The 57144-nt window shown below is 44.4% G+C and carries 63 protein-coding genes and 2 pseudogenes (1 of these 65 only partly in view); 6 read left to right on the top strand and 59 right to left on the bottom strand.

Annotation, left to right across the window (positions count from 1 at the left end):
• Positions 1 to 134: 134 nt before the first annotated feature.
• From BTO30_RS06360 to BTO30_RS06375, 3 genes and pseudogenes are all read right to left on the bottom strand, one after another.
• A pseudogene (locus BTO30_RS06360) lies at positions 135 to 1934 on the bottom strand (DEAD/DEAH box helicase family protein); the annotation flags it as partial.
• A 14-nt stretch (positions 1935 to 1948) separates the two neighbouring features.
• A complete protein-coding gene (locus BTO30_RS06365; RefSeq protein ID WP_075397888.1) occupies positions 1949 to 2362 on the bottom strand; it encodes a (deoxy)nucleoside triphosphate pyrophosphohydrolase in 414 nt (137 codons plus the stop codon).
• A 420-nt stretch (positions 2363 to 2782) separates the two neighbouring features.
• On the bottom strand, positions 2783 to 2986 hold the full coding sequence (locus BTO30_RS06375) for a hypothetical protein (protein WP_075397890.1): 204 nt from the start codon (positions 2984 to 2986) through the stop codon (positions 2783 to 2785).
• A gap of 168 nt (positions 2987 to 3154) precedes the next feature.
• Between BTO30_RS06375 and BTO30_RS06380 the strand changes: the two genes are divergently transcribed.
• Positions 3155 to 3775, top strand: coding sequence for a hypothetical protein (locus BTO30_RS06380; RefSeq protein ID WP_143331920.1), 621 nt, complete (start codon positions 3155 to 3157; stop codon positions 3773 to 3775).
• Here the strand turns inward: BTO30_RS06380 and BTO30_RS06385 are convergent.
• The 11 genes from BTO30_RS06385 to BTO30_RS06435 form a co-directional block, all read right to left on the bottom strand.
• Positions 3759 to 4178, bottom strand: coding sequence for a universal stress protein (locus BTO30_RS06385; protein WP_075397892.1), 420 nt, complete (start codon positions 4176 to 4178; stop codon positions 3759 to 3761). The genes BTO30_RS06380 and BTO30_RS06385 overlap by 17 nt on opposite strands.
• A gap of 337 nt (positions 4179 to 4515) precedes the next feature.
• The gene (locus BTO30_RS17975; RefSeq protein WP_083632323.1) at positions 4516 to 4734 is read right to left on the bottom strand and encodes an EamA family transporter; all 219 of its coding nucleotides are present in this window, start codon (positions 4732 to 4734) and stop codon (positions 4516 to 4518) included.
• Positions 4735 to 4817: 83 nt separating this feature from the next.
• Complete coding sequence (locus tag BTO30_RS06395) at positions 4818 to 5273, bottom strand: threonine/serine exporter family protein (RefSeq protein WP_075397893.1); 456 nt, start codon at positions 5271 to 5273, stop codon at positions 4818 to 4820.
• A gap of 13 nt (positions 5274 to 5286) precedes the next feature.
• Positions 5287 to 6048 (bottom strand): threonine/serine exporter family protein, encoded by a 762-nt coding sequence (locus BTO30_RS06400; protein ID WP_075397950.1) that lies wholly within the window; start codon positions 6046 to 6048, stop codon positions 5287 to 5289.
• A gap of 156 nt (positions 6049 to 6204) precedes the next feature.
• A complete protein-coding gene (locus BTO30_RS06405; RefSeq protein WP_075397894.1) occupies positions 6205 to 6816 on the bottom strand; it encodes an acetate uptake transporter in 612 nt (203 codons plus the stop codon).
• Positions 6817 to 7187: 371 nt separating this feature from the next.
• Positions 7188 to 8060, bottom strand: a complete 873-nt coding sequence (locus BTO30_RS06410; protein WP_075397895.1) for a polysaccharide deacetylase family protein — start codon at positions 8058 to 8060, stop codon at positions 7188 to 7190.
• A 33-nt stretch (positions 8061 to 8093) separates the two neighbouring features.
• Entirely contained in the window at positions 8094 to 8843 is a 750-nt protein-coding gene (locus tag BTO30_RS06415; protein ID WP_158023568.1) for an ABC transporter permease, read from the bottom strand.
• The gene (locus BTO30_RS06420; RefSeq protein ID WP_075397896.1) at positions 8824 to 9630 is read right to left on the bottom strand and encodes an ABC transporter ATP-binding protein; all 807 of its coding nucleotides are present in this window, start codon (positions 9628 to 9630) and stop codon (positions 8824 to 8826) included. Before BTO30_RS06420 ends, BTO30_RS06415 begins: the two co-directional genes overlap by 20 nt.
• Before the next feature lie 31 nt (positions 9631 to 9661).
• Complete coding sequence (locus BTO30_RS06425) at positions 9662 to 10666, bottom strand: ABC transporter substrate-binding protein (RefSeq protein WP_075397897.1); 1005 nt, start codon at positions 10664 to 10666, stop codon at positions 9662 to 9664.
• 19 nt (positions 10667 to 10685) lie between these two features.
• On the bottom strand, positions 10686 to 11312 hold the full coding sequence (locus BTO30_RS06430; protein ID WP_075397898.1) for an isochorismatase family protein: 627 nt from the start codon (positions 11310 to 11312) through the stop codon (positions 10686 to 10688).
• A 31-nt stretch (positions 11313 to 11343) separates the two neighbouring features.
• Complete coding sequence (locus tag BTO30_RS06435; protein WP_083632325.1) at positions 11344 to 12105, bottom strand: isochorismatase family protein; 762 nt, start codon at positions 12103 to 12105, stop codon at positions 11344 to 11346.
• Between the two features lie 353 nt (positions 12106 to 12458).
• Between BTO30_RS06435 and BTO30_RS06440 the strand changes: the two genes are divergently transcribed.
• A complete protein-coding gene (locus BTO30_RS06440; RefSeq protein WP_075397899.1) occupies positions 12459 to 13364 on the top strand; it encodes an AEC family transporter in 906 nt (301 codons plus the stop codon).
• Between the two features lie 20 nt (positions 13365 to 13384).
• On the opposite strand, the gene BTO30_RS06445 is transcribed toward BTO30_RS06440, so the two are convergent.
• Complete coding sequence (locus BTO30_RS06445) at positions 13385 to 13960, bottom strand: metallophosphoesterase family protein (protein WP_075397900.1); 576 nt, start codon at positions 13958 to 13960, stop codon at positions 13385 to 13387.
• 154 nt (positions 13961 to 14114) lie between these two features.
• On the opposite strand from BTO30_RS06445, the gene BTO30_RS17200 reads away from it, so the two are divergent.
• Positions 14115 to 14264 carry a hypothetical protein gene (locus BTO30_RS17200; protein ID WP_158023569.1) on the top strand — a complete coding sequence of 50 codons (150 nt, stop codon included), beginning with the start codon at positions 14115 to 14117 and terminating at the stop codon, positions 14262 to 14264.
• A gap of 73 nt (positions 14265 to 14337) precedes the next feature.
• Here BTO30_RS17200 and BTO30_RS06450 read toward each other — a convergent pair whose 3' ends face one another.
• A complete protein-coding gene (locus BTO30_RS06450; RefSeq protein WP_075397901.1) occupies positions 14338 to 15033 on the bottom strand; it encodes a DsbA family oxidoreductase in 696 nt (231 codons plus the stop codon).
• A gap of 234 nt (positions 15034 to 15267) precedes the next feature.
• Positions 15268 to 15396, bottom strand: a pseudogene (locus BTO30_RS17465) (dihydrofolate reductase family protein); the annotation flags it as partial.
• Between the two features lie 47 nt (positions 15397 to 15443).
• Here BTO30_RS17465 and BTO30_RS06460 point away from each other — a divergent pair.
• On the top strand, positions 15444 to 16004 hold the full coding sequence (locus BTO30_RS06460; RefSeq protein ID WP_075397903.1) for a hypothetical protein: 561 nt from the start codon (positions 15444 to 15446) through the stop codon (positions 16002 to 16004).
• A 189-nt stretch (positions 16005 to 16193) separates the two neighbouring features.
• Here BTO30_RS06460 and BTO30_RS06465 read toward each other — a convergent pair whose 3' ends face one another.
• The 32 genes from BTO30_RS06465 to BTO30_RS06620 form a co-directional block, all read right to left on the bottom strand.
• The gene (locus BTO30_RS06465; protein WP_075397904.1) at positions 16194 to 16619 is read right to left on the bottom strand and encodes an ASCH domain-containing protein; all 426 of its coding nucleotides are present in this window, start codon (positions 16617 to 16619) and stop codon (positions 16194 to 16196) included.
• Between the two features lie 198 nt (positions 16620 to 16817).
• Positions 16818 to 17618 carry a YihY/virulence factor BrkB family protein gene (locus tag BTO30_RS06470; protein WP_075397905.1) on the bottom strand — a complete coding sequence of 267 codons (801 nt, stop codon included), beginning with the start codon at positions 17616 to 17618 and terminating at the stop codon, positions 16818 to 16820.
• A 119-nt stretch (positions 17619 to 17737) separates the two neighbouring features.
• The gene (gene pduL, locus BTO30_RS06475; protein WP_075397906.1) at positions 17738 to 18322 is read right to left on the bottom strand and encodes a phosphate propanoyltransferase; all 585 of its coding nucleotides are present in this window, start codon (positions 18320 to 18322) and stop codon (positions 17738 to 17740) included.
• An 86-nt stretch (positions 18323 to 18408) separates the two neighbouring features.
• A complete protein-coding gene (locus tag BTO30_RS06480) occupies positions 18409 to 18873 on the bottom strand; it encodes a GNAT family N-acetyltransferase (protein WP_075397907.1) in 465 nt (154 codons plus the stop codon).
• A 164-nt stretch (positions 18874 to 19037) separates the two neighbouring features.
• Positions 19038 to 20186 carry a mannitol-1-phosphate 5-dehydrogenase gene (locus BTO30_RS06485; RefSeq protein WP_075397908.1) on the bottom strand — a complete coding sequence of 383 codons (1149 nt, stop codon included), beginning with the start codon at positions 20184 to 20186 and terminating at the stop codon, positions 19038 to 19040.
• A gap of 1 nt (position 20187) precedes the next feature.
• The gene (locus tag BTO30_RS06490; protein ID WP_075397909.1) at positions 20188 to 20622 is read right to left on the bottom strand and encodes a PTS mannitol transporter subunit IIA; all 435 of its coding nucleotides are present in this window, start codon (positions 20620 to 20622) and stop codon (positions 20188 to 20190) included.
• On the bottom strand, positions 20619 to 22718 hold the full coding sequence (locus tag BTO30_RS06495; RefSeq protein WP_075397910.1) for a BglG family transcription antiterminator: 2100 nt from the start codon (positions 22716 to 22718) through the stop codon (positions 20619 to 20621). Before BTO30_RS06495 ends, BTO30_RS06490 begins: the two co-directional genes overlap by 4 nt.
• A 289-nt stretch (positions 22719 to 23007) precedes the next feature.
• Positions 23008 to 24441, bottom strand: coding sequence for a PTS mannitol transporter subunit IIBC (locus tag BTO30_RS06500; protein ID WP_075397911.1), 1434 nt, complete (start codon positions 24439 to 24441; stop codon positions 23008 to 23010).
• Positions 24442 to 24612: 171 nt separating this feature from the next.
• The gene (locus tag BTO30_RS06505) at positions 24613 to 25236 is read right to left on the bottom strand and encodes a HoxN/HupN/NixA family nickel/cobalt transporter (RefSeq protein ID WP_211272826.1); all 624 of its coding nucleotides are present in this window, start codon (positions 25234 to 25236) and stop codon (positions 24613 to 24615) included.
• A 15-nt stretch (positions 25237 to 25251) separates the two neighbouring features.
• The gene (locus tag BTO30_RS06510) at positions 25252 to 26064 is read right to left on the bottom strand and encodes an urease accessory protein UreD (RefSeq protein ID WP_075397912.1); all 813 of its coding nucleotides are present in this window, start codon (positions 26062 to 26064) and stop codon (positions 25252 to 25254) included.
• Positions 26061 to 26675 carry an urease accessory protein UreG gene (gene ureG, locus BTO30_RS06515; protein ID WP_075397913.1) on the bottom strand — a complete coding sequence of 205 codons (615 nt, stop codon included), beginning with the start codon at positions 26673 to 26675 and terminating at the stop codon, positions 26061 to 26063. The genes BTO30_RS06510 and ureG overlap by 4 nt, the downstream gene beginning before the upstream one ends.
• A 19-nt stretch (positions 26676 to 26694) precedes the next feature.
• The gene (locus tag BTO30_RS06520; protein WP_075397914.1) at positions 26695 to 27381 is read right to left on the bottom strand and encodes an urease accessory protein UreF; all 687 of its coding nucleotides are present in this window, start codon (positions 27379 to 27381) and stop codon (positions 26695 to 26697) included.
• The gene (gene ureE, locus BTO30_RS06525; protein ID WP_075397915.1) at positions 27374 to 27820 is read right to left on the bottom strand and encodes an urease accessory protein UreE; all 447 of its coding nucleotides are present in this window, start codon (positions 27818 to 27820) and stop codon (positions 27374 to 27376) included. Before ureE ends, BTO30_RS06520 begins: the two co-directional genes overlap by 8 nt.
• Before the next feature lie 11 nt (positions 27821 to 27831).
• Positions 27832 to 29541 carry an urease subunit alpha gene (ureC, locus tag BTO30_RS06530; protein WP_075397916.1) on the bottom strand — a complete coding sequence of 570 codons (1710 nt, stop codon included), beginning with the start codon at positions 29539 to 29541 and terminating at the stop codon, positions 27832 to 27834.
• The gene (locus BTO30_RS06535; RefSeq protein ID WP_075397917.1) at positions 29538 to 29861 is read right to left on the bottom strand and encodes an urease subunit beta; all 324 of its coding nucleotides are present in this window, start codon (positions 29859 to 29861) and stop codon (positions 29538 to 29540) included. The genes ureC and BTO30_RS06535 overlap by 4 nt, the downstream gene beginning before the upstream one ends.
• Positions 29862 to 29872: 11 nt before the next feature.
• The gene (locus BTO30_RS06540; protein WP_075397918.1) at positions 29873 to 30175 is read right to left on the bottom strand and encodes an urease subunit gamma; all 303 of its coding nucleotides are present in this window, start codon (positions 30173 to 30175) and stop codon (positions 29873 to 29875) included.
• 17 nt (positions 30176 to 30192) lie between these two features.
• Complete coding sequence (gene urtE / locus BTO30_RS06545) at positions 30193 to 30891, bottom strand: urea ABC transporter ATP-binding subunit UrtE (RefSeq protein ID WP_075397919.1); 699 nt, start codon at positions 30889 to 30891, stop codon at positions 30193 to 30195.
• Positions 30885 to 31637 carry an urea ABC transporter ATP-binding protein UrtD gene (gene urtD, locus BTO30_RS06550; protein WP_075397920.1) on the bottom strand — a complete coding sequence of 251 codons (753 nt, stop codon included), beginning with the start codon at positions 31635 to 31637 and terminating at the stop codon, positions 30885 to 30887. The genes urtE and urtD overlap by 7 nt, the downstream gene beginning before the upstream one ends.
• Positions 31612 to 32676: an urea ABC transporter permease subunit UrtC gene (urtC, locus tag BTO30_RS06555; protein ID WP_075397921.1), complete on the bottom strand. Its 1065-nt coding sequence runs from the start codon at positions 32674 to 32676 to the stop codon at positions 31612 to 31614. Before urtC ends, urtD begins: the two co-directional genes overlap by 26 nt.
• Positions 32677 to 32689: 13 nt before the next feature.
• Positions 32690 to 33592, bottom strand: coding sequence for an urea ABC transporter permease subunit UrtB (gene urtB / locus BTO30_RS06560; protein WP_075397922.1), 903 nt, complete (start codon positions 33590 to 33592; stop codon positions 32690 to 32692).
• A 60-nt stretch (positions 33593 to 33652) separates the two neighbouring features.
• Entirely contained in the window at positions 33653 to 34897 is a 1245-nt protein-coding gene (gene urtA / locus BTO30_RS06565) for an urea ABC transporter substrate-binding protein (RefSeq protein ID WP_075397923.1), read from the bottom strand.
• A 386-nt stretch (positions 34898 to 35283) separates the two neighbouring features.
• Positions 35284 to 35454, bottom strand: coding sequence for a hypothetical protein (locus tag BTO30_RS17205; protein ID WP_158023570.1), 171 nt, complete (start codon positions 35452 to 35454; stop codon positions 35284 to 35286).
• 89 nt (positions 35455 to 35543) lie between these two features.
• Entirely contained in the window at positions 35544 to 35810 is a 267-nt protein-coding gene (locus BTO30_RS06575) for a phosphocarrier protein HPr (protein ID WP_075397925.1), read from the bottom strand.
• 336 nt (positions 35811 to 36146) lie between these two features.
• Entirely contained in the window at positions 36147 to 36659 is a 513-nt protein-coding gene (locus tag BTO30_RS06580; protein ID WP_075397926.1) for a DUF3231 family protein, read from the bottom strand.
• Positions 36660 to 36813: 154 nt separating this feature from the next.
• Complete coding sequence (locus BTO30_RS06585; RefSeq protein WP_075397927.1) at positions 36814 to 37809, bottom strand: quinone oxidoreductase family protein; 996 nt, start codon at positions 37807 to 37809, stop codon at positions 36814 to 36816.
• Positions 37810 to 37837: 28 nt separating this feature from the next.
• Positions 37838 to 39127 (bottom strand): SLC13 family permease, encoded by a 1290-nt coding sequence (locus tag BTO30_RS06590; RefSeq protein WP_075397928.1) that lies wholly within the window; start codon positions 39125 to 39127, stop codon positions 37838 to 37840.
• Between the two features lie 42 nt (positions 39128 to 39169).
• Positions 39170 to 39841 (bottom strand): GntR family transcriptional regulator, encoded by a 672-nt coding sequence (locus BTO30_RS06595; RefSeq protein WP_075397929.1) that lies wholly within the window; start codon positions 39839 to 39841, stop codon positions 39170 to 39172.
• Between the two features lie 197 nt (positions 39842 to 40038).
• Positions 40039 to 40794 (bottom strand): maleate cis-trans isomerase family protein, encoded by a 756-nt coding sequence (locus BTO30_RS06600; protein ID WP_075397930.1) that lies wholly within the window; start codon positions 40792 to 40794, stop codon positions 40039 to 40041.
• A gap of 26 nt (positions 40795 to 40820) precedes the next feature.
• Positions 40821 to 41717, bottom strand: a complete 897-nt coding sequence (locus BTO30_RS06605) for a hydroxymethylglutaryl-CoA lyase (protein ID WP_075397931.1) — start codon at positions 41715 to 41717, stop codon at positions 40821 to 40823.
• A 22-nt stretch (positions 41718 to 41739) separates the two neighbouring features.
• Complete coding sequence (locus tag BTO30_RS06610) at positions 41740 to 42237, bottom strand: LeuD/DmdB family oxidoreductase small subunit (RefSeq protein WP_075397932.1); 498 nt, start codon at positions 42235 to 42237, stop codon at positions 41740 to 41742.
• Positions 42238 to 43512, bottom strand: a complete 1275-nt coding sequence (locus BTO30_RS06615) for a 3-isopropylmalate dehydratase large subunit (protein ID WP_075397933.1) — start codon at positions 43510 to 43512, stop codon at positions 42238 to 42240. It lies immediately after the preceding gene.
• A 17-nt stretch (positions 43513 to 43529) separates the two neighbouring features.
• Complete coding sequence (locus tag BTO30_RS06620) at positions 43530 to 44729, bottom strand: CaiB/BaiF CoA transferase family protein (protein WP_281248596.1); 1200 nt, start codon at positions 44727 to 44729, stop codon at positions 43530 to 43532.
• 402 nt (positions 44730 to 45131) lie between these two features.
• Between BTO30_RS06620 and BTO30_RS06625 the strand changes: the two genes are divergently transcribed.
• Positions 45132 to 45815, top strand: coding sequence for a GntR family transcriptional regulator (locus BTO30_RS06625; RefSeq protein WP_075397935.1), 684 nt, complete (start codon positions 45132 to 45134; stop codon positions 45813 to 45815).
• A gap of 133 nt (positions 45816 to 45948) precedes the next feature.
• On the opposite strand, the gene yyaC is transcribed toward BTO30_RS06625, so the two are convergent.
• From yyaC to BTO30_RS06655, 6 genes are all read right to left on the bottom strand, one after another.
• Positions 45949 to 46551 carry a spore protease YyaC gene (gene yyaC / locus BTO30_RS06630; protein WP_245796361.1) on the bottom strand — a complete coding sequence of 201 codons (603 nt, stop codon included), beginning with the start codon at positions 46549 to 46551 and terminating at the stop codon, positions 45949 to 45951.
• 64 nt (positions 46552 to 46615) lie between these two features.
• The gene (locus BTO30_RS06635) at positions 46616 to 47575 is read right to left on the bottom strand and encodes a 2-hydroxyacid dehydrogenase (protein ID WP_075397937.1); all 960 of its coding nucleotides are present in this window, start codon (positions 47573 to 47575) and stop codon (positions 46616 to 46618) included.
• 202 nt (positions 47576 to 47777) lie between these two features.
• On the bottom strand, positions 47778 to 48617 hold the full coding sequence (locus BTO30_RS06640) for a sugar phosphate isomerase/epimerase family protein (RefSeq protein WP_075397938.1): 840 nt from the start codon (positions 48615 to 48617) through the stop codon (positions 47778 to 47780).
• A gap of 37 nt (positions 48618 to 48654) precedes the next feature.
• Positions 48655 to 50415 (bottom strand): thiamine pyrophosphate-binding protein, encoded by a 1761-nt coding sequence (locus BTO30_RS06645; protein WP_075397939.1) that lies wholly within the window; start codon positions 50413 to 50415, stop codon positions 48655 to 48657.
• On the bottom strand, positions 50412 to 51461 hold the full coding sequence (locus tag BTO30_RS06650) for a zinc-dependent alcohol dehydrogenase (RefSeq protein ID WP_342743384.1): 1050 nt from the start codon (positions 51459 to 51461) through the stop codon (positions 50412 to 50414). The genes BTO30_RS06645 and BTO30_RS06650 overlap by 4 nt, the downstream gene beginning before the upstream one ends.
• Positions 51462 to 51465: 4 nt before the next feature.
• Positions 51466 to 52902, bottom strand: coding sequence for an aldehyde dehydrogenase family protein (locus BTO30_RS06655; protein WP_075397940.1), 1437 nt, complete (start codon positions 52900 to 52902; stop codon positions 51466 to 51468).
• A gap of 331 nt (positions 52903 to 53233) precedes the next feature.
• Between BTO30_RS06655 and BTO30_RS06660 the strand changes: the two genes are divergently transcribed.
• Entirely contained in the window at positions 53234 to 53779 is a 546-nt protein-coding gene (locus tag BTO30_RS06660; protein ID WP_075397955.1) for a shikimate kinase, read from the top strand.
• A 245-nt stretch (positions 53780 to 54024) separates the two neighbouring features.
• Here the strand turns inward: BTO30_RS06660 and BTO30_RS06665 are convergent, their stop codons facing one another.
• The 4 genes from BTO30_RS06665 to BTO30_RS06680 all read right to left on the bottom strand — a co-directional run.
• Positions 54025 to 54978, bottom strand: a complete 954-nt coding sequence (locus BTO30_RS06665; RefSeq protein ID WP_075397941.1) for a hydroxymethylglutaryl-CoA lyase — start codon at positions 54976 to 54978, stop codon at positions 54025 to 54027.
• A gap of 3 nt (positions 54979 to 54981) precedes the next feature.
• Positions 54982 to 56190: a CaiB/BaiF CoA transferase family protein gene (locus BTO30_RS06670; protein ID WP_075397942.1), complete on the bottom strand. Its 1209-nt coding sequence runs from the start codon at positions 56188 to 56190 to the stop codon at positions 54982 to 54984.
• Between the two features lie 15 nt (positions 56191 to 56205).
• Positions 56206 to 56916, bottom strand: a complete 711-nt coding sequence (locus tag BTO30_RS06675) for a FadR/GntR family transcriptional regulator (RefSeq protein WP_083632326.1) — start codon at positions 56914 to 56916, stop codon at positions 56206 to 56208.
• 116 nt (positions 56917 to 57032) lie between these two features.
• Positions 57033 to 57144 carry the end of a LacI family DNA-binding transcriptional regulator gene (locus BTO30_RS06680; protein ID WP_075397943.1) on the bottom strand. 902 nt of this gene lie beyond the right edge of the window, so 112 of the gene's 1014 nt are visible here — the last part of the coding sequence; the start codon falls outside the window, past its right edge; the stop codon is at positions 57033 to 57035.

A 57144-nucleotide genomic window follows, 5' to 3' on the forward strand; every position in this document is an offset into this window, starting at 1 on the left:
AACTCGGGAACATGGTATTCTTTTTCATAGAGGATGCCTCTTCTCGTAAGTGTTTGGTCGTACTTACATTTTACAAGAGGGCATCTCTTTTTTGTCGTTTATTTATGGAAGATTATTCATAATCAACACGCGTGCGTTGAAACACCTTTTATATAACTTGTATCCTTCATACGTCGACGTATATTGTCTTTATTTTGTGATTTATCCCCTGAAAGAGCAATCGGAATTAAATAGTTATTTTTATAGTTCCCGATAAAATCAATGATAGTAACGAAATCTTTCGACTCATGTTTGCGGAGCCCTCGTCCAAGTTGCTGAATGAAGATGATGCTCGATTGTGTTTGCCTTAACATGACAACTTGATTCACGCTTGGAATATCGATTCCCTCGTTGAAAATATCTACTGTTAAAATATAGTCCAATAACCCATTTTCTAATTCGACTACTCGTTGTTCCCTTTCTTCTTGAGAATGATCACCTACTAAAGCAACTGTACGTAAACCTTTTTTATTTAATGAGAGAGAAAGTTCTTTTGCTTCTTCTTTTCGACTACAAAACATTAATCCTTTCACTCGCTCACCAGAAAAACCGTAATATTCAATCTTTTCAATTAAATGATTTACACGCTCATCAGCGACGAGTTTCGATAAAAGAGTCGCATCTTCAATGGATTCTCCGTTATATTCCAAGTCTGTCACACCAAAATAATGAAAAGGACAAAGCATATCTTCTTCAAGCGCTTCTTGCAAACGAATTTCATACGCAATGTTGTAATCGAATAGTTCATATATATTAAAATCATCTGTACGTTCTGGTGTAGCAGTCATTCCCATTAAAAATTTTGGTTTGAAGTAATTAATCACTTTTAGGTAAGAGGCGGCTCCTGCTTTATGCACTTCATCAATTAAAATATAATCAAATGCATCCGGATTAAATTGATTCAAATTTTTTTCTTTTGAAATCGTTTGAATGGTAGCAAATAAATATTTAGCATTTGTTTGCTTTTTCTCCCCAGATAAAATTCCGAAGTCTTCGTCAATCCCACAGAGAATCTTTATAAAATCTGATTTTGCTTTATTTAATATTTGCTCTCGATGAACAATAAAAAGCATACGCTTAGGAGCAAAACGTCTCACATCAAATGCGGAGAGATACGTTTTTCCCGTTCCTGTTGCTGAAATGACTAACCCTTTGTCTTTTCCAGCATCTCGAACCGCCTGAATTTGTTCTAAGGCATCTTGTTGCATTTTATTTGGCACAATCTTTAAAGAATCCTCAATAGAATTTACCTCGTATATAGTAGGCAATTCTATCACTTGTTCCATTGTGTTACGGTCTACAATTTGTGTATACGTCTTTTCATAATTTTCAATCCACTGTTCAGTTAATGGCTGAGCATCATCCCACACTTCTTCAAATTGATTTTTGAAGTGATGGACAATCTCTCCATTTTCAAGTGAAGTGAGTTTTACATTCCATTCATAGTTTACCTTTAGGGCATGTGCCGTTAAATTAGAGCTCCCAACAATGAGTGAGTAGTGGGTGTTATGATTAAATATGTATCCTTTCGAATGAAAGCCTTCTAAGTTTGTCAACCTCACTTCTACGTTTTCAATTTTCAGCAATTCTCTAAATACTTTAGGCTGATTAAAATGTAAAAAAGTCGATGTTAAAATCTGTCCACGAATCCCTTTCCTTTTAAGATCAAGAAACCGAGATTTAAGCGTAGCAAGACCGCTTTCTGTAATAAAAGCAACAGAAAAAATAAAAGAATGACTGCTTTCAAGCTCCTCTAATAATGAAGTTAAGACGTTTTCATTTTTCTTCGCATTATTGACTAACAACTTAGGCCTATAACTTCCATTTTTATCGGCGTTTTGATCAATAAACCCTTTATGTAATGATGCTTCTAAATTTTGAATAAAATTCGCCATATGATCACCATTCATTACGCATTATTTTTGTTGATTTTGTCCGCTAATAGCTTATCTATCGTCGGAATATCTGCGGGTGCCCATTCGAGCTGGTTCAGTTCAGCTAAAGGCACCCATCGGAGTTCGGCGTGTTCTTCGGCAGTTGGTGTACCTTCTGTAATGCGGCATTTGTATGTAAGTAAATTCACAATGACCGCTTCATATTCATGAACGACTTCTTCAATCTTCTCTCCCACCTCTACTGTGCAGGAAAGTTCTTCGGCAATTTCTCTTTTCAGGCTTTGTTCCGGTGTTTCATTTTGTTCAATTTTACCGCCTGGAAACTCCCACAGGTTTGGAAGTGTCATATTGGGAGAGCGGAGAGCACATAGTATATGCTGCTGCTCGTTTTCAATAACGGCACCGACAACACGGACGAATTTTTTCATAAAAGATCAGCTCCTTTTTTCTTAACTTTAGCATAATTTTAACCGTCTGCCTGCTTCCTCTTTCTCAAACACAAAAACGAAGCTGTCCCACAAGTATAAAAAGGCCGGATTTTGAGCCATTTAGGCCGATTTATTGATTGAAAGGCCGGATTCCGCTTCTTCAGGGCCGAATTAACGGAAATTCGGCCCACACTGTAAGGAAACCGGCCCAAAATCAGAAATTCCGGCTCAAACTGTTAGAAATCCGGTCCAAGATCAGAAATTCCGGCCCAACTGCAAGAAATCCGGCTATAGAAATGAGAAAAGGGCTGTCTCCATGGTCTTTTGAGACAGCCCCGGCATGTTTCCCGGCCTTTATTGATGTGTCTTCAGCTGTTAACCGGCAGCCTTCAAAGATCTTTCAGCCGCTCAGCGCTGTGCTCACCAATCTTTTTTGCCCGGATTGAAATCATCCTTCTTTTTGCAGCCGCAATCATGTTTGTCCTTGTCTTTATCTTTGTCTTTATCTTTGTCTTTGTCCTTCTTTTTGTCTTTGCACTTACATTTGCATTTACACTTGAATTTATCCATGTCCTTCTTTTTGTCTTCGTCTTTTTCCCAGTCTTTTTCGTTCTGATGACCCATTTACTCCACCTCCTTTCTTCTTACTTACAAATTATGAAGATACGCGCTTTTACGTAACTGCAATACACTACATGGAAGGCTGCAATCTTTGTATGTTTATTTTGATTTTGATAATCATTATCACTTATAATGGAGGAAAAACGAGGTGAGGATATGCGGGAGGAACTTGTGCCTTTTAAATTTATGAAAAACGAACCGGCGTCCGGGACTGTTTATGACTGGCTTTCTCACATAGATACGTTAACAGCTTCAGCGAAAGCCCACCTGAAGGTCACTTCTATACCGGCAGCTGCTTCACTGTGGATGCGCCGCTACGGTCTTTTTATCGCCGGCCATCTCTACATGTTCAGTAAATATAGACGCGTATGGAACGGGACGCCTGACCAGATTGAGATGGTCGCCGGCTCCGGTGAACCGTGGCCGCTTTTCTTTCAGCTGAAGCATGAGGAATGGGAGGAGTGTGATGATGGCGGTGCGGGACTGATTCTGGATCGGCTTGTGAACCCTGTCATTGAATTGCTTGCGAAAAATGCGAAGCTTTCCCCGATTATTTCCCGGGAAAATCTTTTTGGATATGCGCTTTGGATGTACGTCAATGTGCTGGAGGATGCGGATGATTTGCGGCTGCTTAAAGGATACGAGCGTTTTTTGCAGAAGAAAAAGCCGGCCGAAGCGATGGAAAACTTCAGCCGGCAGACATGCTGCTTGTATAAAGAAGTGCCGGGGTGCAGCAAATGCCCATATTGTCCTCTGTTAAAAGAAAAACAGTGTGTTATTTCACAATCATAACCGGCCCGTTGACGCGCTTGACGACTTTATGGCTGACGCTTCCGAGGACCATTTCCTGGAGAGCGTTCAGACCGCGGCTGCCGATAATGACAAGGTCATATTCCTGCTCGTTTGCGTATTCGACGATTGTAGGCCCCGGTTCGCCGTGTAAAATATGGACGGTGTACGGGATGCCATTCGATTTCAGTTCTTCCTCAACAGACAGCAGCTTTTTGCGGCGTGCCAGCTGCAGCTCCTCTGTTCCCTTCGAATGGAGGATTTCGCTTTTTGATTTAGAGAAATCAGCGACGAATACGATGGTGACTTCGCCGTTTTCGGATAAAGAAGCGACTTTAACGGCTTCTTTTGCGGCCCGCAGCGCATTTTCAGATCCATCAGCGGCCAGTAAGATTCTTTTATACATCCTTTTCACTCCCCTTCATGTGATGGCAACTTGGCGTTTGCCTTATCATAAACCGCCAGTTTATTGACGATATTTTTTCTTGCGTGATCAAGCCCTAAAATCGTCACCATATTGTTGTTTTCCCGGTATTTCAAAACGGATTTATCAATCGAGCCGGCAGCGGAATCATCCCATACATGTGCATCGGCAAAATGGATCGTACTATCTTTATTCGCCGCGGTGAAATCAAATGCCTTTAAAAAACTTTCAACGGAGACAAAAAAAGCCGGCCAGCGAAAGAAGAAGAAGATGTCTCGATCAACTCTTGAGACATCTCCTTCTTAGCGCTTTTTAACGATTACACTTTTCCCGCCCGAGCCCTCTTTCGAATCATATCTTCAAGTGCACCGGATCCCATCAGCACGCCAGGAACAATGAGTAAAAGTCCCAGCCAGTGGTAGTAATAAATCGGTTCACCTAACATAACAGCCGAGCCGACGATGGAAAAAAAGGTGTTCAAATTCAGAAAAATAGCCGATTCAGACGGACCGATTTTCGTTATAGTATTGTTATAGATTAAATCCCCAGATCATCATAATGAAGATGAGTATGATATAAGGCCGAATGCGTTGCAAAATGTCCCTTCTTTCTTTTTATATCTCATACGGCGGCGTCATTTTCCGGACGCATTTTTTTCCTCAAAATCAGTTGGTAAAATACGTCAGATAAAACAAGTCCGAGGGCGATGGACCCGGAGATCATAAACGCTTTAGCCGCAAGACTGAGGGCGTTTTCGTAGTCATTTTGCACAAAGGCACGCATGGCCCGATAAGCAGTTCCGCCGGGGACGAGCGGAATGATGCCGGCGACGGTAAAGATGATCACCGGCGTTTTATACACCCTCGCATAAACATGTCCGATCACCGCCACTGTAAAGGCTGCGGCGACCGTAGAAGGCAATGGGTCCACGGCATGTTCTGATAAGAAAAAGAACACCATCCATCCGGCCATACCGACAGTGCCGCACTTCACCAGCAGTTTTTTCGGCACGTTAAACATGACGCCGAAGCTGGCAGCGGCAAGAAAACTGAGCAGCATATTGGATAAAATCGTCACCTGCATCACTCCCTTAAATAAACGTCATGACGACCGCAATCCCGCTTCCGATTGCCAGTGCTGTTAAGAGCGCTTCCGCCCCTTTGGCAAGGCCTGAAATAAAATGCCCCGCCATTAAATCGCGCACGGCATTGGTAATCAGCAAACCGGGTACGAGAGGGATGAGGGCGCCGACAATAATCCGATCGAGATCACCGCCAAACCCGATTCGATAAAACAGGTACGACAGTGTTCCCCCGGCCAGCGCCGCCATAAATTCAGAAAAGAACATCGTCGGGACAACATCCGATACTTTCAGCACAATAAAGTAAGCCAGTCCGCCGGCAATCATCGCCGGCAGCACATTATCCCAGCTGCCTTTTAACAAAATAACAAAACACCCGCTTGCCGATGCCGCCGCGAAAATTTGCATCATAAAAGAAAAAAACATGGGGGCTGTCTGCAGCTCCTTCAGCTCCCGGTACGCCTGTATAGTCGTCAGTTCCCCTGCGCTGATCCGCCGGGAGATTGAATTGACCGCACTGACTTTATATAAATCCGTTGTCCGCCGCGAAATACGCGTGAGCTTCGTTTTCGTCGGTTCATCTGTTTCAATGGAAAACATGATGCCCGTCGGTGTCACAAAACTGTGTGACTCAGGAATGCCGAATGCCTGCGCTATCCGCATCATCGTGTCCTCCACCCGGTACGTCTCTGCGCCGTTTTCCAGCATGATTTTCCCCGCAAGCAGACTGACATCCATAATGTCGTACTTTTCTTCGAGATTGGCATCCATCAAATCACTCCAATCTTTGTCAATGCCATCATTATAGCCTATCATGCCCGTACCGTCATGCACATCCCTTCACAAATTACTGTGCAAAAAGGGAAAAAAGAGCTGTCCTATGTCAATTGTTATTGACGGTTAGAACAGCTCTTCTGCCTATCTGCTTTATTGTTTAAACATGTTAAATGGTTTGCCAACCGGCAAAAATTCACGTCCAAAGTGCTTGTTTAATACGGATGCCCCCGCACCGTAAAAGGATACAAGCGCGATCAGCAGTTCAGCATACGCCGCTAACGTGTGCGCCGCATCTTCCATAATCCCGAACGAGCTTAATGTTAATCCGATAAACAGAAAATCAATCAAGACAAAGTCGAAAAAGAGCACCTTATTTATTTCCATCGCACCAATCGTCATAAATAACGTGAAAATTAAATATCCTAAATACACCATTCCCAGCTGCCGCGGGTCGATGTTTGCCTGTACTGTTTCCCCAAAAACGCCCAGCTGCATAAGCCAGGATGTACTGACGGCCATCCAGAACAAGCCATAAGCGGCAAATGCTGATGCCCCGAACGTATTATTTAATTTTGCGTCAAGAATGGATGCGTAAAACTGCGCAATCCCGCCAAGGAAAATGGCCCACGGAATGACAAATGAAAGACCTTCTGTCCAGCCCAGTTTTAGCGATGACGCCACGAGTGTGACAATGGCCAGCCCGAATAGTCCAATTGCTGACGGGTCGGCTGTTACGACTTTTACCTCTTTTACTTCACTCATCTTTGTTCCTCCAATTCTTTTGTTTTTCTCATTAGCAGTGTCTCACTTTTTACGCTATTACCGACTAGTCGGTCATAATTCAATATGTATCATTTGCCGCAAACCACTACATCGTATTTTACCTTAATCCAATAAAAGTATCTATAGAACGTAAGATCCTCCTTTTCTCCATTCATATTCTGCATAACGCTGTAAATCTTCTGAACTAATGGACCAAATAAATGAAATGATGATCTTTTTCCAAATTATCGGTTATCGGATCCGTCTTCGTTCTTATGAAATGGCCGCAGGTGTTACAAAACAAAAAGTTACAGCCTGATTCTTTTAGGCTGCAACTTTTCACTTGAACTTTTTTCCATAAAATACTTGTCTCACCGCTTCACAAAAGATTGGGCACGATAAGACCTGACGATGTCCGAAGCCGTACAGAACCATACATCTGTTTTTTCCATCATGTGTTTAACCGCTTGTTCTAAGTATTTCATGCGGAAAGGATGACCGATGACAAAAGGGTGAAGTGGTATCGTCATCACTTTCCCTCTAATTTGACTCTCTTGATGCAATACATCAAACTGATCTTTAAGGAGCTGTAGATAATCCGGGGCCATATAGCCGCCGCGCAGAAAACATTGAATATCATTTAGCTCGGCAGAATAAGGCACGGAAATAAGTTTTTTACCTGGTGTCGCCATCTGGTAAGGTTCTTCGTCATTTAACCAATCACAAACATACTCTATTCCGATTTCTTCCAGCAACCTTGGTGTATTCCAAGTCTCCGCGAGCGCAGGTCCTAACCATCCCTTTGGTCTATAACCTGTCGCCTCTTCGATTATCTTTATTGTTTTACTGATTGTTTCTTTTTCTTCCTTTTCTTCCATCGAACGAATAGGCTGGGAATTTGCCAAACCGTGAGCTATTATTTCCCAATTTTGTTTTTGTATTTCTTCTATTATTCTTGGATAGTGCTGACAAACATAAGCATTTAATGCCACCGTTGCTGGTATATTATGTTTATCCAACATTTCCATTATCCTCCAAACCCCTACTCTGGCACCATAATCCCGCCAAGAATAATTGTAAACATCTGGAACAAAACCTGCGAATGCGGGATTGACAGAAGTAGAGGGCAGATCGGGTTCAAAATATTCAACATTGAGAACAAAAAGAACCACTAGTTTTTTGTTTTCTGGCCAGACGATAGGTTTTCTGTCGATAACCGGTTCATAAATTAGAGGGAACTGCATCGCCCATTTCTCCTTTACTCTTACTCTGCTTGTTTACCAATGTACAATTTTTCTTTCCAATCGAACAAAAATTACATTTAACAAATATCCGATAGCCCCTAGAGTGAAAATGCCAGCATACATATTGGATACCTCAAATGTCCGTTGCGCCTGCAAAATAAAATAACCTATTCCGTTGTTGGCAGCAACCATTTCTGAAATGACAACCATGATAAGTCCAATTCCAAGACTAATGCGCAGCCCGGTAAAAATATGTGGAATTGCACATGGAAGAATAATCTTTCTTACAATTTCTCCAGACGTGAGACCGAATGTTCTGCCTGTATCAATCTGCACTTGATCTACCTGTCTTACGCCACTAAATGTGTTTAATAAAATAGGGAAAAATGTAGCTGTTGCTATTAAAAATACTTTCATTTCATTTTCAAGCCCTAAAAATAAAATCGCAATTGGTATATAAGCAGGTGTGGGAATCGGACGAAAAATTTCGACTAAAGGTTCTAACAAAAAGTAAAAGAAGCGGTAATAACCCATCAGCAATCCGAAAAAAACCCCAAGTACCGCCGCAATAAAATATCCCATAAACATTCTGTACAGACTTGAACCTAATTGCTGAAACAATTCTCCCGAAACAATTAAAGTACCCCAAGATTTGAAAACGGAACTAATGGATGGAAAAGATGGGGACTGTACGATACCGAACGTAACAGTCCATTCCCAGAGCAACAGTAAGAAAACAATTAATAATACGCCTGATAAACGGCTATGCCATAATTTCTTCACTATTTCCCCTCTTTTCCGCATCGAAAATTTCTTCATATAACTGATGCCTATATTTCAAAAAATTAGGCATTTCCGGTGTGGTTAGTCGTTCCCTCGGATAAGGCAGATCGATCGAAACATCCGCAGCCAAATTACGAGGTGCCCGATTCAACACGATGACTCTACTGGATAAGTAAACCGCTTCATCAATATCATGAGTGACAAATAATATCGTAAGCCCCAATTTTGTCCATAAATCTAAAACGAGATCTTGTAACGAACCTCTCGTCATAGCATCCACAGCACTGAAAGGCTCATCCATTAACAATACGTCCGGTTCACAAGCCAAGGCTCTTGCTATAGCAACACGCTGCTGCATTCCCCCGGAAAGCTGGTGTGTATAATAATCTCTACAATCATAAAGTCCCACCAACTCGATCATCTCGTTGCTTCTCTGCTCTATTTCAGATTTACTCCACTTCTTTCTGCTTTCCATTCCGAACTTGACATTTTCTTTTACCGTTTTCCAAGGAAAAATGGACTTATTGTATTGTTGAAATAAGTAGACCATATCAAACGGTGGTGCATCGACCTTTTTATTACCTAGTATTACCTCTCCTTCTGCTGCCTCTTGAAGTCCAGCAATAATTTGCAGCATGGTGGATTTCCCGCATCCAGAAGGTCCAATAATAGATACAAAGCTGCCTTTCTCAATTGGAAAAGAAATTTTGTTCAATATCATTTTGCGCGCTTCACCCACACCAAAATGTTTGCTCACCGAATTTACCTGTATATAATTATCTGCCATATGATCCGCACCTCCAAACGCAAAAGTTTAGTCACTTAAGTGCTGAAGGAAATAGAACAGATTCTGCATCCATTTCATCCTTCAATAATTCGTGCTTCTTCATCAGATCCAATAACGCTTGAACGGTGTTTTCATCCACTTTTGAATCCCAAAGTATCGGCATCATTTTGTTTATTAATGACAGGTCTATTTCTGTATAATCAGCCATGAATTGTTTCGTTTCATCCGGATGACCAGCCAAATATTCATTGGTCTTATTCATAGCCTCCACAAATTTCTCAGCCGTTTCTTCATTGTCTTTATACCATTTTTCAGAAGCCCAGAATGCGCCTAGAGGCTGCTTTGGCAGTGATTCCATTGCAGCGTAAGAAATAATATTGAATGCACCGTTTGTATTCATTTTTGTCGTGAATGGTTCTACATTAAACACAGCATCTACCTGCTTGTTTGATAAGGAATCTTCCATATTTGAAAACGGGAGTTCGATAAAATCAACCTCATTTTTATCTATACCATTTTCATCTAAAACCTCAGCCACAGAAAGCCACATCTGGCTGCCTATATTGTTAACTGCTATTCTTTTCCCTTTAAGTTCCTTTATACTTTTAATTCCACTATCTTTAAGAACAAACAAAGCCTGGGAATCTTTGTCTTGTTCTGCAGCTACTTCATTTTGCATGACCATTTTAAAATCGAAGCCTTTTTCATTCGCCTGTATAGCCGGTGAAGGAGTACTAAGAGTGATATCGATTTTGCCCGCACTGACCGCAGGCAGTAATTCTGCGCCGCCACCCATCTGTGTAAAGGTTACTTTTAGACCCTGTTCCTTAAAATAGCCTAATTTTTCCGCTGCGTATAAATTAGTAAGGGCACCGATTTTTAACGTTCCTATATTTAATGGCACATCACTGTCAGCCGATGCTTTATCGTCGGGTGCAGAATCAGGAGATTGAGAGTTACTGCAAGCAGTGGTAAATACTAAAAGTAAAACAAATAGCAGCAGTCGCCCAAATTTAGCTTTTCTACTTATTTTCATTACTGTCTCCCCCTATTAGTTACATAATTTCCAGCAAATTCTCCAACTTTATTACATCCGCATACTTCATATGCATGTCCAGCAAGCTAACCTTATGAGAAATTTGACTTCTATCACTAACACACTCCTCCGGGATCAGTACCGTGAAATTATAAGAAAAAGCATCCACTACACTCGCTCTAACGCAGCCACTGGTGGTTATACCTGTAATGATTAATGTATCAACGCCATGATAAATCAGCATATCCACCAAATTGGTTCCAAAGAAAGCACTTGGCCTTCTTTTTTGCAGAATGATTTCATGATCTAAAGGCTTAACTTCATCAACAATTGTATTTTCTAACTCACTCTTATCTTCTCCTCCTTTCCACATGCCAATTCCGGAATGATGACTTTCGGTGAAACCCCTCGTGAAAAAAACAGGCATGATTCTTTCTCTGGCTTTACCTAAGAGAACCGCTGTTGCCCTTGCAGCCGGATAACCGGTTTCTGAGCAGCCAAGCCGAAAACGACTGTCTACAAAACCATAAGTCATGTCAACAATTAACAAGGCAGGAACTTTCCCTATTTCTTTGGTGCCGCCCATATTCGCTTTTGAAAACATTTCCTTATCTTTCTCATTTAGCACATCATCCCATATTGCCATAAATGTCCCCACTTTCAAAAGATACGTTTATTTATTCACTATCTAAATAGTTGAGAATATCATGAACCGTTAAAACGTCAGCGAACTTTTGTTCAATGTCAGACAAATTATTTCGATGAACATGCAAATCACGATCGCCCACTGCCTCCAGCGCAACAATAGGCCGGATACCGTATTGAATCGTTTCCGAGGCAACCGTCCGAACAGAACCGCTTGTAGAAAAACCGCAAATAATTAATGTATCACATTGATTTTTTTCTAAAATCTCCAATAATTCTGTTTGATAATAAACAGACACAAATTTAGAGTAAATATGGTAATCATTTTTTTTATTTCTCATTCTTGAATCTAACTCAACCCCATTGGAATTAAGTTCCAGAGCTTCTATTCCTTTGATTTTTTTAGACCAGAGAAGCATGCCATCATTATTATCAACATAATAAGAATGGGAAAAAATCACCGGACAATCCGTTTTGTGAGCTTTCGCAATAATATTATTAATATTTTCCAGCTCGTTTTCCCAATCTCCGCTTAAGGGTGACTCCTTGCTGGTAAAAGCATTAATACAATCAATGACCAGAACAGCCGGCTTTTTACCTAAACCAAACTCTCCTGCAAAACCCTTATTTAAATAAAATTGTTCAATTTCTGCTTTTAAATATCTTCTTTGGCCTCCGGGAGTGTAATAAACTCTAATTCCATATCCCTTTACCTCTTCATCCTTCTCCAAGCGGCGTAAAGTGGCAGTAGAAATCCCTAACAAATTCGCAGCTTCTTTAATTGTCACAAACATATGCATCCCTCCAACGACCAAAACTTATACAAATTTGTACAAATCAATCATAATTGTAATAGTAAGTGAGGGGGAGGAAATTGTCAACAAAATATTCTAATTATTTTTTATATTCAATCAATTATAGAGATTGATCTAATTGTTACCCTTCTTTCACCGCTGACTTTACATGAAGCCAAATTTTACGAACGGAGGATACGCCATCAAAAATAGACGACTTGATTTTAAATAGTGTGAGGGCGCGCTATGAGGACCTTCAAATCAATTGGTAATTTTTTCACATACACTCTATGGAGAGCTGCACGGATCTGGTATGATATAGAAAAGAGGAAAAAGACGGAGATGAAGCCACTTTGGACTTATTAATGATTATTTTACCCGCTTTTTTAATTTTCCTGACCGGGTTTGCCGGACAGAAATGCATCGGCTTTGATATAAAATCGATTTCGATGGCAGCGCTTTATTTAATGTCCCCATTCCTTTCGTTCCGAACCTTTTATGTCAACGAACTGACAATGGAGTACCTTTATATTATGGTTTTTTGCCTTGCTTTGGCTTTTTTGTTAATTGTGGTGACACTGCTCACCGGTTTAATCATGAAAGCAACGCGGCAAAAAATAGCGGCCATGATTTTGGGCGGCGTATTCATGAACAGCGGCAACTACGGAGCGCCGGTTGCATTATTTGCCTTTGGGGCGGCTGGATTCGATTATGCCGTTATTATTATGGTCTTCCATGCCTTTTTAATGAATACAGTCGGATTGTTTGCGGCATCGTTCGGCGGAGAGGAAGAAACAACATGGAAGCAGTCGCTCCAGCGCGTCACGCGGATGCCGGTCCTTCATGGAGCCTTTTTCGGAATCATGCTGCAGCTTTTCAATATACCGATTCCTCCAACAATTATGGATGCGATCAGCCTAGTAGCGAATGCCTCCATTCCGACTGTCATGCTCGTGCTTGGCATGCAGCTCGCCGTCATTACCACGAAACAGGTCGCGTACCGGTATGTAAGTTCGGTCGCCGTTATTCGGATGATTGTTTCGCCGCTTTTGGCAATGGGCATCCTATCCTTGATACCTGTGAATGATGTGCTGAAAGATGTCATGATTTTGCTGGCGGCGATGCCTGCTGCAGCGAATTCAACGATGTTAGCGATTCAATTTGGCACGGAACCGGACCTCGTTTCGTTTACGACGCTTGTTACGACTTTAATAAGCATTTTGACGATTCCCCTTGTGCTCTTTTTGCTTGGGGTATAGCGCGAGAGGCATTTTTTTGGTTATGGCGCTTTCATAAACGTCACGGTGCGCGCGGCTGCGTCATACAGCACCCATTCACGCGCACCCCACACGGCGCCAGCGTTAATGCCGTATCTCTTTTTCTTCAAATAAACCGGGACACCGTACGAAAATGGCAGACGGCGCCCTTTCCTGTAAAGCCCCGCTTCATGACTATGACCGAAAAAGAGAAGCGGCGGTTCGGTTTTCGGCAGCACCGGTATCCATTCTTTCGTCCATTTCCACTGATGTCCATGCAGCAAGACGGCGCCGTCAATGACGATCTTCTCCGGTAAATGATTGAAATCATCACGCCCTGTTACCATCATAATCCGCTCTTCTTGATTCCCGCGCACGGATGGAAATGTAAGCAACGATAAAAATTCGTTTGACCAGACAGCTGCTTCTTCTATTTTTGACAACCGGACCACCGACGCTTTCTTTTTCCCAACTGTACATTCAAACAAATCGCCTAGTCCAACCACTTTCGCGTCCGGCGCATGCCGCATAATATGTGCGAGCACTTCTTTCGTATCTTCTATACTCGAATGCAAATCACCAAGCAATGCATACTTCATTTTTTAAATCACCTTTTATTCATTATTTTACCGTATATTTCGAATGACCAAATGTACGGGCTGAAACACGAGGGATAAAATGGAAGGAAGAAACCACCGCTCTATTTGAGTAGTTCCTTATTTTTCGGGGATGCTGTTAGTAAGGAGGTGACCTATGATCATGAATGATTTTACAGTCGCGCACTTATCGTCAGAGCAAATGGAACAATTAAAGAAATTTGAAAATGAATTGGGATGCACATTAGTCGCCTATGAAGAAAAACAAGACCTTAATGAGCAATCACGTCTAGAAAATAGTCCCTAATGCCTCTGTTTGTTCATAAAAAAACCGCCTCAGTTTTGGCGGTTTAATTAATGATTCTTTTTTTTGAGCCCGATCATTCTTTACTGTCAAGACCGGTACAGTCATCTTCCTCGCACCACTCTGTTTTAGATGCCGTTACCTGCTCTTCCGATGCCACTTTCTGGAGAACCTGCAAAAATGACTCTACAGACTGCGCACCTGACACGGCGTACTTTTCATTAAATACAAAAAATGGAACACCCTGCACGCCCACTTGACGCGCTTCCTCTTGATCCGCCCGCACCTGCTCGCTGTATCGGCCGCTTTCGAGCACATTCAATGCCTCTTCTTTAAGGAGGCCGGCTTCTTCCGCTAATTGAGCGAGTGTTTCAAAGTCTGCTATATGCTTCGATTCGGTAAAGTATGCTTTCAGCACGCGTTCTGTGAATGCCGTCATTTTCCCCTTTTCTTTTGCAAAGTGCGATAGACGATGTGCATCATGCGTATTCGCCAGTATTAGTGTATCCATTTGATAATCAAGTCCGGTTTCTTTTGCCTGACCCGTTAATTGACTGTTCATCGCTTTCGCTTGTTCACGCGTCATTCCATATTTCCCGGCCAGCATGTCATGAACGTCCTGATCTGCTTTTTTCGGCGCATTTGGATCGAGCTCAAAACTGCGAAATTCGATATCTACCTTTCCTTCAAACTGCTGAACTGCTTGTTCAAAACGACGCTTTCCAATATAGCAAAATGGACACGCAAAGTCCGACCAAATTTCTACTTTCATCTTTGTCCAACTCCTTTTCTTAAGAGTAGGACACATTTAATTGAAGCGCAAATCATAAGCCCGCAGCCATTTATAAGAGATATTCCATTCTTTTCAATGTGTCTATTCAGTAACTCGATACAGTTTATCGTCACCGTCCGCCGGGTTTCCGCGGCCATCGGTATTATTTGTCACAAAATATAAATACTCACCGTCCGAAAATACATCCCGAATACTTCCGCATCCTTCCATTTCCTCGTAAAACACGCTATATCCATTGTCTCCGCCATCACCCGAAACATCATCAAGCCAGTCAACTGATCCATCCTCGCGTGCAATATACCCATCTGCGCTTGCTGCAATATAAAGGACGGCTTTTCCCATCCTAACCATCCTTCCTTTGATATAATCAATTCAAAAAGGAGTTTTACATGAATAACATAACTGCCATTCACACACGCGAGCTCGATTCGATCCGCTCCAGATTTTCTGATTACTTCGAAGATCATTCGGATGAAAAAAAACTCGACCGTCTTTATCACAAGTGGATCCCGCTCCTCAGCACCTACGTGACACACGACTCGATCGAAACGGCGATCGACGACTGGTACGCGCTCATCGAACACCCGCAGATATGGCTCCATTATATAGAAGAAACGCAGGCGAAATCAACGCGTCCGCTTGTCATCGACATACTCGAATCATGGAAGAATCCGTTTGTTTTTGCCGGCAGCCGGACCGAAAATGGGACGTATCAAAACTGGATGGATGACAGTGAATGGAGCATGACAAATGTTGAAGGTGAACACTTTATAGGGATTGTCCTGCCCTTCCCTGAGAAAAACAATGTCGTGGTTCAGCACTATTTCAACGCCGCAGATGAATTTTTTGACTCTATCGATGATGGTTTTGTGAATAGCCCGTATCCGTCTAAACAGCTATATTTGAACCGCTCATATTTAAATTGTCTGTCGTACCTTAGTGACAACTGAAAAAACACCAATTTTACCCTTTCTTAACAATTATTTCTTCAGGTTCAGGTATGTAAAATAGAAATAAAAACGATGCAATACCGTCCTATATGTTTCGCTGCCAGCATACAGTCAAAAACGTAATGACATCCGATTTTTTCATTCGGGTGTCATTTACTGTACCGCTAAAAACCACGAATGAACAAAGAATCAAAAGTCATACTCCCATAATCCAAGCTTTCCTTTTGCCGGAATAAATTTATCCAATATTTTCATGTCAAGAACTTCCCAAGCATAATTTCCCACTTTAAAGTCCCCTAAAAAATAGTCATTGCCTGAAACGATTTGTCCATCTTCCAGCATGGCCCATGTCTCTTTGTTTTCCGTTACCTTCAGACAATTTTCAAGCTTGCATACAGCGATGATCAAGCCGGTTGGAAGATTCTCCTTCGTGTATCCATGCTTACCGAGCAACAGCTGGATTGCCTCGTTACTGCAAACCTCCTTATCCATTTTTTTACTTGTGTGAATCGCCAGCGGCCCCCGATAATTCGTTTTCCATGACCTTGTTTCATATTTGACCTCGCCAAGGACAAAAAGACTCGCCCAGGGCTGGATCATTGATAAAACCTTCATTCTGCCGGCCTCCAACCTGTAAAAGTATATTTTTTATAAAATGTCCATGCAGAAGAATGTTTATGAACATGGGCAGAATCTGTTTTTTTCAAATGCTATTTTCACGCATTAAAAAGACCCCCAGCCAAAAAGGTTGAGAGCGTTGAAACATCATAAAATACAGCGTTTCTCCACATTGTTTTCATTAAGAAAACGTGCTTATTGCTGCGTCCGCTCCGCATTTAAAAGCCCGCCAAGTAAAATGACAACGGCCGTTAAGTAAAACCAGAGTACGAGCACGATGATCCCGGACAGCTGTCCATACAGCTTTGTGTAGCTGACGGCTGCTGCATAATTCCCAAAAAGAAGCGAGACGATCTGCCAGCCGATCGCTGCGAAAATAGCCCCCGGCAAAACGAAACGAAATGGCCGGCGCTCGTTTGGAACGATTTTGTAGAAAGCGGAAAAAAATACGATTAAAACCAATGTTCCAATGCCCCATTTGACGGCCGGCCAAATCGACAGCCAGCCGGACCATGCCTCGATCGTGTCAGACTGGGCGACAATCCAATGTAAAATACGTTCAGCGAGCGGAATGACTAATGATAACGGTACCATAATCATGAAAATGAGCGTCACACCAAAATCACGGAGCAGCCCTTTCCAAAAAGGCAGATTCCGTTCAATTTTACTGGCGTCATTGAGTGAGCGTCCTAATGACTGCACCGCCATGGATGACAACCAAAACGTTGAAATCAAGCTGAGTGACAGCAGCTGTCCTTTCCCGGCAGACAATACAGCGGTCACATTTTCTTCAATGAGTGTGAATGATTCTCCCGGTGCGTACGGTTTCACGAATTCAAGAATCGCTTCCTGATTAAGGGGGAAAAAGCTGATGACCGACAGGATAAAAATGATAAAAGGAATGACGGATAAGAGCAGATAATAGGCGGTCTGAGCGGCTTGATCATAAAATCTCTCACCAAAAAAACGGGAAAGAATCCGTTTCGTTACATTCACTTTCCGTCACCTCACTCCTCTTGTTTTTACCCGAATTTAAGGACGCTTATACCACAGAAACACCACTTTAAGTGGAAAAGGGGATGTCTCAGTGAACTTTTGAGACATCCCCTTCTTATTTATGCCCAAATATCGCCTTTTGCACCTTGTGAGATAAAACCGGCATTGGCTTCATCTGTATCAATGTGCATTTCAAGTGCATAGCTGTCTGATACGCGGATGACCACGTTGCGGAAAGCTACCGGACGTTCACCGCCTACTTCCACTGTTACAATCTGACCGTTTTCAACATTGTATGTTTTCGCGTCCTCTGTCGTCATGTGAACATGTGCTTTTGCGATAATCAGGCCTTCCGGCAATTCAACCGAACCGGCCGGACCTGTAATCGTAACCGGCGCTGAGCCCTTAATGTCGCCCGATTCGCGCAATGGCGGTCTGACGCCAAGCTTCATCGCGTCTGTAAAGCTCACTTCTACCTGTGTAGCAGGGCGGCAAGGACCCAGTACGCGAACGCGTGCGATTTCACTTTTCGGTCCGGCAATGGTAACTGTTTCTTCTGCCGCATATTGTCCGGGCTGCGAAAGATCCGCTCTTTTCGTCAGTTCGTGTTCTGCTCCGAATAAAATCTCAAGGTGTTCCTGCGTCAAATGCACGTGGCGTGCTGACACAGCAACAGGAATGGTTCCATGATTTGTTAATGACATCTATCTTCCAGCCTTTCTGCTTTTCAATACTTGTTTCATGCCTATTTTACATGATTTGACCGGAAAAATACGAGGAACATGACTTTTTATTCGACTTCTTTTTGGATTTTTTCCATTAAAACGATTTCAACACCGGATGCCGTCGAAAACGTCTCAACTTCTCGAAACCCGAACTTCATATATAACTTTCGGGCCGCGTTATTTTTTGCGCCGGTCGTCACTTTCACATCCCGTCCGCCTGCTTCTTCTTGCATAAAAAATTCAATCATTTTCGATGCAATCCCTTCATGAAAATGCCCGGGATGAACGACGAGCCTGTGAATAAATGCCGCACCGTCTTCCTCTTTATACGATAAAAAACCGGCCAGTTCGCCGCCTGATAAAAAACCGAAAAAGGTTTCGCCGCTTTCCATAATCATTTGCACTGTATCATTTAAATGCGGAATGCCATCGAATCCGATCCACGATGCTTCCACCTGATAGCCCGGGATTTGCAGCGCCAAAATTTCCGCCGCCACCGCTTCTTCTTTATGATTTAACCGTTCAATCATACGAGGTAACCCCTTTCAAAAATCTTCGTACACCGATTATACCCGTTTCATTCAAAAATTTCAGAATTTAGGGCTTCAGAAATGTTAAATCTTCGTTGCAGTTTCCTCTTGTTTCCTCTGCTTTCACACACAAAAAACCGTCCCATTTTCGAGACGGCTTCTGCTTATATTCCATTTTTTTGAATATCTTCATACTGCATGACAACCTCTTTAAACAGCGGCTGTTCTTCTTGAAGCTGTGTAAACCTTGTGATTGCGGAAGCGAGACCATCTTGCTGAACCGTTTCCTGTACTTCCACCGCTTCCGGGTCCTGAGCATAATCATACAGAAGGGCCGCGGCTATGCTTTTCGCCAAGTAAACCGGTGTTTCACCGAGCAGTTTAGCATATTGTGACGCCGGGCTGACAAGACGGTCATTGCCGCCTAGCTTACGGATGGGCGAACGGCCGACACGCGTCACTTCATCTGAAATATAAGGATTAGCAAAACGGCCGATAATTTTTTCGATATAAGCATTATGCCCAGCTTCATCAAATCCATATTTGGTCACTAAAAATCGGCCTGTTTCTTGCAGTGTCGCAGCAAGCGCCTGCTTAATTTTATCGGATTCAAGTGCTTCGTTAATCGTTCTTGCACCGGCCTGCCATCCGAAATAGGCAGCTACCGCATGGCCGGTATTCACGGTAAACAGTTTACGTTCAATGTACGGCTTCAAATCATTAACCCACGTAATGCCGTCAACCGGCGGCTTATCGCCAATAATTTTCGTTTCATCCACCGCCCACTCGTAAAACGGTTCAACTGTCACCATCAATTTATCTTCATTTGATTGATTCGGGACAATCCGGTCCACTGCGGCATCCGGGAAACCAACGCGCTTATCAAAAGCGGCGCGCTCTGCTTCGGTTACTTTTTCGTACACTTTTTCTTTTAAAAGGGTACTGCCGCCGACCATATTTTCACAGGCAATGACATTCACTGGCGTTGTCCTTTTTTTCAGGCCTTCAGCAATCAGTCCGGAAATGTGCGGCAAAATATTCGGCCCGACGGCGGCTGTAACAAGATCCGCCTTTGCAATCGCGTCGACCACTTTGTCCGGATCAGATGCGCTGTTCAACGCCCGTACGTTTTTGACGAGCAGTTCTTCATGCGACGCATCAGCCAGCACGACACGGTACTCGCCTTTTTCATTAATCAAATCCACAATCTCACTATTTACATCCACAAAACATGTCTCATATCCAGACTGGTAAAGAAGACTGCCGATAAAGCCTCTTCCAATATTTCCAGCGCCAAAATGAACGGCCAGCATGTTAGTTCACCTCGTCAAACATCGCTAAAATTTCCTCTTTCGAAGACGCGTTCACGATTTGAAGCACATTTTCTTCTTCGGAGCAGACAATCGCAATTTGCGATAAAATCTCAAGATGTTCATCGCCTTTTCCTGCAATGCCAATTAATAATTTCACTTCATTGCCGTCAAAATCAACACCGTCCGGTACTTGAATGATCGAGAGCCCGGACTCCTTCACAGCGCTTTTCGCATCTTCCGTCCCATGCGGAATCGCCACAAAGTTCCCCATGTATGTCGTCGTCAACGCTTCACGCTCAAGCATTTTTTCAATGTATGACGGCTCCACATAACCTCGATCTACAAGTACCTGGCCTGTTGCGCGGATCGCTTCTTCTTTCGTTGCCACCGCTTTGTTTAAGACAATATTTTCAGCTGATAAAATAGACATATTTATACACTCCTCAATTCCTTTATTTTTTCATTCAAAAACATCTCAAGCTTTGACGCCATCCATTCTTTTATTTCTTCTTCATTACCTGACTGCAACAGCGCTATGCTTTCATCGCTTTCAATCATCATGGCACTGACAAAACTGAGCACTTCAAGTCCTTCTGCGTGAAATGGATCCGGCGAAAGCATCATTAAAATAACATCTGCTTCCATTGCCATCTGATCCATTCCATTTAGGAAAACAGGGGTATCGAGCATGTGAATCGTAAATGACGGCTTTAACACATCGGGATGGCGTGTATGAAAAAAAGCCATTTTCGTTCCCGGAATACCGATCCCGCCAAGTTTTTCTCTCTCAAGCAGCGCGCCGACAACAGCATCCGCTGACCGGAGTGTATCGAGCTGTCCGCATGCCATTTTTAAAGCAGATACTGCACTTTGTTTCCCCGCTTTTGTCATCAAGAATGAAGTGAGCAGTTCCATAATCGTCCCTGTATAATGATAAATGCTTTTGACGGACTGTTCAATTTGTACAGCTGACCGCGTCTTCATCTCCGCTGATGCGGGCATTTTTTTCATTGAAACAGCCGCACGTCTCTTCATGTAAGAACGGACCGTTTCCACTTCTTCTTTCGTCAGCATCGGGCTGACAACAATGTGCTCACGAGGGAAATCAGGTAAATGAATGGTCGAAATGACAAGATCCTCATCATCAATCTCCGTTTGGTTTAATTCAAATAATGATATATTTTTTAGTCCCGTCAGTTCCGGAATTTCCTGCTGGAGGCGGGTGACGAGCATTTTTGATGTGCCAATCCCGGTCGAACAGATAATATACGTATTCATAGGTCCGGAAGGCTGTGCGCCGGGAAGTGCCGAACCAAAATGCATGACAAGGTAGCCAATTTCCTCATCCGGCACCGTTAAATCCGGAAAGACTTGCTGAACGCCTTCTTTCACAACGGCGAATAAATCACCGTAATCTTCCTGAATGCGCGGAAGAAGCGGATTTGTAATTCCCATTTTTTGATGAATGCGGTACAGTGCCGGTTTTAAATGAACGACGAGTCCCTGAAACAGCGATTGATTATCCAATAACTCAATCGACAATCTTTTCTCAATAAACCGAATGAGACTTTTCGCTTTTAAAGCAACTTGGAAACTTGAATCTTCAAGCACGTATTCTTTATCTTGACGCAATTTTGCTCCTTGCAAATGCATCGTAATGTAGCCGGTTTCTGCTTCCGGAATATCCATTTGAAAAACAGCCTTCAGCTTTTCGGTCATATCGCGGGCAATCTCATATTCAGGAGCTGCCTGCAGACGCTTTAAGTAAGCAATGTCCATTTGAATATTGCCGCCGCGTTCAATGCGTTCAATGGCAAGAGCCAGATGGACGACGAGTCCGATGTAGGCGCTGTCCGCGATTGCATAGGGCAGCCCGGCATTAACGTCTTTCACCACTTTCTCTACGACAAGCAGCTTCTTTTTTTCTACAAGCCCGAGCAGCCTCTCTGAAATGGAATCGGCTGGATCAAGCGATTTCTTTTGAATACTTTCTTTGACAAGCGACAGAAACTCCACTTCGTTTACATTCTCTGCAATAATACTTCTCATCGCACGGCGCTTTGCTGTTTCAGTGCCTTCCAATTCAACCCCGTAGCCGCGTCTGCGGATCACCTTCAGCTGAAATGGTTCAAGTTTGCTTTCGAGTTTCGTTAAATCATTGCTGACAGTGGCGATCGTGACGCGTAAATCATTGGCGAGGGCAATAAGCTTGACCGGCTCAACTGTTTCAAGCAGCGCACATAAAATCATGGTCTGCCGCTCATCCGGTGTATACTCGCTGTAAGAAAGATGAGAGATGGCGAGCTTTAACTCATCCATTTTTTCTTTATTGCCGACGATTTGAATGCCGACACCGGCCTTTTTCACAAGCTTCAAATCGTATGCTTCAAGCGTCTTCTCAATGCTCTTTAAATCACGGTGGACAGTCCGTACGCTGACATCGATGTCATCTGCAAGATCTTTCACCGTCATTTCGTCATTCCGATCAATCAACAGATCAAGAATCAGCCTTTCCCGGGCAGACACATACATGCCGCGAACCTCCTCACTGTGACACTTTTTTATTACTATTTCCTTCTAACCTCATCATAAACCCATAAAATAGCGGATTCAACAAAACAAAAATACCATTTCGACATAAAACTTGTTGCCAACATTGAAATATACGTTTATCAGCTTATGGGAAGATGCCCGCTTTTCTTCTTGCGAGATAATCTGACTCATTCATTGTTTTCATGATGCGTTCCCTTTCATACTAAATATGTCATCTTTTCCAAGATTTCCTCCAACAAAAAAAGCAGCCCGGCGGCTGCTTTTTTTGTTATTTCTTCAATTGTTCCATCAGCTCATCGTATTTCGGGCTGTTTAGGAAGTTTTCGACCGATATATGGTGTGCGTTCGGCAATTTTGCTTTCGCACGGTCTGTTAAGTCTTTATGTGTAATGACTACGTCTGCATCATCCGGCAGGTTGCTGATGGATGTATTGGATACATGAACATCAATTTCTGCTTTTTTGACTTTATTTTTCAAAATGGATGCACCCATTGCACTGGAACCCATTCCTGCATCACAGGCGAAAATGATTTTCTGAACATTCCCAAGTGTACCTGCTTTTTCAGCAGGCTTCTCATCATTTTTCACGAGAGAAGAAGCGTGGCTTTCTTTCCCTTTAAGTGCGGATGTTTGCGCTGCTGCCTTAGCCAAGTCCTGCTCATCTGTTTCTTTTGATGCTTTCAAAATCAAGGCTGAAATCAAGAAGGAAACAACGGCTGCTGCAAGAACACCTGCAAGAACGCCAATGTGGTTTCCTGGCGGCGACATGATCATCAAGGCGAAAATACTGCCTGGTGACGGTGCCGCTGAAAGGCCTACATTAAACAACAAGAATGTGAATACGCCTGTTGCGCCGCCGGCAATTGCTGCCACTAAAAGAAGCGGCTTCATCAAAATGTAAGGGAAATAAATTTCGTGAATCCCGCCCAGGAAGTGAATGATCACAGCACCTGGTGCGGATTGTTTCGCCATTCCTTTTCCAAAAAACATGTACGCAAGCAGGATACCAAGACCCGGTCCCGGATTCGACTCCAGAAGGAAAAGAATAGATTTCCCGGCACTCGCTGCTTCCTCAATTCCAATCGGGCTCAAAATCCCATGGTTAATGGCGTTGTTCAAGAACAACACTTTTGCCGGTTCAATGAAAATACTTGCCAGTGGAAGCAAGTTTGCATCTACGATCACCTGCACGCCTGCCGCAAGCGTTTTGTTTAACGTTAACACAACCGGACCGATTGCTTTGTACGCAACAAGCGTTAAAATACCACCGATAATACCGGCAGAGAAGTTGTTGACAAGCATTTCAAAGCCGGATTTAATTTTTCCGTCAACCATCTGGTCAAACTTTTTAATCGCATAACCGCCAAGCGGACCCATGATCATAGCGCCGAGGAACATCGGAATATCAGATCCGACGATAACCCCCATTGTAGCCGTCGCTCCGACGACACCGCCTCGAATATCATATACAATACGCCCGCCGGTAAAACCGATCAAGATTGGCAATAAGAACGTAATCATTGGACCGACGAGCGCTGCTAAATCTTCGTTCGGAATCCAACCTGTTGGAATAAATAATGCGGTAATAAGTCCCCATGCAATGAATGCCCCGATATTCGGCATAATCATACCGCTTAAATGACTGCCGAAACGCTGAATTTTCACACGCACATCCGATTTTGCCTGCGCTTGATTATTCATCTGTAAAACCCCTTTCTCGTTGTTTTTATTTAAAGTATGGCTAGGTTTGTCTGTCTGTATGTTTATAATAAAGCGGTTTCAGACAGTAAACAATGAATAGAAAACATTGTTTTGGCAAGGGCGATGTTGTCATCATTAAAAATAGCCTCTTCGAATAGAAGAGACCGCTTTTTATATAAAAAATCCTGACCCGGTTTGGACCATGTAATAAAGACCGTAAAGTACACTGATAAGTGACGTCGCTCTCATTAAAAACACCGGAATAGCTTTGCGTGACGTCACAAGAAAGGGCAGTCCGAGCATTGTTGTAAACAACAGCATGCCAACAACCGTACCCGCGCCGAAGATTAAAATAAACTGAAACGCTTCTGAACCGGTATCAGCATTGGTGGCTGATAAAAGTACCATCGCAGCGCTCCCGGCAAGTCCGTGAATGACACCAATCACAAATGATTTTTTATGAAAATGCTGATGATTCCCTTTTCCTGCTACTGTCCGGCTTTTGCGCAAACCGTTCAACCCTAAATAAACGAGCATCAGGCCAACAAAAAATTCAAGCGCCGAAGCTACATTTTCAGGAATATGTTGACCAAGTACAACAGCCGTTACGCCAATAATAAGCAATGTCGCTGTATGGCCAAGCCCCCAAAAAACACCGGCTAAAGACGACCGGGAAAGTTTTTTTGTCCGGCTGGCAATGGTCGAAACCGCAATAACATGGTCCGGCTCCGTCGCATGCTTGATGCCGAGTGTAAAACCGAGTAATAAAATAGATAAAAGTCCGCCTTGAATCATTGTTTTTTCTCCTTATTAATACTTTCTTAACTGCACGTGTTTCTGACCTAGCTTTTCCCGCATCCAGCCGGTACACGCCAACAAAATTTCTTCTATTACATGTGTCGCATTTGCTAAAATCCGAATCGAGCAGCCGCCGTTTTTTAGTGAGGAGAAGCCCATTCGCGCCTGATCTTCGTATCGTTCAAGCAGCTGGCCCAGTTCACTTTCCCACTGCGTAAGGGCCGGAGAAACGATAAAAAGGGAACCGACGTGTGTATAACCTTCCATTTGCATCGGTGAAAACAGGTCATTTTTATCGGGCTTCAAAAAAAGATGATCGTACGCTTGCAGTGCGCCGTCTTCATAGATTTTCAATTTCGACCGGACCCATTCATACCGGAACGGCTCGCCGCTTTTGGACCAGCCCGGTGTCATGATGTCGCTGTATAAAAGTGTCGATCCTTTTTCCATATAAATCGTCGTTTCCTGCATAAAACGTGCTTGCTCGTATGCAATCAGCGGATCCGGCAAATAAGCGAATACGCTGCTCTTTGAAAGGGAGATATCCATCGATTGATAAACCGGTTCAGCCGGTGTTTTGTATACTTTCGCCGCTGATTGCGTAGTAAGTGTCATCTTTGCATTTTCTTCAAGCACCACGTCTGTATGATAACGGTCGCCGCCCACGTAGCCGCCGCCCACATGCAGGCTGTAGATGGTCGGCTCATATTCATCAAAATAAACCGGCCGTGCCACTTTGAACGCGCCGTCAAAATACGTATCTGCCACGACTGTTTTTTCACCGCGGCAGACGGCTTTTACGCGCAGCGTGCCGGTCATACTCATGCTTCGAGCCCGATGAGCAGCGCATTTTCTTTAAGCCATTTGACGACATCAGAAAGACCCGTTTCGTCTTTTAAATTCGTAAAGAAAAACGGCTTATCCCCGCGTGACTTTTTCGTATCTTCCGCCATTACTTCAAGGCTTGCACCGACATACGGGGCGAGATCCGTTTTGTTAATAATGAATAAATCCGATTTAATCATGCCCTGTCCGCCTTTGCGCGGAATTTTCTCTCCCTGCGCCACATCGATAATGTAAATGGAAAAATCAACAAGCTCCGGACTGAATGTTGCCGCTAAATTATCACCGCCGCTTTCCACAAAAATCAAATCCAAATCCATGTGCGCTTCTTTTAATTCATCGATCGCCGCAAAGTTCATCGACGCATCTTCGCGGATCGCCGTATGCGGACAGCCGCCTGTTTCCACCCCGATAATTCGGTTTTCAGGAAGAACACCATTCTTCATTAAAAACTGTGCATCTTCTTTTGTATAAATATCATTTGTCACAACCGCCATGCTGAATTCATCATTCATGGCCCTTGTCAGTTTTTCCACAAGCATCGTTTTTCCGGCGCCAACCGGACCGCCGACACCAATTCGTACTGGTTCCATGATCAGTCTCCTCTCCTGTTTATGACATAAACAGCCTCACCGGCAGCTGCTCATGCCGCATTTGGGCAATTTCAAGCCCTGGCATATTCATGCCGAGCTCTTCTTCTGTCAATTTCTCTATCTGGATCGTTATGTCTTGAATAAGCGGCTGCAGCGCCAGTAAAATGCGCTGGCCGTCTGTCTGGCCGAGCGGAATAGCCCGGACGGCGTTTTGAATAAGTGAGTGGACACTGGAAAAAATATGAGCCGCGACGGCATCCTCTTTATCCGCCCTTACATGGTGGGCGGCCAGTGCAAACACAATCGATGGATGTCCGTTTACTTCTTTTCGTCTGATTTGCTGATGATAGGAGTCGATCAGCGGGCTTTTGTATAAATCAACACATAACTTCGCCATCCGTTCCCCGATCCGCCGCGCCCCTTCACGCGTTTCCTTCGCAAGTGCCAGCGCGTACAATGTATGATCAAGTTCAGTGATTTTTTCCTGCTGGCTTTGTTCGATGTACTCATACGCCAGGCGGCAGGCAAGGCCGTCTGTGTAGGCGACCTGGGTTTTCATGTAAATACGCATGGCGTTTTCAAATGTGGGCGCATCTTGGATAGTTCCTTCAAAAATGTACGTTTCCAGTCCGAACGAGTGCGAAAACGCACCCGACGGAAAGTTGGAATCGCACAGCTGCATGAAGGACAGCATCGGATTAATCATGACTGTGGCCGATATGACGAAACGCTTTTTTCACCTGGCGTTCTTCCCGGCGAAACGGGATCTCAAGCTGCTGTAGCAATTCTTCCACTAAATAATCATATTGCACAATCATTTCGTTTCCTTCAAACTGCGCCGGCAAATGACGGTTGCCGAGCTGATGTGCGATTTCGCCCATTTGCCCGATCGATTTCGGCATAATCGTCAGCACGTCATCGGCCAGTACACTAATCACGATCATATTTTTTTCATCACAGTATAAAATGTCACCGTTCTGTAAATCCTTTGGCTCGTGAAGACGAATGCCAATTTCACGCCCGTGATCCGTTTTTACACGCTGGATTCGTTTTACCAGATCATCACTTGCCAAAAAGATACGCTCCGTATGCAGTGCCCGTCTTTCATCTGTTTCGACGTTGCCAACAACCGCTTCAATAATCATGTTCCATCACTTCAAAATAAGAAATAGCGCTGCGCCATCGGAACGATCTCCGCCGGCTCGCACGTGACAAGCTCTCCATCTACCTTTACTTCGTATGTCTGCGGATCAACCTCAATATCCGGCGTTTCTCCATTGTATTTCATATCGCTTTTTTGAAGCGTCCGGATGTTTTGTACTGGACGGATCATTTTTTCCAGTCCCAATTTTTCCGGCACGCCCCGATCAATGGCCGCCTTTGATAAAAATGTCATCGATGTTTGATACAGCGCTTTGCCAAAGCTTGCAAACATCGGGCGATACAGGGCCGGCTGTGGCGTTGGGATCGATGCATTCGGATCGCCCATGACGCTATGCGCAATGAGCCCGCCTTTTAAAACAAGTTCCGGCTTGACCCCGAAAAAAGCCGGTTCCCAGACAGCAAGATCCGCAAGCTTTCCTGTTTCCACGGAACCGACATAGTCGGAAATACCGTGCGTGAGCGCCGGGTTGATCGTATATTTGGCAATGTAGCGCTTTGCCCGGAAATTGTCTCCTTCACCCATTTCTTCTTCCATTTTTCCACGCTGCTTTTTCATTTTGTCCGCCGTCTGCCATGTGCGCAAAATGACTTCGCCGATCCGTCCCATCGCTTGTGAATCGGAGCTGATCATACTGAACACACCGAGATCATGCAAAATATCTTCCGCCGCGATTGTTTCTTTCCGGATACGTGAGTCCGCAAACGCAATGTCTTCCGGTACGGACGGATCAAGGTGATGACACACCATGAGCATATCCAAATGTTCATCGAGCGTGTTTATAGTATACGGACGGGTCGGGTTCGTCGAAGAAGGAAGCACATTCGGGAAGCCCGCCGCTTTAATAATGTCCGGCGCATGCCCGCCCCCTGCCCCTTCTGTGTGGTATGTATGAATAACCCGTCCATCAATTGCCACGATCGTATCCTCTACAAAACCTCCTTCATTTAACGTGTCGGAATGAATCGCAATCTGGACATCGTATTTGTCGGCTGTTTTCAGGCTCGCATCAATGGCTGCTGCGGTCGTTCCCCAGTCTTCATGAAGCTTTAGCCCGATTGCACCTGCTTCAATCTGCTCTACAAGCGGCTCGAGGCCAGACGCATTGCCTTTTCCTAAAAAACCGATATTCATCGGGAAGGCTTCAGCCGCTTCAAGCATACGAAAAATATTCCATTCACCCGGCGTACACGTCGTCGCATTCGTTCCTGTTGCCGGCCCTGTTCCGCCGCCAATCATCGTCGTCACGCCTGAAGCAAGAGCGGTTTCAATTTGCTGCGGGCAAATAAAATGAATGTGTGAATCAATGCCGCCGGCGGTCACAATTTTTCCTTCTGCCGCGATGACTTCTGTTGATGCACCGATGACAATGTCGACACCGTCCATCAAAAGCGGATTGCCCGCCTTGCCAATCGCCCAAATCTCACCGTCTTTCACGCCGATATCTGCTTTGTAAATCCCCGTATAATCAAGTACAATCGCATTGGTTAACACCAGATCGACCGCTTCATCCCGCTTCGCATGCGGGTGCTGCCCCATTCCGTCGCGGATCACTTTTCCACCGCCAAACTTCACTTCATCGCCATAAACCGTATAATCTTTTTCAATTTCAATAAACAACTCTGTGTCTGCCAGACGGATGCAGTCGCCGGTCGTCGGGCCAAACATATCCGCATACTGACGGCGTGACATATGGAAGCTCATGACTCTTCCCCCTTATCAAGCGCGCCATTTACGCCATTGTTTAACCCATATACGTGACGCGTTCCTGAAAACGGCACGAGTGCAACCGGTTTTCCATCACCCGGTTCAAAACGGACCGCTGTTCCTGCCGGAATGTTCAGCCGCATCCCGAACGCTTTCTCCCGCTCAAAATCCAGTGCTTCATTTACTTCAAAAAAATGAAAATGAGAGCCGACTTGAACCGGCCGATCGCCCCGGTTTGTCACAAAAACCGCAGCTTCCTGTTTTCCTTCATTGCACATAATATCTTCTTTGCGAAGCTTATATTCACCAGGTATCATAAGCGCCTCCCCTATCGAATTGGATCATGAACCGTGACGAGCTTTGTGCCATCCGGAAATGTCGCTTCCACTTGAATGTCTTCAATCATTTCCGGAATGCCTTCCATTACATCATCCCTCGTTAAAACGGTCGCCCCGAACTGCATAAGCGCCGGAACAGACTTTCCGTCCCGCGCGCCTTCCATTACTTCGTACGTAATTAGCGTAATGGCTTCCGGATAGTTCAGCTTCAACCCTCTGTCTTTTCGCCGGCGCGCCAAATCGGCCGCCACCACAATCATCAATTTTTCCTGTTCACGTGCTGTCAGTTTCAACCGGAACCCCTTCTTTCTTATACAACTAAATGCCGTTTGACCATATCCATGTGTGCCACATTTGTCACACCTTCACTGACAATCGTGCCATGGTCTAGAATGTAATAATAATCTGCACACGCAAAGGCAAGATCAAGGCTGTGTTCTACTAGAATAATGCCCATTTCCTGTGACGCGGCAATTTCAATAATGACATCCTGAATAAGCTGGACGATCGATGGCTGAATACCTTCCATCGGCTCATCCAAAAGAAGCATTTTTGGCTTTCCGACGATGGCTCTTGCAATCGCTAATTGCTGCTGCTGTCCGCCACTCAAATCTCCGCCTTTACGGTGCATCATTTCAAGTAACACAGGAAACCATTCAAAAACCTGCTTCGGAATGCCGGTTCGTTCCTTTTTTGGGAGGGCTTCAAGACCCAGCAATAAATTTTCTTCTACTGTTAAAGAAGGAAAGATCTCACGCCCTTGCGGAACATACGCAATGCCGCTTCTCGCTCGCAGTTCCGGCGCTTTTTTTTCCATTTTATCGCCCATCCATTCAACCGATCCTGCCGATGGCTTTACAAGTCCGGCAATCGTTTTAATGAGTGTAGATTTGCCGACACCATTCCGGCCGAGAACCGCTGTTACTTTGCCAACTTCCGCTTGAATGGATACATCGTTCAGCACCACGCTTTCATCATATCCGGCCCGGATGGACTCAACCGTTAACATGCGCTTTCTCTCCTTCCAAGGTAGACTTCTGCCACTTGCTCATTTTGCTGAATTTCAGACATCGTTCCTTCACAAAGTACTTTGCCTTCATGCATGACGGTCACCTGCTTTGAAAAATTCCGGACAAACTCCATATCGTGTTCCACAATGAGCACCGAACACGTTTCTGAAATTTCATGAATAAGCTCGCCCGTTTTATGGCGCTCTGTTTCACTCATGCCGGCAATGGGTTCATCCAGCAGTAAAATTTCCGGATTCTGCATAAGCTGCATGCCAATTTCGAGCCATTGCTTTTGTCCATGCGCCAGCATCCCAGCAAGGTTATGCCGTTGTTCCATCAACCCGATTCGAAGCAGCATCGCTTCCATTTTTCCTTTATCTTCGCCTGTCATTTTTGCCCGCATAACAGACCAGAGTCCGCGTTTTTGTTTTAATGACAACTCAAGATTTTCCCATACTGTCAAATTCGCAAAAATAGAGGGCGCCTGGAATTTCCGCGTAATGCCAAGATGTACAATTTCATGTTCTTGCAGCTTTCGAATGTTTTCGGTCTGACGGTACAGCACTTCACCGTCACTTGCTTTTGTTTTTCCGCAAACAACATCCAGCAGCGTCGTTTTCCCGGCGCCATTCGGTCCGATTAAAAAACGAACTTCCTGCGGCAGCACATCAAGATTCACTCCTTGAAGCGCTTGAAACCCATTAAATGATACCCGTACATCACGACACGACAGAATCGGCTGCATCGGCGGTTCCTCCTTTTCGTTTTGCTTTTTCACGTTTTTCATTCCAAGATTCAAAGGCGCCAACAATGCCATTCGGCAGGAACATAACAACAATAATGAAAAGAAGTCCTAAAAAGATGGACCATATATCCGGATACGCTTCACTGAAAAAGCTTTTTGCGCTGTTGACAATGACCGCGCCTAAAATCGCGCCGATCAACGAATGACGTCCGCCGACCGCTGCCCACAGCACCATTTCAATAGAAGGAATAATTCCCATCATCGCCGGTGAAATAAGACCAACCTGCAAAACAAACAATGTACCCGCAAGCCCTGCCAGAGCGGCTGAGAGGCTGTAAACAAACACTTTGTAAGAAGTCGGGTTAAATCCTAAAAAACGAACACGGTTTTCACCGTCCCGGACCGCTGATAACACGCGGCCAACGCGGCTGTTAGTCAAAGCTGCGGCAAGGGCAAATGAAGCGCCGAGAATAATGACCGTCATCATATAAAGAGCAATTTGCACAAGTGGTGATGCTAATGAAAATCCGAGAAATGTAGTGAAATTCGTTAGTCCATTAGTGCCGCCGGTCCAGTCCTGCTTGGCGACAAACAGCGTCACGAATACGACAACAACTGCCTGGCTGATTAAGGAAAAATAAACGCCTTTAATTCGGTTTTTAAACGTCAGGAAACCCAGAATAGCCGCGATTAACGCCGGTATTAACAGGGATGCCCCGATCGCAAAAATGGGATTTGAAAACGGCACCCAAAACGCCGGAAGAGCTGATACTCCACTCCATTCCATAAAATCCGGGAGCTGCCCATTCGCCGCTTCAAGCTTTAAGTACATAGCCGTACAATAAGCACCGAGACCGAAATAAACCCCATGGCCAAGACTTAAAATGCCCGTATACCCCCAGATAAGGCAGATGCCGAGAGCAACAATCGCAAAGCACAAAAATTTACCCATAAGCGCCAGCCGGAATTCGGTTAAGTAAAGAGGGCCTAAAAACAACGCGATAAAAAAGAGCCAGTAACCAAGTTTTTTCTTATCCATTTTTTCGTCCCCCCTATTCCAATGACCGCGTGCGTGCTGAGAGCAGCCCGGCCGGTTTAAATTGTAAAAAGGCAATAATAGCAACAAACACGATGACTTTGGCCATGGAAGCCCCGCTCCAAAATTCCGCAACAGTTCCAAGCATGCCGACACTGAGCGCACCGAAAACGGTACCGATTAAGCTGCCAATGCCGCCTAAAATAACAATCATAAACGCGTCAACAATGTAATATGTACCGATTGTTGATCCGATTGGACCAAGCACAGTTAAAGCACAGCCCGCAATTCCGGCAAGGCCTGAACCGATTGCAAATGCGGTTGCATCGACTTTTTTCGTTGAAACACCAAGGCTTGACGCCATGCTGCGGTTCATCGTGACAGCGCGCATTTTGCGGCCGGCTGCTGTTTTATCAAGGTATAAATAGAGCGTAACCATGCAAATCGTTACAAGCGCAATAATGAATAACCGTTTGTATGGAAGCACTGCACCAGCGATTGTTAAGCCGCTATCAAGCCAGGCCGGTGCTGTCACCGCCACGTTTGGTGCTCCAAAAATGGATCGTGCCACCTGCTGCAAAATTAAGCTGACACCCCACGTTGCAAGCAAGCTATCGAGTGGTCTGTGATACAAAAAGCGAATAAGCGTTTTTTCAAGAACAAATCCGAGCAAGGCACCAATTAAAAATGAGAGTGGAATTGCTACAATATAATAGTAATTAAACAGTGCTGCCGGAACATAATGTGAAAACGCCTGCTGCACAACATACGTTGTATACGCGCCAGCCATAATAAATTCACCATGTGCCATATTAATCACATTCATCAAACCAAATGTAATCGCTAACCCGAGTGCAATGAGAAGCAAAATGGAACCGAGGCTGATGCCGTTAAATAGCTGTGTGATGACGACTGCCATGCCGTTCCCTCCTTTTTAAAATACAAATAAGGGAGAAGTCACTCCCCTTATTTGTTTCAATTAATTTAATCCTTCTGCCCAAGGGTAGGTTTCTAAATACGGATCCGGTTTAACCGGTTCTCCAGAGTTCCAGACTTCTTTAAACTGACCGTCTGCCTGAATTTCGCCGACACGAACCGTTTTATACGTATGCTGGTTGTCACCATCGATTGTAACCTTTCCGCCTGGTGCATTAAACTCAATACCACCAGCCGCTTCTTTCACAGCATCTACGTCAAATGATCCTGCTTTTTCTGCAGCTGCGGCCCACAAGTACACAGCCATATACGCTGCTTCAATCGAATCACCCGTCACGCGGTCATCGCCATACGCTTCTTTGTAAGCCGCGACGAATTTTTCATTTTCCGGGGTATCAGTCGTTTGGAAGTAGTTCCATGCTGCATAGTGCCCCGTTAAAATATCCGTGCCTATACCGCGAATTTCTTCTTCCGCAATACTTACAGACAGAACTGTGACATCATCCGCTGTAATACCCGCATCTTTTAGCTGTTTGAAAAAAGCCACGTTGCTGTCACCATTCAGCGTGTTATAGATGACTTCTGGTTTTTCTGCTTTAATTTTGCTGATCAGCGTGCCGTAATCAGTATGGCCAAGCGGTGTATATTCTTCTCCAACAAGAGTGCCGCCTTCCGCTTCAAGCTGCGCTTTAATTTCTTTATTTGCTGTACGCGGGAATACATAATCGGAACCAATTAAGAAAAAGGATTTTCCTTTGTTTTCAAGGAGCCACGTGACAGATGGAACGATTTGCTGGTTCGTTGTCGCACCTGTATAGAAAATATTTGGTGAAGATTCCATTCCTTCGTACTGAACCGGATACCAGAGCAGTCCGTTATTTTGTTCAAATACCGGTAACATTGCTTTCCGGCTGGCGGATGTCCAGCCGCCGAAAACAGCCGCTACTTCATCTTTTTGTAACAGCTTTTTCGCTTTTTCCGCAAATGTCGGCCAGTCTGATGCACCATCTTCGACAATCGGTTCAATTTGCTTGCCTAGAACGCCGCCTGCTTCGTTGATTTCTTCGATCGCCATCAGTTCCGCATCACGCAGCGATACTTCACTGATCGCCATTGTGCCGCTTAACGAATGAAGCACACCAACCTTGACCGTGTCACTTGAATCAGCAGCCGCCCCATCTTCTTCATTTAAGGCATTTGACGCTGCACAGCCGCTCAGCGCAAGTGTCGCAGCTGAAATCGCCGCGATGATTGTTTGCTTGCTCCAAAATTTTCCCAGTACTGTCATACAGACACCCCTTAAAAAGTATTGTTTTCGTATGATATAATGAGAACAAAGCATAGGACTGATTATTTTATGCTTGTTCTCGAGACAGCTTTCTCATTGCCGTGAGGAAGCTGTCTTTTTATGCCTCCACCCACTTGTAACATTTTATATATTTATTATGTAACATAATATAACATTTATGATAAGTTCATTATACAGCGATTCTTCCCAAAAACAAGCATTTTTTGAAATTATTATTTAAAAATAAGTTTGAAACCGGATTATTCAATGTTAGGTTTAACATTATATTCGTCTTTACGAAAAAGGTTTTGTTGGTTTTTGTTATATTTTCTAACACAAAAAAAGAGATCTTCATTTTAAGATCTCTTTTACGCACGTTTCAATTTTTAGTTGTAGCGATATGTTTCTTCCGCAGACGTCCGTTCATAGCCCATCGCTTGGTTGAAATCGAGTGCAATGCTTTCATGCCTTTTTTCCTGACTTTCTTTTTGGACAAGAATTGGAATTCCTTTAACAACAAATAAATCATCATTGTCTTTTTTATCGTCAATTTCCAAATGGTATTCCGATGCGACGGACTTTTCTTTCCCCAAAAAAGCATAAAAAAATCACCGAAACAAATTCGGTGATTTAGAAAAAGTTCAAATTATTCGCCAAGACCTTGTGATTTCATTGTTTCTGCAAGTGCTTCGATTGCTGCATCAGCATCTGAGCCGTTTGCTGCGATTTTCACAGAAGCGCCTTTTGGAATACCAAGAGACATAACACCCATAATTGATTTCAAGTTCACGCTTTTTCCATTGTAATCCATTGTTATGTCAGAACTGAATTTAGAAGCAGTTTGCACTAGAACGGTTGCCGGACGCGCATGGATTCCTGTTTCATCAGTAATAGTAAATGTTTTTTCAGCCATTTTAAAAACTCCTTTATTGTTAAAAATATTTCAACAGCACCCATTATAAAGTAAAGGCTAAACAAATACTACTTTTAACCGCACTATTCGACAAAAAACGAAAGGAGGGGGCTGCCCCATTAGTAAAGGGGAAGGCCGGATTCTGAACGATTTAGGCCGATTTATTGATAGGAAAGCCGGATTTCGACTCTTCAAGGCCGAATGGATGAGAATTCGGCCCAAATGACAAGGAAACCGGCTCAAAATCAGAAATTCCGGCCCAAAGAGCAAGGAATTCGGCCATAGAACGAAGAAGGGGCTGTCTCCATGACCTTTTGAGACAGCCCCCTTTCATTTTTACTTTGCTGCAACCGGTTCATGATGAAGCGGCGGCGGAATGAGCCAGCCTTTTGCTTTCGTCAGCTGCAGGCATTCATGACCGAGCCTGATTTTCTCGGCATGGAACCGCGCAAACATGGTCCCGATATCTTCGCGAATGCATTGAGCCATCGCCATACTGCACGCACTTAAGCCCATGCCTATGTCCCGGGAAATACTTGCGGCGATTTCCGGATCTTGAAAACGGGCGCCGACCGGAATGTCTTCAAGGTTTGCTTTTGGACGTTCAGGCGGCGCGGGCGGCAAAGCAATGCCATTTTCTTTTAATACTTGGTCCAGTTCCTTTACTTCCGTCCGCTCGACCGTCATCGCATCTTCAATCAGCTTTTTCAAGTCCTGGTCACCCGCGTGATTCAACAGCGTGCTGTAGCCGGCGATCATGCTTTTGCATGAAAGCGAACCCGTCCACACGGCCATTGCTTCTCCATAGTGCAATGGTTCATCTTTCGGATTCCCGCTTAAAATACCCATTTGATCCCTCCGTCGGAAATAAAAATTTGTGCGTGTGCACGCATGTAGTATTTCCTGAAGGGGTAGGATTTACACCACTTCACAAGCAAAGCGCCGCTGCTTTAAAACAGCCGGTTCCTCAGCTGAATAATCAGCTGATTTGACCAGGCTAACATTAGTCCGATTCAGGCTTCTTCAGCTCCAGCAAAATCTTGCCTGTACTTTGTCTGCTTTCCACCCATTCATGCGCCTTAGCGGCTTCTTCCAATGAAAAACGTTCCCCAATCTTCATTTTTAAACGTCCGTCCGCTAAAAGAGGAAGCACGTGGTTAGCTGTATCCTGTAAGAGATGCGGGCGGTTTTCTCTAGTTGTTCCCAGACTAAAACCGAGAACGGACCGGCAGCTTGAATGTAAATCCGTTGTCTTTATTTGCCCTGCTGTTCCACCTGAAATACCGAAATTCACTAACCTTCCGTACTTTGCCAGACAAGTAAGGCTCTTTTCTGTCACCCAGCCTGAGACAGAATCTAAAATAACGTCAACACCCTGCCCATCGGTTAAATCATTGATTTTTTTCGCGAAATCTTCTTTTTCATAGCAAATGACATGATCCGCTCCGGCTTCCATTGCAGCGGCCATTTTGCTTTCATGACCGACTGTGCCAATGACACGGCCTGCCCCTAAAATCTTGGCGAGCTGGATCGCTGTCGTGCCGATTCCTCCCGCGGCCGCATGAATGAGAACCGTTTCACCGGGCTCAAGCCGCGCTACATCGGCAAGAAGCTTATAGGATGTAAAAGAAACCGTCGGACAGGCTGCCGCTGTATCAAACTCCATATGATCGGGAATAACAAACGTAAGCTTCTCATCAGCAATGACATACTCCGAATATGATCCGCTTTTCGGAAAAGTGATGACCCGTTGTCCAGCCTTTAAATGCTGTACCCGGGAACCTACTTCCTCAATCGTCCCGGCAGCATCCAATCCTGGAATAAAGGGCGGATGCCCCGCCCCATGATAATTTCCCTGCCGTGCTTTAATATCGGCAAAATTAACGCCGGTTGCTGCAACACGGATTAATACTTGTTCCGGTTGAATTGAAGGTTTCTCAATATCCGTATATGTCAATACTTCAGGTCCGCCAAATCCGGTAACAACAACCGCTTTCATTTTAGATATCTCCTAACCAATTATATTTTTACCATGGTGTTCCGATCAATACGAAGATCAGCCATGCAAGGCCTGGTCCAAGTGCGATGAAAAGGCCGGCAATAAGTAAAAGTTTTCTAAAAAATGAACGTTCATCTACGCCTTGAACATTCGCGAGCATAAGCGCACCGTTTGTGGAAAATGGGCTAATATCAACAACACTGGCTGCAACCGCAAGCGCTGAAACAACGCCGATAGCCGACATACTCGGATCCTGTAAAATTGGCGCTGAAAGCGGGATTACCGCGGCCAGGAAGCCTGTTGTCGAAGCGAAGGCTGAAATGACACCGCCTACATATGATGCCATCAGAGAAGCAAGTACAGGATTTCCTACACTGGCAATCAGTTCAGTCATATAATCCATCGCGCCGATATGTTCCATAACACCTACGTAAGTCATGATACCCGTTACCATAAGCATAACGCCCCACGGCATTTGCTTAATAATGTCCCCCTGCTTTTTAGGAGCCATCAATGCCAACGCAAGACCCACCATAAAAGCTCCAAAGCCCATATTCATTTCGAATACAAGAGCCATCGTGATGAGAAAACCAATACCAAAAAGGGTCGCGATCTGATACCATAATGCCCCGTTGTTTTCTGATACATCTCCTGCACTGATCGCACTTCCATCTACTGTAGCCGCAGCGGCCATTTGAGCATTAGTGCTGTTTTTCATCAATCGAAGTCCACCAAATGCAATGAATACAACCAAAGAAATGAGTACATAAAAAATAAATGTATTTACAAATAACATAATTGGTGAATGAGGAATGGCTTCTGATTCCATGATACCGTTTACAACTAATCCAAAAATATTAAGCGGTGAAAACGCACCTGCGTACATCCCCGTAGAAATTAATGTCCCCATCAAAATCGGGTTAATATTGTATTGAAAAGCAAGTCTTAGCGCGATTGGAAAGAGAATCGGGCCAATCGCAACAGACGAAGCACCCACAGCAGCCAGCAAGGCACTGAGTGCAAACATAACCCATGGCAGCAATCCAACGTTGCCTCTCACTAACCGGAGTCCTCCGGAAATAATTAAATCAAGTGTCCCGTTGTTTAGAGCTATGGAAAACAAGTAGGTAACACCGGCTAATAGAATAAACATGTCAATCGGGAAAGCAGCGTAGATTTCATCAATGCTCAGTCCGCTGACGAATGTACCGATGACGAAAGCGGCAACGATACCTAAAATACCCATATTGACCGAAATAACGGAGCCGATAATGAACATGGCCAAAAGTACAAGAATGGTGATAAGTTCTAAACTCATATAATTTTCCTCCTAAAGAGATCATGCATGACTCATAGATTTTTAAATATTTATTTTTTGCTTTTCAAATAAATTATAAAAAGCAGTTAAATCATTTTTAATATGATTGCTCATTTCTGTTTCAGCTTTACTTGGATCTTTTTCACTAACAGCCTTGAAGATTTGTTCATGGTCTTGAATATAACTTCCTCGATTAGTTGAAATATAATAGTCCCGAAGAATATTATTTCGCATATATAAACTTTTTGTTCTGATTGACGCCAGAAGCCCAATCAGCTGATAATTATGGGAAGCCGTAATAATCAGTTCGTGAAATTGTGTGTTTAATTCAACTACTAGCGAAGTGTTTTTTTCTAATAAGGCTTGCGTGGATTTGATTAAAACTTCTTTCAATTCTTTCTCAAGAGCCTCTGTCTTATTTATTGCCGCTAATTTGGCAGCAAGCGATTCCAGCCTCTCCCGGCATTGATACAGATCAATCACATCCTGTAATACGGGTTTATAAATGTAGACAACGCTTTCATTTTGGGTTAAAAGTCCGTCTTTAATCAGCATTCGAATAGCTTCCCGAATCGTCCCCCTGCTCACGCCAAATGTTTTGGCTAATTTTGTTTCCACCAATCGTTCCCCCGGCTGATAGTGTCCTTCCAAAAGATCCGTGAGAAATGCTTGATAGACTTGTTCATGAAGCGGCTCCAGACGTATAACCTGCATCCTTACACCCCCTTCTGTACTGATTATCTTTTTAAAATATTCAGTCTATTAATACTATATAGTGTTAATTGTTTACTGTCAACCGTCTACACAAAATATTTTTTCTTCATCATTCTTTGCCTATTGGCGTGTTAAAAAGGACGGCGATTTTTGCGCCGTCCTCTCATTACTTCAAACTCGTTTCACTGTTTCCGATCTTAAAATTTACCAGACAGCAAATGACCAGCGTTCGGAACCTCAGTCTTCAAGTTTAATTGTTTAAGAATTTTGTACACCGTCGCCACTCCGGCAGATAGAACCGGCACTCCAAGACGATCCTGCACAGCTTGAATAGCTGGGAGGGAAGGCATTTGCACGCAAGCGGATAAGACAACGGCATCCGCTCCTTCAATATTTAACTTATCAGCATGATCGATCAGGTTAAGCGGATTTAGACGGCCAACTTCCAGATTATCTGCAACTTCAAGGCTGATGGAATCAATGACCTCAATTCCTGCCGCGTTTAAATATTCGATTACTGTTTGTGTCAGCGGCTTCATGTAAGGCGTGATGATAGAAACTTTCTTAGCTCCAATCGCTTCTAATCCTTCAATTAATGCGCCGGCGCTGCTGACAATTGGAGCTGGTCCGCCATTTTTTTCTACTGCTTTGCCCAGCCGCTCTTCTGAAATTTCATGGTATCCCGGTCCTTGGCACATAATCGCAACTAAGCACGCATAGGCTAATACATCACAGCGGGCATCCGAAAGTTCAACCGCACAACGGTCGCTGTCCACATCCATCTTTTTCAATTCTTCTGCATTCACGTGCATCATACGCATGCGGGCTGAATGGAATGTAAATGTTTCTTCCGGATTGATCTGCATTCTTGAATGAAGCATTGCCGGAATTTCTGTTTCCATTGTTGTGTTTGAACTTGGTACGATTAATCCTACTCGATAATTTTTACTCATTGTTGTTCCTCCTAATAATTTCAAATTTATAGTTTTTTAACTTTATGAAAATGACCGGTTAGTTCACGGTCTGTTAAAGGCTTGACCAGCTCGACGCAAGTAAGGAGCGCCTGCAGATCAATCCCTGTTTCAATCCCCATTTCATGCAGCATGAAGACAACATCTTCTGTTGCGACATTGCCTGCCGCTCCCGGCGCAAACGGGCATCCGCCCAGCCCGCCAATCGATGTATCAAATCTGGTAACACCCGCTTGCAGAGCGGCTATGACATTCACCTGGGCTAAGCCATATGTATCGTGAAAATGCGTGGTGATCATCGCTTTTGGCTTTAAATCGGAAATACGGCTCAACAGCTCAAATACTTGCTGCGGATTCGCCCTCCCAATCGTATCGCAAATGACGATTTCATCTGCGCCGGAAGCATCTATCCGCCGGACCATTTCCAGCACGATGCCGGGATCCACCTTCCCTTCAAATGGGCACCAAAACGCAGTGGCAATATTATAACGAATGAAAATACCGTTATCTTTCGCCTTTGCAATCACAATTTCAAAATTTCGGATCGATTCTTCCCTGGTCATTTTTACATTTTTCAAATTAAAGCTGTCGCTTGCCCCAACAACCAATGATAATGCGCGCACACCATTTTCGATGGCCCGCTCATACCCTTTTGCATTTGGGATCAGGGCCATATATTGAATAGAGGGATCCTGATCGATTCCTTCCAGCACTTCTTTCGCGTCCTTCATTTGAGGAACATAAACGGGATGAACAAAAGATGTCGCTTCCATTCTCTTAATGCCCGTTTTATTCAACTTATTAATGAGATTGATTTTATCCTCTGTCGGAATAAAATTCGCTTCATTTTGGAGACCGTCCCTCGGGCCCACTTCGATGATTTCCACTTTTTTTGGCAAATCCATGCGTACAATCCTCCTTCCCAATTTAAGAGATGCCGAGTTTTTTAGCTAAATAAGGTTCCAGTCCGCCAAGCTGTACCATTTCCATTAAATGTTCCGGCAGTTTCGTCCCTTGATATTCCGTTCCCTGAGTGTGATTGATAATTTTCCCTTCCAAAAAATCAATCTCCACATCGTCTCCTTCTTGGATCATAGACGTATCTTTCATATCCACAACCGGCAGACCGACATTGATAGAGTTCCGGTAAAAAATACGGGCGAACGAGGTGGCGACAACGGCCCCTATTTGATGATATTTCAATACCATTTGGGCCGTTTCCCGGCTTGAACCCGAGCCGAAGTTATGACCCGCCACAAGAATATCGCCGGGCTGCACTTTTTTGGCAAATTCCGGATCAATCGCTTCCATCGCATGCTCCGCCTGTTTCTCTACAGGCTGACTCATATATTGACCAGGTGAGATGATATCTGTATTAATATTGTCTCCATACTTCCATACACGTCCACGAATAATCAACGACATTTACCTGACCCCCTGTAAAAGATATTTACGCGGATCGGCAATTTTCCCCTCAATCGCGGTTGCGGCAACAGTTGCGGGGGAGCCTAAATACACTTCCCCATCCGGGCTTCCCATGCGCCCTCGGAAATTACGATTCGATGAGGACATGACCACTTCTCCGGCACCGATCACGCCGCTTGTAAAGCCGCCGCACGCTCCGCACGAAGGCATATTGACGATACATCCTGCTTCCGTCAATATATTTAAGATGCCTTCTTTGTTCGCCTCCATCCAAATGTGCTGTGAAGCCGGCACAACGAGGCAGCGAATATGTTTGGCAATTTTCTTTCCTTTTAAAATTTCAGCCGCAATTCTCAAATCACTTAAGCGGCCATTTGTACAGGACCCTAAGTAAACCTGGTCGACTGATTTCCCTTCCACTGCACTGACAGGATGCACATTATCAATTTCGTGCGGACAAGCTATCTGCGGCTCCAACTCGGATGCATTATAGTGCAATATACGCGAATAGGAAGCATCTTCATCACTGAATAAATCTTCAATCTCATCCGTTGCTCCTTTGGATCGCAGAAATTCAATGACTTTTTCATCAGGTTCAATTAATCCGGTTTTGGCACCGGCTTCAACTGCCATATTGGATAAAACCAACCGTTCATCCATAGACAAGCCTCTAATCGCGCTTCCGGAAAACTCAAGGGTTTGATACGTGGCACCGGCATGTCCAATGTCTTTGATGGTTTTAAGGACGATATCTTTTGCATAAACACCATGCGGCAGTTCCCCATCCCAGACTACTTTAATGGTTTCGGGCACCTTCATCCACGTTTCCCCGGTCAATAAAACGCCGATCATTTCGGTGGAACCAATTCCGGTCGCAAAAGCACCGAGTCCCCCCGCCATGCATGTATGGGAATCCGTCCCGAGAATTAAACGCCCCGGTCGGACATGACCATGCTCGACAATGACTTGATGGCAAGGACCTTCGAACTCGTAGTAATAAGGAAGATCCTGCTCTCTTGCCCAGTCACGCGTGAATTTCAAGATATCAGCTTGCTGTACTGTCGCAGGCGGCGTACAGTGATCAGACACAACGACTACTTTTTCCTTGTCGAACAATTGCCCGCCTAAACGGCGAAACCCTCCGTCTATTAACCACGGTCCCAGCAAGTCATGCATCATGGCAATATCTGCCTTGACCCATACAATTTCTCCCGCTTTCACTTCAGAACGTCCGGCCGCTTTGGCGAGAATTTTTTCTGACATGGTCATGCCCATACTCCATCATCCCCTTTTCAGATAATCCCGTGCTCCTTCAACGCGTTAATTTGCTCGTCGGACAGATGAATTTTTTCTTTCAATATTTCGTCGGTATGCTGTCCCAGCTTTGGTCCAGCCCACTCAATTTCTCCTGGCGTTTCACTCATTTTCGGGACAATTCCAGGCATTTTCAGCGTGCCTAATCCCTCAACTGCCACCTCGCGGATCATTTCACGGGCTTGATAATGCGCATCATTCACAATATCTTCAATCGAATAAATAGATCCTGCCGGCACTTTCGCTTCATCCAAGTATTCCATCACTTTAGTAAAAGGCATACTCTTCGTCCACTCTTCAATCAATTTATCTAAATAGTCTGCATGCTCAGATCGTTTTGTGTTGTTTTCAAAACGAGGATCTTCGGCTATTTCAGGGTAACCCATCACATTCATAAGGCGTTTAAAAATCGCATCTCCATTTGCTCCAATGACCACATACTTCCCGTCTGCACATATATACGTGTTAGACGGTGTAATGCCCGGTAATGTGCTGCCGGTTCTTTCACGGATTAACCCTGCGCGGTCAAATTCCGGAAGCGTGCTTTCCATCAGGCTAAAGACCGATTCATAGAGCGCAACATCGATAACCTGCCCTTCTCCCGTTCCTTTCGTATCCCGGTGATAAACGGCCATTAATGCGCCGATAACGGCATAAAGGGCCGATAGGGAATCACCGATACTGATGCCTACACGTGTAGGCGGGCGGTCCGGATAGCCGGTAATATAACGAAGTCCTCCCATTGCTTCTCCAATGGAACCAAATCCCGCTTTATCACGGTACGGACCATCCTGCCCATAACCCGATACGCGAATCATAATTAAACGTGGGTTGATAGCCTTTAAATCTTCGTATCCAAGCCCCCATTTTTCCATTGTTCCGGGACGGAAGTTTTCAATTAGAATATCCACTTCTTTGACAAGCTCACATATTAATTGTTGTCCTTCCGATTCACGAAGGTTAATCGTAATAGATTTTTTGTTTCGGGATTGCACATACCACCAAAGGCTGGTTCCATTCTCAACCACTCGCCATGCGCGTATGGGATCACCCGTTTTCGGAGACTCCACCTTAATCACTTCCGCGCCAAATTCCGCCAGCAGCCGGGAAGCGGAAGGTCCCGCAATCAATTGCCCCATTTCCAGCACGCGCAATCCTTCAAGTGCTTTTTTCCCCAATTCAATCATCTCCCGATTTCGAGTTTTATCCTCAGTTATTCATTGAATGAATTCAAACACATTCCATACATGTCCGGTTTGAGTGATGAAATCCCTAATATTTTTACACTTTCAAAAAAGATTAGGCATTCAAACACAGCAAAAGTAAGTAATCGCTTTCATTTTTTATTATCTTACAACCTTATCAGTTAACTGTCAACCGTCGACGATAAATTATTTTAAAGTTCTTTTCAATCACTTGGACTGTCCAATGAATTAATGTAAACTTACGTTATAAGGAACCAGCTAAAGCCGGTTCACGTTTCTTTGAATATTAATGAAAAGCGGCTTGCCGGCTCATCGTCACAATATCAATAGAAAACACCTTTATAAACCATTTTTGTATATCGTAGGGGGATTTGAATGAATGAAATAAAGAAAAATGAGCCGCTTCACAGTCAGGTTTACCAAATCGTTAAAACCATGATTATGGAGGGGGAATACCAGCCTGGTGAACGCCTCGTTGAAACCAAGTTAGCAGAAAAACTTAAAGTAAGCAGAGGAACCGTCCGGGAAGCATTTCGAATGCTGACAAAGGATGATTTACTTGTTCAGCACGACAGCAGCTTATTTGTTTATAACCCTGCCGCTCAAGATATTTTAGACATATACGAATGCCGGAAGAGCCTTGAATCTCTGGCGGCCACACTCGCAGCGAAAAATATTACAGATAAACAATTAGATCAATTACAGATTATAATTAAAAACTCCAAAGAAGCGTTAAAAATAAACAATACGCAAAAACTCATTCAATATAATCAGCAATTTCATGATATTATTTCGCTTGCATCCCAGAATAAGCAGCTCATTCAATTATTTGAAGTCATAAGCGCTAAAGTTCTCTATATACGAAACTGCATCTTACGGGACCGTCCCGAAAGCTTTGAGGATCTGGTGAATGACCATGAACGCATTTATGTAGGAATGAAGGAACGAAACCCGGAAAAAGCCGCACACGAAATGCGTTTGCATATTCAGCGAAGTTTAGAAATAGCCAACACAGCGTTAAATGAGCAGCACGATCAATCAGAGGTCACCTCAAAATAAGCCGCTGCTTTTGGAAATGATTAAAAAAGGTTGTACGGCGGGATTTGTGGAAGGTTATAAAAAAAAACGGAAGGTGCCGCCGTCACCTTCCTAAATCCGATATTCACCATCCGGCTAAGCAGCCGTATTTTTTTCATTTACACGGACTTTTCAATGCTGCTGTTTGAACAATCATTTCTGCAATGATTTTTGAAAGATTCATCACCATATATAATCTGGTTTCTTTTAAAAATTTCGTTGGTGAGGACGGATCAATCTCATTGACAATGGCTTTAATATGATAGTCCCCCACATTCGGCAAATTTCTTTTTAGGGCTTTTCCTGGAGTAAGAGGCCCCTCTTCCAAGGAAATATACCCAATTTCACTATTCTTCCCCAAAGAAGCATCGATACTAAAAATAAATGGGTCCTTAAACCGTTTATGAATTTTGTTGACTATATTTGTTATGTTTTGTGCGTGAACAGGTTCTTTTAATGTACCGTATACGTGATAAGGAACTTGCTTTTCTTCCAGTATTGTTCCCACTAAAGGACCTAAGGAATCACCTATAGACAGATCCGAACCTATGCACAAAATAACGATCTCCCTTGAAGCGGTCTTTTGAAAAATGTTTTGGAGTTCACAAGCAATGATCTCCATTTGCTGCTTATCTATATGTTCGCCCCATTTTATACCATATATCCTCTTGCCATTACCTTCTCTCTTTTTTCTGTTCCAAAACAGAAACATTTTCATCCCCTCTATTCCCCATGCTCTATCGGAAAATGCTGTTCAAAATCATTATATTAGGACAGCGTGTTTAATATATTGGCGTCAACAGTTTCTTGCCATGAACACCGGCCGTCAAATTTTCAGCGCCCAGCTGCGCCATTTTCATTCTTGTTTCCGCCGTCGCTGAGCCGATATGCGGAAGCGTGACAACGTTCGGCATTTTGAGCAGCGGGTTGCTTCGATCTGTCGGCTCTTTCTCAAAGACATCGAGTCCGGCAGCCAATACTTCATTTGCCTGGAGGGCTTCAATCAGTGCTTTTTCATCGACTACTTTACCACGGGCAGCGTTGACGAAAACCGCTGTCTGTTTCATTTTTTCAAATTCCCGTTTGCCTATCAATTTTTCCGTCTGTGAAGTGAGCGGTGTCAATACGCACACGAAATCAGATTTTGCGAGCAGTTCATCCATCGTACAATATGCCGCGTGATAGGCCGTCTCCGCTGCTTTATTACGGGAGCGGTTATGATACAGGATGTTCATATCAAAGCCAAAGTGAGCGCGTTTTGCCAATGTTGCACCAATGCCGCCCATGCCGATAATGCCTAACGTTTTATGGTGGACATCGATGCCGAATTGCTGCTGCGAAAACCCATTTTCCGACCAGCCGCCTGTTTTAACGAATTGATCGAGTTCTGTGATGCGCCTCGCCGCTGCCAGCATGAGTGCCATAATCGTATCCGCAACTGTATCGTTCAGCACGCCGGGTGTATTCGATGCCAAAATACCGCGTTCTTTCAATAACGGAATGTTGAGATTGTCATAACCGACCGATGTATTGCAGATCACTTTTAATTTCGGTGCCTGATCAAGCAAAACCTCATCAAATTTTAAGCCTGACCCTAAAACACCTTCCGCCTCTTTTAATGCCGCCAGAAAAGCCTCATATTCTTCTTTATAACCCGGGAAATAGTGAACCTCACACGACTCGCGAATGTAATCGAGCACTTTTTCACTCATTCTTTTATAAACAACTACTTTTGGCTTCATTTTGCACACCCTTTCGTCTTTCACAGCATGTCAATACGGCTGTTGATTTCTCTTCCATTATTGTACCATGGTGAGTCCCATTCCTCCCGATTAGATGAATGTTGCCCACGCTTATACTATTTTGCTCCCGGTCATAATAAAAACCCCTGTTCTAAAATCAGAACAGGGGTTTCGTGTTTATGTTATTAAAATCACCATCACGCTAAATTTGATATGGGACATCAACCGGATGGGGATGCGCATTGAAATAGGCCTTTGCTGTTTCTAAACAGCGCTGTGCAAACGTCTCATATCCAAGGTCTTGAACACGCTTCGTATTCGGCAGTTCGATTGAATAAGGAACTTGCGGAACGCGGTTCACGATACTTGCCACATCAATGCCGCCTTCACCTATATATAGGCGCTCTTCGCGAAGAATACGTGTCATCTCTTCTTGAGAATCCGGAATGTCAGCAGGCGCATCGCAAAGATGAAGATAACGGAACCATTCGCGGGGCACCACATCAAGATCTTCTAATTTTTCCTTTGAACGGTGAAAATGATGAACATCAATCATAAGACCGGCATTTTCCCGTTTTGCAGAACGAAGAATGTCCAGGGCTCCCGCCAAAGTCGAGACGCCTGCAATCGGAACAAATTCCAGCTCAATGGTCAGCCCGAATGGTTTCGCCAAGTCACACAGCTCCGCGAAGCGTTCGACCGCAAATGAACGTTCCTTTGTCCAAATACTGCTGAGTACGTGGCGTCCGCCAAGTTCTGCCGCGACTTCCATCGCAGGCAGATACCTTTTTGGATCGGTTCCATCACAAATGCGTGCAAGTTCAATATCGAGAAGCTTTATTCCTGTATCGGCAAGTGCTTTTTTCGTCTCTTTCAGCAGCGCTTTACTTTCTGTCAATGACACATCATGTTCTCCGGGCACACCCATATGGATCGGCCGGAAGCTGACAAAATCGTATCCGGTTCTGGCGGCGATATAAGTCATTTCAGGAGGCGGACAGCCAAGCACTGTCAAATAGGCGAGAGAAAATTGGTTTGCCATCTGCTTTATCCTCCAATCGTACGTTGATAACCATATGTTAGTTAGTCGAAACGTGGTGGACCTTTTTGTCCGGTGAATAAATGTCCATGATGTTCCAGTGGCCGGCCGTTGGTACTGGATTATTCAGCATTGCTGCATCAATGACAACCGGCTTGTTGGACGCAATGGCTTTCTCAAGCGCTGGTTTGAATTCCTCTGCTTTTTCGATTTTAATGCCTTCTACACCGTAAGCACGGGCAATCGCCGCGAAATCAGGTGAATACGGCTCCCCGTCTTTCATAAACAGTGTGCCGAGTGTGGTGCCATAATGGGCTTTTTGCAGGCCGGCAATCGTACCGAAAGCGAAATTGTTCATGATGACCCAGATGACTGGAATATTTTCTTCCGCGGCTGTTGCCAGAAGCGCCGGGTTTTGACCAAAGCCGCCGTCGCCGACAAGTGAAACAACAACCCGGTCCGGCTGGGCTACTTTTACACCAAGTGCGGCCGGTGCTCCGAAGCCCATCGTCGCAAATCCGCCCGGCGTCAAAATCGTGCCCGGCTCATAAATATCAAACTGCTGGCCGACACCGTTTTTGTTCCAGCCGACATCCGTTGTAATAAAAGCATCGCGCGGCAATACTTCACGCACTTCAGCGAGAATGCGCTGCGGCTGCATCGGGAAACAGTTGTCCGCGATAAATTCTTTATTGCTGTCTTTGAATTCCTGTTTGTTTTTTGCAATTTCAGCTTTCAATGCTTCATTTTGACGGCCTTTCGGAGCGATTCTTTTTGCCGCGCGGTTCAACACTGTAAGCGCTTGCTTTAAGTCCGCCACAGCGCCGATTTCCACTGGGTAGTTTCGGCCGATTTCGTTGGGGTCAATATCAATTTGAATGAGTTTTGTCAGCGGGAAGTTAAATGTACATTCTTCTTCCCATGAGCTGCTGTCCGCTTCGGCAAAACGTGTACCCAAAGCAAAAATATAATCTGCTTCTTTACATTTATCATTAATAAATTTTGTTCCCCAGAAACCGGTCATACCAAGTACAAGCGGATTGTCATCCGCCACTGCCCCTTTTCCCATCAAAGAATGTGCCACTGGTAGATCAAAATGGTTCACGAATTCGGTCAATTCCTGTGCTGCATCGGCGAGTAAAATACCGCCGCCTGCATAAATTAAAGGATTTTTCGCATCAAGCAGTGTGTTGATAATTTTTTCCGCTGTTTCATCATCAATGGAAGGCTTTTGAAGCGCTTTTGTATGATGTTTTTGCTTTTCGAACAACGCTGTATCGATTTCTTTCGAGAAAATATCCATCGGTACGGAAACAAGAACCGGCCCGGGATTGCCGCTCTCGGCAAGCTGAAATGCTTTTTCCATAATTTCCGGAAGAAGATCCGGACGATCTACCCGCCACGCCCGTTTTACAAACGGACGGTAAATTTCAACCTGTGATGCATCCGCATGCAGGTTAATTTCCTGATGCGGATGTTTGCCGTAATAATGGCTTGGAATATCGCCGGCGATAACAACCATTGGAATGGAATCAAGCGCCGCGTTGGCGACACCTGTTGCGGCATTCGTCAGGCCCGGCCCAACATGGCTGAGTACGACTGATGTCTTCTTTTTCGCACGCGCGTAGCCATCAGCCGCATGAGATGCCACCTGTTCGTGACGGACGTTAATAAATTTTATTGAACTTTTTTCAAGCTCTGTCAGCACGGCGATATTCGTATGGCCGCAAAGGCCGAAAATATGCTCGACACCGCGGTCTTCGAGATATTTGACTAATTGACGGGAGACTAATTCTTTCATTTCTGTGAATCCTCCTTAAAGTTCAAAATAATTTTCGCGTACTGCCCTGAAACCGCTGCTTCATAAGCTCGTTCATACTCATTAAACGGTACGATATCCGCAATAACCGGCTCGATCACAAATTCCGGAAGACTTAAATATTGAACACTTTCTGCAAAATCAACCGGGAAGTGATAAATAATGCTGCCGTGAATCGAGATTTCGTTACGGACAATTTTTAAAATCGGCAATGTGGCTTCCGCTGTTAAGCCGATCAAGACGATGCTGCCGCCCGGTTTGACAACGTCGACTGCCTGTTCAACAGCCTGGCTTACACCGGCGGCTTCAATCACCACATCAAACTTCATCTTTTCTGTGACAGCATCCGGCGTCGACGTTTGAATATTGCCGTAAGCAAAAACGCTGTTCAATTTATCCTCATTTATATCAATCGCGGTAATCTCCGCACCGAGATGCGAAGCAAGCGCGATGGCCAGCTGGCCTTCCGTACCGCAGCCAATGACTGCAACCGATGTTCCTTTCGTAATGTTCACTTGTTTAAATGCATGCACAACAACCGCAAATGGCTCAATTAATACCGCGCGCTCATCCGATAAAGATTCCGGCACCGGCAAAATGTATTTAGAAGAAATCGTAAATTCTTCCGCAAAACCTCCGTCTGTATTAACACCGAGTGATTTTTTGTTGAGGCAAAGGTTTGTTTTTCCTTTTTGGCACTGCCCGCATTCATCGCAGTACGAATTCGGCTGAACGACTACGCGTGTTCCGACTGCGGCATCCACACTTGATCCTTTTTCAATAATGGTGCCAAGCAATTCATGACCCGGCGTAACCGGATACGAGGCATGGGCAATTTTCCCTTTAAACACCCCGATATCCGACCCGCAAATGCCGCCATATAGTAATTTAATTTTCACTTCATCATGTTCAGGTTTCCGGGCGGCACTGTCCTCTTTAATCAAAATTTCGCCCGGTTTTGCCAAGTAAAGACTTCGCATCTTGTTCACCGCCGACTTCTTATCTAATTCCCGCTCCAGCATGCTCATACGATTACACCGGAAGCTGGAGAACGATCATTTTTGATTCTGTCATGTCTTCGATTGCGAAACGCGGACCTTCCCGCCCGATGCCGCTGTTTTTCACACCGCCGTACGGCCAGTGATCCAGACGGAAATTCGATGTTCCATTAATGACGACACCGCCGACATCAAGCATGTGTGCCGCTTTGTAGGCAAGATCGAGCTGATTTGTGAAAATGCCGGCTTGTAAACCAAAGTCAGAATCGTTCGCTTCTGCAATGGCGTCTTCAATGTTCTCATATGGAAGGATGCTGACAATCGGACCGAACACTTCCTGGCAGACAACATTTGTTGTTTTCGGTGGATTGAACAAAATGGTAGGCTGTACATTTGTGCCATTTTGTCTGCCGCCTGTGACGAGTTCTGCCCCGTTTTCAACAGCTTGATCGATCCAACTGATAATACGGCCTGCCGCCTTTTCGTCAACAAGTGTACCGACATCTGTATCCGGAAGAAGCGGATCACCGACCTTTAATTTTTCTACTTCTGTCTTCAACAATTCTTTAAACTGCGGAACCACCGATTGATGAACGTAAATTCGCTGAACGGAGATGCAGCTTTGACCGGAATTGCTGAAGCCTGTTCGCGCGCACATTGACGCCGCGCGCTGTAAATCCGCATCTTCATGAACGATTGTCGCCGCATTGCCTCCCAGCTCAAGCAACACTTTTTTCATGCCGGCCAGTTCACAAATGTTTCGGCTTGCGACTGTACCGCCTGTGAATGAAATAACGTTGACGCGGTCATCTTTGACAATGGCCTGGCCGCTTTCCACTCCGCCAAGAACCATGTTTACGGCGTTGGAAGGAAGACCGGCTTCAAGTAATAACTTCAATAAAGCAGCAGCAATTAACGACGTTTGTGGTGCCGGTTTTAAAATCGTGCTGTTCCCTGCTGCAAATGCCGGCCCGACTTTATGGCAGACAAGATTCAATGGTGCATTAAAAGGCGTAATGGCTGCGATAACGCCAACCGGTACACGGAATGTTACAGCAACCGCATTCACACCACGCTCTGAAGCATTGCCCGGAATGCTTTCTCCATTTAACCGTTTTGCTTCTTCACCTGAGAGTTCAAGCGTTTCTACTGAACGGGAAACTTCATCTAACGTATTTTTCAAAGGTTTGCCGAGTTCCATAGAAATGAGCTTTGCAAATTCTTCTTTTCTTTCTTCCAGAAGAAACGCCGCCTTTTTTAAAATACGCGCGCGTTCATGAGCGGGAATCGCGGCAATTTCTTTTTTCGCATCAAATGCGGATTGCAAAGCTGCTTCAGTATCTTCCATTGTTGCAAGTACTTGAAGCCCAATCACTTCACCTGTATATGGGCTTCTTACTTCAACAGTTTCACGGTTATCTTCCAGCCATTGTCCATTTATAAAAGGCTGTGCTTTTCTTGTTTCTGCCACACTGATCACCTGCTTTTATTTTTTTAGATCGATCTAAAAATAATTTATTTATTAGATCGATCTAATAACCGATCAAAAATAAATTGCTTTTTATTGAAAGCGTTAACATCATCTTACACGATTTTTTTTTTTGACGCAAGACCGTTCTTAAATATTTTCAAGTAAACGCTGCTCTTAAAAGACAATGGTAATTGTTCATATGCTGTCCACTGCCGATGCACCCAGCTCATTTTTGTCAAAATTGAAAAAATATTTACGGAAGGTTCCTGCTGTACTATACTTGAAGGTAATTCATTTAGAGGAAAGAGTGTTTACGTTGAACAATGTGCATATGTCTGTCAGACAAAAAAGCATCGTGCTGATCGGCTTTATGGGGGTCGGCAAAACAACCATCGGCGAGCTTGTCGCGAAGAAATTGTACCGGAGTTTCATCGATGTCGACAAAGAAATTGAAAAAGATTTCGGCATGACCATTCCTGAAATTTTTGAACAGCACGGGGAAGCATTTTTCCGCGATTATGAAAAGAAAAAAACGTGTGCACTCGCGCAGGAAAAGTTAAAAGTATTGTCGATCGGCGGCGGTGCCTTTTTACAGCCGGAAATCCGCCAGGCCTGTTTGGACAATTGTATTGTTTTTTATCTCGATGTAGCGTGGGAAGAGTGGAAAGAACGGCTCGACATTTTAATAGACAGCCGGCCGGTATTGAAAAGCCGGAACATCAATGAGATTGAAGAATTATTTTATAAACGGCAGGATGCCTATTCCATCAACCATTCAAAGCTGACGGTGAATCACCGGTCCGCAGAAGAAGTAGCGGACTTTATTGTTGATTCACTGAAGCACGCATGGGATATGTATGAGCCGCTGAACGACTAAAAGAAGTTGTGTCAAAAATCATGGAGACCGCTCCTTCTTAGTACGAGAGCCAGATTTTTTGCACTTTGGGCCGGTTTCCTTGTAATCCGGGCCAAATTCCCATAAATTAGGACTTCGTGAGTCAGAATCCGGCTGTAATATCGATAAATCGGCCTAAATGATGTAGAATTCGGCCCTCCATCAGCAATTTATAAAAAGGCAGCATTGTGTATTTCTACACAACGCTGCCTTTTTATCATTCTGATTCACCCTAATTTTTCCTGTCCGGCGGGTTTCGGACTCAATGTGGAGCACGGGCCGGCCTGCAGCATGTAGCTGCTGTTTAAATCGGTTTTGCCAAGCATTTGCCGGACATCTTCCGCGGCTGTAATCATTTTATCAAGATCAATACCTGTTTCAATCCCCATTTCTTCAAAGCCATGAATGAGATCTTCCGTTGCTATGTTCCCTGTTGCACCCGGCGCGTATGGACAGCCCCCAAGACCGGCTACAGAACTGTCAAAGTGGATGACTCCTTGCTGCAAAGCGGCTACAGCACTCGCAAACGCCATTCCTCTCGTGTTATGAAGATGCATGGAGAATGTCATAGCCGGGAACTGTTCTTTCAATTCCCCCAAATATTTATACACTTGACGCGGGTTCGCCATTCCCGTCGTATCGGCGAGTGAAACTTCATCGATACCCATTTTACTATATCGATCTAATATTGTGGCAAGACGCTCGACAGGGACAATTCCTTCATATGGGCAGCCAAATGCGACTGAGATCGATCCACCTACCTTGACATTATGCTTTGAAGCCAAATCAATAATAGGCTCTAATGCATTTTGCGCTTTTTCTACGGTGGCATTGGCATTGGAAAGGCTGTGTGAATCTGTTGCTGACAGCATGAGCTTTAACTTGTTAATCCCAACATCAATCGCACGCTGCGCACCTCTTGCATTTGGTACGAGAGCACGGAATGTCAAATCGGTTAAATCCTGTGTTCGTGAGACCACTTCTTCCGCATCTTTTAGCTGCGGGATCGCTTTGGGATGGACAAATGATGTAATTTCCATCGATTTTACGCCTGTATTGGCAAGCTTGCGAATAATGTCTATTTTCGTTTCGGTTGGAATCCAATCATGTTCCGCCTGAAATCCGTCACGAGGCGCTACTTCACAAATAACCGCTTTTGATGGCAATGATAAGTCATGCATTGTTTAAATAACTCCCTTCTCTTTTAACTCTGCCATTTCTTCTGCTGTCAAACCGAGTTTGCCGCCTAAAATTTCTTCATTATGCTCCCCAAGCTCCGGCGCGCGGTGACGAATCGCACCCGGCGTATCAGAAAAGTTCGGTACAACACCCGGCACTTTGACTTTTCCTAAACGCGGATGTTCGACTTCCACGATATTTTGACGAGCCGCATAGTGAGGATCATTGAAAATATCTTCTATGCTTAAAATCGGGCTGACCGGTACGCCAAAATGATCCAATCTCTCCTGCAATTCTTTTTGTGTTAAGCCTTTAATAAAATTAATGACAATCTCCTGCACCTCAGCGTCATTTTTCAATCGAACCGAATTCGTGTAATAACGGTCATCTGTCAGCATATCCGGCCGGTCCATCGCTTCTGCAAGCCGGTTAAATGTCGAGTCCGTACTGCAGACGAGCACAACGTATTTGCCGTCTTTCGTTTCATATGTGCCGGCAGGGCTGGAGTGGCCGGCAAGTCCCGGGCTTCTGCCCCGCACTTTGCCATTTTGATCGTATTCCGCAATTAAAAACTCAAGCATACGGAAAATGGATTCATACAAGCCCATTTCCACAACCTGGCCTTCTGCGTCTTCATGCGTATCACGGTGATAAAGCGCACTGACAGCCGCAAATGCAGCGTAAATTCCTGTAATATAGTCAAGCAGTGAGTAAGAGGGACTGACCGGCGGGCGATCCGGATAACCCTGCAAATATGTGTGACCGCTGAAGGCTGTCCCCGGTGTGCCAAATCCCGCTTTTTCACGATATGGACCGGTCTGGCCATACCCGGAAATGCGGACCATAATCAATTTCGGGTTAACCGCTTTCAATACATCGTAGCCGAGTCCCCACTTTTCGAGCGTTCCCGGTCGGAAATTTTCAATTAGAACGTCAACATCTTTAATGAGCTTCAAGAAAATCTCTTTTCCTTCCGCCGAATGAATATTCAGGGTCACCGATTTTTTATTTCGGGCAAGGCCCGGCCATCTTAATGGCTCGGTTCCTTTCCACGGTCCGACTGTACGGAGCGTGTCCCCTTTGTTTGGAAGTTCCACTTTCGTCACTTCCGCTCCAAGATCCGCAAGCAATGTTGCACCAAATGGAGCGGCAATCATTGTTGAAATATCAAGAATCTGTACTCCTGTTAACGGACCAAAATTTGTTCTTTCCATCGTAATCCCTCCAGTTTATTGCGTATTGTTCAGGACATTTTCACGCAGATGCCGCAAGTGAACGTTCATCGCTTCGACAGCGCCTGCCGTATCTTTTCGTTTGACCGCTTCCAAAATCGTGCGATGTTCCTGCAGTGATTCTGAATAGCGCTCATCCGATTGTAATGTTTGCTTTCTCACTTGCCGGTACATATTTACATTCGTTTCCATTAACGACACAAACACAAAATTTTGGGTAGCTTCCGCCAGAGCGAGATGGAAATTGCTGTCCGCATCCACCTTTTCATCCGGGTTTTTCAGTTTTTCTTCCATCACCTTGATGGCGTTTTCAATTTTCAAAATATCCGCTTCTGTCGCCCGCTTACTTGCAAGCTCGGCAATTTTCGGCTCCAATGCTTCACGCGCTTCAATAAAATGGATCACGGCTGTTTTTTCAAGTACAGCGACCGGGTTGAATTGACCGTTCATCGTCAAACGCTGATCGAGCTGCTGAATAAACCGCCCGCCGCCCGGTTTTGAAACAATCAAGCCTTCTGACTCAAGCACACGGCACGCTTCACGTAAAGAGGTACGGCTGCAGCCAAGTGTTTGCGCCAGTTCCCGTTCCGCCGGCAGCCGATCATTCGGCTTCAATTTACCTTCTTTAATTAAGCCTCGAATTTGCAGGACAATTTTTTCATACACACGCGTTGTCTGAAGTGCATTAAACAAATTCTCTTCCATCATTACATGCCCCCTTCATAATTTGGGCTGTTGGACTATTGGGCAGTCCGATTTATGCCTTCATTATATTCTGATAAATAAAAATAGTCAATAAAAAAACAGCCCTAAAATGACTGTTTTTAAGAAGATTCCCGAACAAAAAGTTCCGGCTCCAGTATGATACGCTGTTCTTCGCGAGAGTTGTCTTTAATTCGCTCATGAAGCAAACTGGCCGCGTTAATCCCAATGTGC

The sequence above is a fragment of the Domibacillus antri genome, assembly GCF_001936625.1.
Taxonomy (GTDB): Bacteria; Bacillota; Bacilli; order Bacillales; family Domibacillaceae; genus Domibacillus; species Domibacillus antri.

What these genes read in the sequence shown, in the direction of transcription:
- BTO30_RS06365 (WP_075397888.1), bottom strand. Translation starts at nt 2,362, where the DNA reads ATGAAAAAATTCGTCCGTGTTGTCGGTGCCGTTATTGAAAACGAGCAG.
- BTO30_RS06375 (WP_075397890.1), bottom strand. Translation starts at nt 2,986, where the DNA reads ATGGGTCATCAGAACGAAAAAGACTGGGAAAAAGACGAAGACAAAAAG.
- BTO30_RS06385 (WP_075397892.1), bottom strand. Translation starts at nt 4,178, where the DNA reads ATGTATAAAAGAATCTTACTGGCCGCTGATGGATCTGAAAATGCGCTG.
- BTO30_RS06400 (WP_075397950.1), bottom strand. Translation starts at nt 6,048, where the DNA reads ATGGATGCCAATCTCGAAGAAAAGTACGACATTATGGATGTCAGTCTG.
- BTO30_RS06405 (WP_075397894.1), bottom strand. Translation starts at nt 6,816, where the DNA reads ATGAGTGAAGTAAAAGAGGTAAAAGTCGTAACAGCCGACCCGTCAGCA.
- BTO30_RS06410 (WP_075397895.1), bottom strand. Translation starts at nt 8,060, where the DNA reads ATGCAGTTCCCTCTAATTTATGAACCGGTTATCGACAGAAAACCTATC.
- BTO30_RS06420 (WP_075397896.1), bottom strand. Translation starts at nt 9,630, where the DNA reads ATGGCAGATAATTATATACAGGTAAATTCGGTGAGCAAACATTTTGGT.
- BTO30_RS06425 (WP_075397897.1), bottom strand. Translation starts at nt 10,666, where the DNA reads ATGAAAATAAGTAGAAAAGCTAAATTTGGGCGACTGCTGCTATTTGTT.
- BTO30_RS06430 (WP_075397898.1), bottom strand. Translation starts at nt 11,312, where the DNA reads ATGGCAATATGGGATGATGTGCTAAATGAGAAAGATAAGGAAATGTTT.
- BTO30_RS06435 (WP_083632325.1), bottom strand. Translation starts at nt 12,105, where the DNA reads ATGTTTGTGACAATTAAAGAAGCTGCGAATTTGTTAGGGATTTCTACT.
- BTO30_RS06445 (WP_075397900.1), bottom strand. Translation starts at nt 13,960, where the DNA reads ATGAAGTATGCATTGCTTGGTGATTTGCATTCGAGTATAGAAGATACG.
- BTO30_RS17200 (WP_158023569.1), top strand. Translation starts at nt 14,115, where the DNA reads ATGATCATGAATGATTTTACAGTCGCGCACTTATCGTCAGAGCAAATG.
- BTO30_RS06450 (WP_075397901.1), bottom strand. Translation starts at nt 15,033, where the DNA reads ATGAAAGTAGAAATTTGGTCGGACTTTGCGTGTCCATTTTGCTATATT.
- BTO30_RS06460 (WP_075397903.1), top strand. Translation starts at nt 15,444, where the DNA reads ATGAATAACATAACTGCCATTCACACACGCGAGCTCGATTCGATCCGC.
- BTO30_RS06465 (WP_075397904.1), bottom strand. Translation starts at nt 16,619, where the DNA reads ATGAAGGTTTTATCAATGATCCAGCCCTGGGCGAGTCTTTTTGTCCTT.
- pduL (WP_075397906.1), bottom strand. Translation starts at nt 18,322, where the DNA reads ATGTCATTAACAAATCATGGAACCATTCCTGTTGCTGTGTCAGCACGC.
- BTO30_RS06480 (WP_075397907.1), bottom strand. Translation starts at nt 18,873, where the DNA reads ATGATTGAACGGTTAAATCATAAAGAAGAAGCGGTGGCGGCGGAAATT.
- BTO30_RS06485 (WP_075397908.1), bottom strand. Translation starts at nt 20,186, where the DNA reads ATGCTGGCCGTTCATTTTGGCGCTGGAAATATTGGAAGAGGCTTTATC.
- BTO30_RS06495 (WP_075397910.1), bottom strand. Translation starts at nt 22,718, where the DNA reads ATGTATGTGTCTGCCCGGGAAAGGCTGATTCTTGATCTGTTGATTGAT.
- BTO30_RS06500 (WP_075397911.1), bottom strand. Translation starts at nt 24,441, where the DNA reads ATGAATAATCAAGCGCAGGCAAAATCGGATGTGCGTGTGAAAATTCAG.
- BTO30_RS06505 (WP_211272826.1), bottom strand. Translation starts at nt 25,236, where the DNA reads ATGATTCAAGGCGGACTTTTATCTATTTTATTACTCGGTTTTACACTC.
- BTO30_RS06510 (WP_075397912.1), bottom strand. Translation starts at nt 26,064, where the DNA reads ATGAGTATGACCGGCACGCTGCGCGTAAAAGCCGTCTGCCGCGGTGAA.
- ureG (WP_075397913.1), bottom strand. Translation starts at nt 26,675, where the DNA reads ATGGAACCAGTACGAATTGGTGTCGGCGGTCCGGTTGGCGCCGGAAAA.
- BTO30_RS06520 (WP_075397914.1), bottom strand. Translation starts at nt 27,381, where the DNA reads ATGATTAATCCGATGCTGTCCTTCATGCAGCTGTGCGATTCCAACTTT.
- ureE (WP_075397915.1), bottom strand. Translation starts at nt 27,820, where the DNA reads ATGATTATTGAAGCGGTTGTTGGCAACGTCGAAACAGATGAAAGACGG.
- ureC (WP_075397916.1), bottom strand. Translation starts at nt 29,541, where the DNA reads ATGAGCTTCCATATGTCACGCCGTCAGTATGCGGATATGTTTGGCCCG.
- BTO30_RS06535 (WP_075397917.1), bottom strand. Translation starts at nt 29,861, where the DNA reads ATGATACCTGGTGAATATAAGCTTCGCAAAGAAGATATTATGTGCAAT.
- urtE (WP_075397919.1), bottom strand. Translation starts at nt 30,891, where the DNA reads ATGTTAACGGTTGAGTCCATCCGGGCCGGATATGATGAAAGCGTGGTG.
- urtD (WP_075397920.1), bottom strand. Translation starts at nt 31,637, where the DNA reads ATGCAGCCGATTCTGTCGTGTCGTGATGTACGGGTATCATTTAATGGG.
- urtC (WP_075397921.1), bottom strand. Translation starts at nt 32,676, where the DNA reads ATGGATAAGAAAAAACTTGGTTACTGGCTCTTTTTTATCGCGTTGTTT.
- urtB (WP_075397922.1), bottom strand. Translation starts at nt 33,592, where the DNA reads ATGGCAGTCGTCATCACACAGCTATTTAACGGCATCAGCCTCGGTTCC.
- urtA (WP_075397923.1), bottom strand. Translation starts at nt 34,897, where the DNA reads ATGACAGTACTGGGAAAATTTTGGAGCAAGCAAACAATCATCGCGGCG.
- BTO30_RS06575 (WP_075397925.1), bottom strand. Translation starts at nt 35,810, where the DNA reads ATGGCTGAAAAAACATTTACTATTACTGATGAAACAGGAATCCATGCG.
- BTO30_RS06580 (WP_075397926.1), bottom strand. Translation starts at nt 36,659, where the DNA reads ATGGGTATTTTAAGCGGGAATCCGAAAGATGAACCATTGCACTATGGA.
- BTO30_RS06585 (WP_075397927.1), bottom strand. Translation starts at nt 37,809, where the DNA reads ATGAAAGCGGTTGTTGTTACCGGATTTGGCGGACCTGAAGTATTGACA.
- BTO30_RS06590 (WP_075397928.1), bottom strand. Translation starts at nt 39,127, where the DNA reads ATGAGTTTAGAACTTATCACCATTCTTGTACTTTTGGCCATGTTCATT.
- BTO30_RS06595 (WP_075397929.1), bottom strand. Translation starts at nt 39,841, where the DNA reads ATGCAGGTTATACGTCTGGAGCCGCTTCATGAACAAGTCTATCAAGCA.
- BTO30_RS06600 (WP_075397930.1), bottom strand. Translation starts at nt 40,794, where the DNA reads ATGAGTAAAAATTATCGAGTAGGATTAATCGTACCAAGTTCAAACACA.
- BTO30_RS06605 (WP_075397931.1), bottom strand. Translation starts at nt 41,717, where the DNA reads ATGGATTTGCCAAAAAAAGTGGAAATCATCGAAGTGGGCCCGAGGGAC.
- BTO30_RS06610 (WP_075397932.1), bottom strand. Translation starts at nt 42,237, where the DNA reads ATGTCGTTGATTATTCGTGGACGTGTATGGAAGTATGGAGACAATATT.
- BTO30_RS06615 (WP_075397933.1), bottom strand. Translation starts at nt 43,512, where the DNA reads ATGGGCATGACCATGTCAGAAAAAATTCTCGCCAAAGCGGCCGGACGT.
- BTO30_RS06625 (WP_075397935.1), top strand. Translation starts at nt 45,132, where the DNA reads ATGAATGAAATAAAGAAAAATGAGCCGCTTCACAGTCAGGTTTACCAA.
- yyaC (WP_245796361.1), bottom strand. Translation starts at nt 46,551, where the DNA reads ATGAAAATGTTTCTGTTTTGGAACAGAAAAAAGAGAGAAGGTAATGGC.
- BTO30_RS06635 (WP_075397937.1), bottom strand. Translation starts at nt 47,575, where the DNA reads ATGAAGCCAAAAGTAGTTGTTTATAAAAGAATGAGTGAAAAAGTGCTC.
- BTO30_RS06640 (WP_075397938.1), bottom strand. Translation starts at nt 48,617, where the DNA reads ATGGCAAACCAATTTTCTCTCGCCTATTTGACAGTGCTTGGCTGTCCG.
- BTO30_RS06645 (WP_075397939.1), bottom strand. Translation starts at nt 50,415, where the DNA reads ATGAAAGAATTAGTCTCCCGTCAATTAGTCAAATATCTCGAAGACCGC.
- BTO30_RS06650 (WP_342743384.1), bottom strand. Translation starts at nt 51,461, where the DNA reads ATGAGCATGCTGGAGCGGGAATTAGATAAGAAGTCGGCGGTGAACAAG.
- BTO30_RS06660 (WP_075397955.1), top strand. Translation starts at nt 53,234, where the DNA reads ATGTCTGTCAGACAAAAAAGCATCGTGCTGATCGGCTTTATGGGGGTC.
- BTO30_RS06665 (WP_075397941.1), bottom strand. Translation starts at nt 54,978, where the DNA reads ATGCATGACTTATCATTGCCATCAAAAGCGGTTATTTGTGAAGTAGCG.
- BTO30_RS06670 (WP_075397942.1), bottom strand. Translation starts at nt 56,190, where the DNA reads ATGGAAAGAACAAATTTTGGTCCGTTAACAGGAGTACAGATTCTTGAT.
- BTO30_RS06675 (WP_083632326.1), bottom strand. Translation starts at nt 56,916, where the DNA reads ATGATGGAAGAGAATTTGTTTAATGCACTTCAGACAACGCGTGTGTAT.